59 protein-coding genes and 1 pseudogene (1 of these 60 cut by a window edge) are annotated in these 53,648 nt (G+C 70.6%); 31 read left to right on the plus strand and 29 right to left on the minus strand.

The window, feature by feature from the left end:
• The 4 genes and pseudogenes from ACFVQG_RS24165 to ACFVQG_RS24180 all read right to left on the minus strand — a co-directional run.
• A pseudogene (locus tag ACFVQG_RS24165) lies at positions 1-619 on the minus strand (hypothetical protein); the annotation flags it as partial.
• The gene (locus tag ACFVQG_RS24170) at positions 616-1,944 is read right to left on the minus strand and encodes a hypothetical protein (RefSeq protein WP_383387126.1); all 1,329 of its coding nucleotides are present in this window, start codon (positions 1,942-1,944) and stop codon (positions 616-618) included. The pseudogene ACFVQG_RS24165 and the gene ACFVQG_RS24170, both read right to left, overlap by 4 nt.
• The gene (locus ACFVQG_RS24175; RefSeq protein ID WP_383387129.1) at positions 1,934-2,752 is read right to left on the minus strand and encodes a hypothetical protein; all 819 of its coding nucleotides are present in this window, start codon (positions 2,750-2,752) and stop codon (positions 1,934-1,936) included. Before ACFVQG_RS24175 ends, ACFVQG_RS24170 begins: the two co-directional genes overlap by 11 nt.
• A gap of 193 nt (positions 2,753-2,945) precedes the next feature.
• Positions 2,946-3,254 carry a hypothetical protein gene (locus tag ACFVQG_RS24180; protein ID WP_360226935.1) on the minus strand — a complete coding sequence of 103 codons (309 nt, stop codon included), beginning with the start codon at positions 3,252-3,254 and terminating at the stop codon, positions 2,946-2,948.
• A 400-nt stretch (positions 3,255-3,654) separates the two neighbouring features.
• Between ACFVQG_RS24180 and ACFVQG_RS24185 the strand changes: the two genes are divergently transcribed.
• Together ACFVQG_RS24185 and ACFVQG_RS24190 are read left to right on the plus strand one after the other, a co-directional pair.
• A complete protein-coding gene (locus tag ACFVQG_RS24185; RefSeq protein ID WP_383388076.1) occupies positions 3,655-4,599 on the plus strand; it encodes an NlpC/P60 family protein in 945 nt (314 codons plus the stop codon).
• A gap of 233 nt (positions 4,600-4,832) precedes the next feature.
• Complete coding sequence (locus ACFVQG_RS24190; protein ID WP_383387133.1) at positions 4,833-5,555, plus strand: phosphatase PAP2 family protein; 723 nt, start codon at positions 4,833-4,835, stop codon at positions 5,553-5,555.
• A gap of 6 nt (positions 5,556-5,561) precedes the next feature.
• Here ACFVQG_RS24190 and ACFVQG_RS24195 read toward each other — a convergent pair whose 3' ends face one another.
• On the minus strand, positions 5,562-7,115 hold the full coding sequence (locus ACFVQG_RS24195; protein WP_383387136.1) for an FAD-binding oxidoreductase: 1,554 nt from the start codon (positions 7,113-7,115) through the stop codon (positions 5,562-5,564).
• Positions 7,116-7,563: 448 nt separating this feature from the next.
• On the opposite strand from ACFVQG_RS24195, the gene pstS reads away from it, so the two are divergent.
• The 4 genes from pstS to pstB all read left to right on the plus strand — a co-directional run bounded on the left by pstS (position 7,564) and on the right by pstB (position 11,720).
• Positions 7,564-8,691, plus strand: a complete 1,128-nt coding sequence (pstS, locus tag ACFVQG_RS24200) for a phosphate ABC transporter substrate-binding protein PstS (protein WP_383387143.1) — start codon at positions 7,564-7,566, stop codon at positions 8,689-8,691.
• 137 nt (positions 8,692-8,828) lie between these two features.
• Positions 8,829-9,833: a phosphate ABC transporter permease subunit PstC gene (pstC, locus tag ACFVQG_RS24205; RefSeq protein WP_383387146.1), complete on the plus strand. Its 1,005-nt coding sequence runs from the start codon at positions 8,829-8,831 to the stop codon at positions 9,831-9,833.
• A complete protein-coding gene (gene pstA, locus ACFVQG_RS24210; protein WP_383387149.1) occupies positions 9,830-10,894 on the plus strand; it encodes a phosphate ABC transporter permease PstA in 1,065 nt (354 codons plus the stop codon). Before pstC ends, pstA begins: the two co-directional genes overlap by 4 nt.
• A gap of 49 nt (positions 10,895-10,943) precedes the next feature.
• Positions 10,944-11,720: a phosphate ABC transporter ATP-binding protein PstB gene (gene pstB, locus ACFVQG_RS24215; RefSeq protein WP_383387152.1), complete on the plus strand. Its 777-nt coding sequence runs from the start codon at positions 10,944-10,946 to the stop codon at positions 11,718-11,720.
• Positions 11,721-12,030: 310 nt separating this feature from the next.
• Here pstB and ACFVQG_RS24220 read toward each other — a convergent pair whose 3' ends face one another.
• Entirely contained in the window at positions 12,031-13,029 is a 999-nt protein-coding gene (locus ACFVQG_RS24220; RefSeq protein ID WP_383387155.1) for an anion permease, read from the minus strand.
• A 7-nt stretch (positions 13,030-13,036) separates the two neighbouring features.
• Positions 13,037-13,657, minus strand: coding sequence for a DUF47 domain-containing protein (locus ACFVQG_RS24225; RefSeq protein ID WP_383387158.1), 621 nt, complete (start codon positions 13,655-13,657; stop codon positions 13,037-13,039).
• A 210-nt stretch (positions 13,658-13,867) separates the two neighbouring features.
• Between ACFVQG_RS24225 and ACFVQG_RS24230 the strand changes: the two genes are divergently transcribed.
• A complete protein-coding gene (locus tag ACFVQG_RS24230) occupies positions 13,868-14,212 on the plus strand; it encodes a metal-sensitive transcriptional regulator (RefSeq protein WP_381609782.1) in 345 nt (114 codons plus the stop codon).
• A gap of 92 nt (positions 14,213-14,304) precedes the next feature.
• Here ACFVQG_RS24230 and ACFVQG_RS24235 read toward each other — a convergent pair whose 3' ends face one another.
• The 6 genes from ACFVQG_RS24235 to mshD form a co-directional block, all read right to left on the minus strand.
• Positions 14,305-14,475 carry a hypothetical protein gene (locus tag ACFVQG_RS24235; protein ID WP_383387161.1) on the minus strand — a complete coding sequence of 57 codons (171 nt, stop codon included), beginning with the start codon at positions 14,473-14,475 and terminating at the stop codon, positions 14,305-14,307.
• A 137-nt stretch (positions 14,476-14,612) separates the two neighbouring features.
• A complete protein-coding gene (locus ACFVQG_RS24240) occupies positions 14,613-15,452 on the minus strand; it encodes a hypothetical protein (protein WP_383387164.1) in 840 nt (279 codons plus the stop codon).
• 313 nt (positions 15,453-15,765) lie between these two features.
• The gene (locus ACFVQG_RS24245) at positions 15,766-16,221 is read right to left on the minus strand and encodes an NUDIX hydrolase (RefSeq protein WP_383387167.1); all 456 of its coding nucleotides are present in this window, start codon (positions 16,219-16,221) and stop codon (positions 15,766-15,768) included.
• Positions 16,218-17,261 (minus strand): CHAD domain-containing protein, encoded by a 1,044-nt coding sequence (locus tag ACFVQG_RS24250; protein ID WP_383387170.1) that lies wholly within the window; start codon positions 17,259-17,261, stop codon positions 16,218-16,220. Before ACFVQG_RS24250 ends, ACFVQG_RS24245 begins: the two co-directional genes overlap by 4 nt.
• Positions 17,242-19,482, minus strand: coding sequence for an RNA degradosome polyphosphate kinase (locus tag ACFVQG_RS24255; protein ID WP_383387174.1), 2,241 nt, complete (start codon positions 19,480-19,482; stop codon positions 17,242-17,244). The genes ACFVQG_RS24250 and ACFVQG_RS24255 overlap by 20 nt, the downstream gene beginning before the upstream one ends.
• A gap of 445 nt (positions 19,483-19,927) precedes the next feature.
• On the minus strand, positions 19,928-20,854 hold the full coding sequence (gene mshD, locus ACFVQG_RS24260) for a mycothiol synthase (protein ID WP_383387177.1): 927 nt from the start codon (positions 20,852-20,854) through the stop codon (positions 19,928-19,930).
• A gap of 143 nt (positions 20,855-20,997) precedes the next feature.
• On the opposite strand from mshD, the gene ACFVQG_RS24265 reads away from it, so the two are divergent.
• Positions 20,998-22,809, plus strand: a complete 1,812-nt coding sequence (locus ACFVQG_RS24265; RefSeq protein WP_383387180.1) for a bifunctional metallophosphatase/5'-nucleotidase — start codon at positions 20,998-21,000, stop codon at positions 22,807-22,809.
• Positions 22,810-22,875: 66 nt separating this feature from the next.
• Here ACFVQG_RS24265 and ACFVQG_RS24270 read toward each other — a convergent pair whose 3' ends face one another.
• The gene (locus ACFVQG_RS24270) at positions 22,876-24,918 is read right to left on the minus strand and encodes a pectinesterase family protein (RefSeq protein ID WP_383387183.1); all 2,043 of its coding nucleotides are present in this window, start codon (positions 24,916-24,918) and stop codon (positions 22,876-22,878) included.
• Between the two features lie 204 nt (positions 24,919-25,122).
• On the opposite strand from ACFVQG_RS24270, the gene ACFVQG_RS24275 reads away from it, so the two are divergent.
• Positions 25,123-25,338 (plus strand): hypothetical protein, encoded by a 216-nt coding sequence (locus ACFVQG_RS24275; RefSeq protein WP_383387187.1) that lies wholly within the window; start codon positions 25,123-25,125, stop codon positions 25,336-25,338.
• Here the strand turns inward: ACFVQG_RS24275 and ACFVQG_RS24280 are convergent.
• The 6 genes from ACFVQG_RS24280 to ACFVQG_RS24305 all read right to left on the minus strand — a co-directional run bounded on the left by ACFVQG_RS24280 (position 25,335) and on the right by ACFVQG_RS24305 (position 30,959).
• Positions 25,335-26,789 carry an ATP-binding protein gene (locus ACFVQG_RS24280; RefSeq protein ID WP_383387190.1) on the minus strand — a complete coding sequence of 485 codons (1,455 nt, stop codon included), beginning with the start codon at positions 26,787-26,789 and terminating at the stop codon, positions 25,335-25,337. The genes ACFVQG_RS24275 and ACFVQG_RS24280 overlap by 4 nt on opposite strands.
• The gene (locus tag ACFVQG_RS24285) at positions 26,786-27,520 is read right to left on the minus strand and encodes a response regulator transcription factor (RefSeq protein WP_383387194.1); all 735 of its coding nucleotides are present in this window, start codon (positions 27,518-27,520) and stop codon (positions 26,786-26,788) included. The genes ACFVQG_RS24280 and ACFVQG_RS24285 overlap by 4 nt, the downstream gene beginning before the upstream one ends.
• A 93-nt stretch (positions 27,521-27,613) precedes the next feature.
• A complete protein-coding gene (locus ACFVQG_RS24290; RefSeq protein WP_383387197.1) occupies positions 27,614-27,796 on the minus strand; it encodes a hypothetical protein in 183 nt (60 codons plus the stop codon).
• A 28-nt stretch (positions 27,797-27,824) separates the two neighbouring features.
• Positions 27,825-28,844, minus strand: coding sequence for a S1C family serine protease (locus tag ACFVQG_RS24295; protein WP_383387200.1), 1,020 nt, complete (start codon positions 28,842-28,844; stop codon positions 27,825-27,827).
• 198 nt (positions 28,845-29,042) lie between these two features.
• Positions 29,043-30,065: a LacI family DNA-binding transcriptional regulator gene (locus tag ACFVQG_RS24300; RefSeq protein WP_383387203.1), complete on the minus strand. Its 1,023-nt coding sequence runs from the start codon at positions 30,063-30,065 to the stop codon at positions 29,043-29,045.
• 105 nt (positions 30,066-30,170) lie between these two features.
• Positions 30,171-30,959: a winged-helix domain-containing protein gene (locus ACFVQG_RS24305; protein WP_383387206.1), complete on the minus strand. Its 789-nt coding sequence runs from the start codon at positions 30,957-30,959 to the stop codon at positions 30,171-30,173.
• A gap of 264 nt (positions 30,960-31,223) precedes the next feature.
• Here ACFVQG_RS24305 and ACFVQG_RS24310 point away from each other — a divergent pair, with 264 nt between their 5' ends.
• The 8 genes from ACFVQG_RS24310 to ACFVQG_RS24345 all read left to right on the plus strand — a co-directional run bounded on the left by ACFVQG_RS24310 (position 31,224) and on the right by ACFVQG_RS24345 (position 36,394).
• Positions 31,224-32,096, plus strand: a complete 873-nt coding sequence (locus tag ACFVQG_RS24310; protein WP_383387209.1) for an alpha/beta hydrolase — start codon at positions 31,224-31,226, stop codon at positions 32,094-32,096.
• A gap of 37 nt (positions 32,097-32,133) precedes the next feature.
• A complete protein-coding gene (locus ACFVQG_RS24315) occupies positions 32,134-32,388 on the plus strand; it encodes a MoaD/ThiS family protein (RefSeq protein ID WP_383387212.1) in 255 nt (84 codons plus the stop codon).
• An 8-nt stretch (positions 32,389-32,396) separates the two neighbouring features.
• Entirely contained in the window at positions 32,397-33,605 is a 1,209-nt protein-coding gene (locus ACFVQG_RS24320; protein WP_383387215.1) for a hypothetical protein, read from the plus strand.
• A 102-nt stretch (positions 33,606-33,707) separates the two neighbouring features.
• Positions 33,708-34,445 (plus strand): DUF2993 domain-containing protein, encoded by a 738-nt coding sequence (locus ACFVQG_RS24325; protein WP_383387218.1) that lies wholly within the window; start codon positions 33,708-33,710, stop codon positions 34,443-34,445.
• A 212-nt stretch (positions 34,446-34,657) separates the two neighbouring features.
• Positions 34,658-34,738, plus strand: a complete 81-nt coding sequence (locus tag ACFVQG_RS24330; protein ID WP_353963671.1) for a putative leader peptide — start codon at positions 34,658-34,660, stop codon at positions 34,736-34,738.
• A 127-nt stretch (positions 34,739-34,865) separates the two neighbouring features.
• Entirely contained in the window at positions 34,866-35,705 is an 840-nt protein-coding gene (locus ACFVQG_RS24335) for a sulfurtransferase (RefSeq protein WP_383387221.1), read from the plus strand.
• Between the two features lie 36 nt (positions 35,706-35,741).
• Complete coding sequence (locus tag ACFVQG_RS24340; RefSeq protein ID WP_009189358.1) at positions 35,742-36,029, plus strand: DUF1416 domain-containing protein; 288 nt, start codon at positions 35,742-35,744, stop codon at positions 36,027-36,029.
• Between the two features lie 98 nt (positions 36,030-36,127).
• On the plus strand, positions 36,128-36,394 hold the full coding sequence (locus tag ACFVQG_RS24345; protein WP_383387224.1) for a DUF3099 domain-containing protein: 267 nt from the start codon (positions 36,128-36,130) through the stop codon (positions 36,392-36,394).
• Here the strand turns inward: ACFVQG_RS24345 and ACFVQG_RS24350 are convergent.
• Positions 36,388-36,750 carry a DsrE family protein gene (locus ACFVQG_RS24350; RefSeq protein ID WP_383387227.1) on the minus strand — a complete coding sequence of 121 codons (363 nt, stop codon included), beginning with the start codon at positions 36,748-36,750 and terminating at the stop codon, positions 36,388-36,390. The two genes, ACFVQG_RS24345 and ACFVQG_RS24350, sit on opposite strands and share 7 nt — an antisense overlap.
• A gap of 389 nt (positions 36,751-37,139) precedes the next feature.
• On the opposite strand from ACFVQG_RS24350, the gene ACFVQG_RS24355 reads away from it, so the two are divergent.
• The 3 genes from ACFVQG_RS24355 to ACFVQG_RS24365 are packed head-to-tail and all read left to right on the plus strand — an operon-like array spanning position 37,140 to position 39,156.
• Positions 37,140-37,715 carry an FABP family protein gene (locus ACFVQG_RS24355; RefSeq protein ID WP_383387230.1) on the plus strand — a complete coding sequence of 192 codons (576 nt, stop codon included), beginning with the start codon at positions 37,140-37,142 and terminating at the stop codon, positions 37,713-37,715.
• Positions 37,716-37,731: 16 nt separating this feature from the next.
• Positions 37,732-38,169 carry a Fur family transcriptional regulator gene (locus ACFVQG_RS24360; RefSeq protein WP_383387233.1) on the plus strand — a complete coding sequence of 146 codons (438 nt, stop codon included), beginning with the start codon at positions 37,732-37,734 and terminating at the stop codon, positions 38,167-38,169.
• Between the two features lie 21 nt (positions 38,170-38,190).
• Entirely contained in the window at positions 38,191-39,156 is a 966-nt protein-coding gene (locus ACFVQG_RS24365; RefSeq protein ID WP_383387236.1) for a YgfZ/GcvT domain-containing protein, read from the plus strand.
• A gap of 59 nt (positions 39,157-39,215) precedes the next feature.
• Here ACFVQG_RS24365 and dtd read toward each other — a convergent pair whose 3' ends face one another.
• Positions 39,216-39,641 carry a D-aminoacyl-tRNA deacylase gene (gene dtd / locus ACFVQG_RS24370; protein ID WP_383387239.1) on the minus strand — a complete coding sequence of 142 codons (426 nt, stop codon included), beginning with the start codon at positions 39,639-39,641 and terminating at the stop codon, positions 39,216-39,218.
• A 170-nt stretch (positions 39,642-39,811) separates the two neighbouring features.
• On the opposite strand from dtd, the gene ACFVQG_RS24375 reads away from it, so the two are divergent.
• Positions 39,812-40,426, plus strand: coding sequence for an aerial mycelium formation protein (locus tag ACFVQG_RS24375; protein ID WP_383387242.1), 615 nt, complete (start codon positions 39,812-39,814; stop codon positions 40,424-40,426).
• Between the two features lie 170 nt (positions 40,427-40,596).
• The gene (locus tag ACFVQG_RS24380; protein ID WP_383387245.1) at positions 40,597-41,865 is read left to right on the plus strand and encodes a GNAT family N-acetyltransferase; all 1,269 of its coding nucleotides are present in this window, start codon (positions 40,597-40,599) and stop codon (positions 41,863-41,865) included.
• 174 nt (positions 41,866-42,039) lie between these two features.
• Here the strand turns inward: ACFVQG_RS24380 and ACFVQG_RS24385 are convergent, their stop codons facing one another.
• On the minus strand, positions 42,040-42,225 hold the full coding sequence (locus ACFVQG_RS24385; RefSeq protein WP_383387248.1) for a hypothetical protein: 186 nt from the start codon (positions 42,223-42,225) through the stop codon (positions 42,040-42,042).
• Positions 42,226-42,384: 159 nt separating this feature from the next.
• Here ACFVQG_RS24385 and ACFVQG_RS24390 point away from each other — a divergent pair, with 159 nt between their 5' ends.
• Positions 42,385-43,296 (plus strand): winged helix-turn-helix domain-containing protein, encoded by a 912-nt coding sequence (locus ACFVQG_RS24390; RefSeq protein ID WP_383387251.1) that lies wholly within the window; start codon positions 42,385-42,387, stop codon positions 43,294-43,296.
• A gap of 13 nt (positions 43,297-43,309) precedes the next feature.
• Here ACFVQG_RS24390 and ACFVQG_RS24395 read toward each other — a convergent pair whose 3' ends face one another.
• Positions 43,310-43,498 carry a hypothetical protein gene (locus tag ACFVQG_RS24395; RefSeq protein WP_383387253.1) on the minus strand — a complete coding sequence of 63 codons (189 nt, stop codon included), beginning with the start codon at positions 43,496-43,498 and terminating at the stop codon, positions 43,310-43,312.
• 130 nt (positions 43,499-43,628) lie between these two features.
• On the opposite strand from ACFVQG_RS24395, the gene ACFVQG_RS24400 reads away from it, so the two are divergent.
• On the plus strand, positions 43,629-44,507 hold the full coding sequence (locus ACFVQG_RS24400) for a GntR family transcriptional regulator (RefSeq protein WP_383387256.1): 879 nt from the start codon (positions 43,629-43,631) through the stop codon (positions 44,505-44,507).
• Positions 44,508-44,536: 29 nt separating this feature from the next.
• Positions 44,537-45,244: an HAD family hydrolase gene (locus tag ACFVQG_RS24405; RefSeq protein WP_383387259.1), complete on the plus strand. Its 708-nt coding sequence runs from the start codon at positions 44,537-44,539 to the stop codon at positions 45,242-45,244.
• A 78-nt stretch (positions 45,245-45,322) separates the two neighbouring features.
• On the opposite strand, the gene ACFVQG_RS24410 is transcribed toward ACFVQG_RS24405, so the two are convergent.
• Complete coding sequence (locus ACFVQG_RS24410; RefSeq protein WP_383387261.1) at positions 45,323-45,511, minus strand: hypothetical protein; 189 nt, start codon at positions 45,509-45,511, stop codon at positions 45,323-45,325.
• A gap of 167 nt (positions 45,512-45,678) precedes the next feature.
• Here ACFVQG_RS24410 and ACFVQG_RS24415 point away from each other — a divergent pair, with 167 nt between their 5' ends.
• The 3 genes from ACFVQG_RS24415 (at position 45,679) to ACFVQG_RS24425 (ending at position 48,520) form a co-directional block, all read left to right on the plus strand.
• The gene (locus tag ACFVQG_RS24415; protein WP_383387264.1) at positions 45,679-46,584 is read left to right on the plus strand and encodes a GntR family transcriptional regulator; all 906 of its coding nucleotides are present in this window, start codon (positions 45,679-45,681) and stop codon (positions 46,582-46,584) included.
• A gap of 98 nt (positions 46,585-46,682) precedes the next feature.
• Positions 46,683-47,825: a phosphotransferase family protein gene (locus ACFVQG_RS24420; RefSeq protein WP_383387266.1), complete on the plus strand. Its 1,143-nt coding sequence runs from the start codon at positions 46,683-46,685 to the stop codon at positions 47,823-47,825.
• The gene (locus ACFVQG_RS24425; protein ID WP_383387268.1) at positions 47,822-48,520 is read left to right on the plus strand and encodes an HAD family hydrolase; all 699 of its coding nucleotides are present in this window, start codon (positions 47,822-47,824) and stop codon (positions 48,518-48,520) included. The genes ACFVQG_RS24420 and ACFVQG_RS24425 overlap by 4 nt, the downstream gene beginning before the upstream one ends.
• 2 nt (positions 48,521-48,522) lie before the next feature.
• Here ACFVQG_RS24425 and ACFVQG_RS24430 read toward each other — a convergent pair whose 3' ends face one another.
• Positions 48,523-49,368, minus strand: a complete 846-nt coding sequence (locus tag ACFVQG_RS24430) for a nitroreductase/quinone reductase family protein (RefSeq protein WP_383387270.1) — start codon at positions 49,366-49,368, stop codon at positions 48,523-48,525.
• Between the two features lie 201 nt (positions 49,369-49,569).
• On the opposite strand from ACFVQG_RS24430, the gene ACFVQG_RS24435 reads away from it, so the two are divergent.
• The gene (locus tag ACFVQG_RS24435; RefSeq protein WP_383388078.1) at positions 49,570-50,265 is read left to right on the plus strand and encodes a hypothetical protein; all 696 of its coding nucleotides are present in this window, start codon (positions 49,570-49,572) and stop codon (positions 50,263-50,265) included.
• Here ACFVQG_RS24435 and ACFVQG_RS24440 read toward each other — a convergent pair.
• Positions 50,240-51,127: an NAD(P)-dependent oxidoreductase gene (locus ACFVQG_RS24440; RefSeq protein WP_383387272.1), complete on the minus strand. Its 888-nt coding sequence runs from the start codon at positions 51,125-51,127 to the stop codon at positions 50,240-50,242. The two genes, ACFVQG_RS24435 and ACFVQG_RS24440, sit on opposite strands and share 26 nt — an antisense overlap.
• A gap of 111 nt (positions 51,128-51,238) precedes the next feature.
• On the opposite strand from ACFVQG_RS24440, the gene ACFVQG_RS24445 reads away from it, so the two are divergent.
• The gene (locus ACFVQG_RS24445) at positions 51,239-51,577 is read left to right on the plus strand and encodes a winged helix-turn-helix transcriptional regulator (RefSeq protein WP_383387274.1); all 339 of its coding nucleotides are present in this window, start codon (positions 51,239-51,241) and stop codon (positions 51,575-51,577) included.
• Between the two features lie 166 nt (positions 51,578-51,743).
• Here the strand turns inward: ACFVQG_RS24445 and ACFVQG_RS24450 are convergent, their stop codons facing one another.
• Positions 51,744-52,853, minus strand: coding sequence for a MerR family transcriptional regulator (locus ACFVQG_RS24450; protein ID WP_383387276.1), 1,110 nt, complete (start codon positions 52,851-52,853; stop codon positions 51,744-51,746).
• A 286-nt stretch (positions 52,854-53,139) separates the two neighbouring features.
• On the opposite strand from ACFVQG_RS24450, the gene ACFVQG_RS24455 reads away from it, so the two are divergent.
• On the plus strand, positions 53,140-53,310 hold the full coding sequence (locus ACFVQG_RS24455) for a hypothetical protein (protein ID WP_383387278.1): 171 nt from the start codon (positions 53,140-53,142) through the stop codon (positions 53,308-53,310).
• A gap of 195 nt (positions 53,311-53,505) precedes the next feature.
• On the opposite strand, the gene ACFVQG_RS24460 is transcribed toward ACFVQG_RS24455, so the two are convergent.
• Positions 53,506-53,648, minus strand: partial view of a TetR/AcrR family transcriptional regulator gene (locus ACFVQG_RS24460; RefSeq protein WP_383387280.1) — the end only. Its footprint extends 466 nt past the window's final position; 143 of the gene's 609 nt are visible here — the last part of the coding sequence; its start codon lies beyond the right edge, outside the window; its stop codon occupies positions 53,506-53,508.

Genomic DNA, 53,648 nt, shown 5'->3' on the forward strand with positions numbered 1-53,648 from the left:
CGGCGGGGAGGGTGCGGGCGAGCATCTGGAGGCGGGTGACGAAGCCGTCGCCGTTGGCCACGTGCTTGAGGAGGGTGCCGAAGCGGTCGACGAGGGCTTCCTGGTCCTCGCTGTCGCGCAGGCCGACGCCGGGGCCCTCGATCTCGATGGCGGCGGTGACGGTCTTGCGGTCCGCGTGCAGCAGTACGGCGATCTCGTCGGGGCCGAAGGGGGCGGCGAGCCAGGTGATGCGGCCGATGCCCGGGGGCGGGCCGATCTCGACCTCGCGGCCGTCCAGGCGGGTGCCCGCCTCGATGACGCCGGAGCGGTAGGTGGCGCTGTTGCGGACGGTGCGCTTGTAGCTGCGGTTGATCTCGAACCACTTGTAGAAGGTGCGGCCCTTGAAGGGTACGTAGACCGCGGCCAGGGCGATCATGGGCAAGCCCATGAGCAGGACGATCCTCAGGGACAGCACCGGGACGAGCAGTCCGCACATCATGCCGAGGAACGCGCCCGCGATGATCAGCGCGATCTCACCGGTCTCGCGGTTGCGGCCGATGATCGCGTTCGGCCGGGCGCGGCCGATCAGATATGTACGGCGGGGCGTGACCGGATGGGACAGGTGGGACTCGGTCGTCAACGCCCTTCACCTCCCGTGCTGTTGGTACTGCTGTTGCGGGTGTTGCTGGCGTGCGGGGTGTTGACCGCGCTGGCGGAGCGGGGCGCGGGTGCGGCGGAGGGGACAGTTCCGCCGCCACCGGTCGAGGTGCGGGCGCTGTGCGCGGCGACGCCGCCGGAGGCCGGGTTGGACTGGCGGGGGGTGCTGCTCGACGACTGGTTGCCGCCGCTGTTGCTGTCGGCGCGGGTGCTGTGGGTCTTGATGCCCTGGGCGACCAGGGTGGCCGGGGAGCTGATGACGGCGGCGGCCTTGCCTTCGGCGCCCTGCATGATGCGGTTGTTGCGGGAGGAGGCGATCTCGTCGCCGAAGCCGGGGACGAAGCGGTAGATCATCGCGGAGGCGAAGATGGCGAGCAGGATGATCGCCAGGCCGGAGACGACGGCGGAGAAGGCGTCGGGGCCGTCGTCGGCGGAGAGGGCTCCGGCGAGGCCGAGGACGATGACGATGACCGGCTTGACCAGGATCACCGCGATCATGATGCCCGCCCAGCGGCGGACGTGGCCCCACAGGTTCTTGTCGACCAAGCCCGCGTAGACGACGGTGCCGAGGAGGGCGCCGACGTAGAGCAGGGCGGCGCGGATGACCAGTTCCAGCCAGAGGACGCCGGCGGCGAGGATCGAGACCAGGGAGACGACCATCAGCATGATCGGGCCGCCGCCGATGTCCTCGCCCTTCGCGAGGGCGCCGGAGAAGTTGCCGAAGAAGGCGTCGGTCTGGTCGCCGGTGGTCTGGGCGAGGACCTCGGAGACGCCGTCCGTGGCGGATACGACGGTGTAGAGGATCAGGGGGGTGAAGGCGGAGGCGAGGACGGTGAGCCAGAGGAAGCCGATGGCTTCGCCGATGGCGGTGGAGAGGGGGACGCCGCGGACGGCGCGCTTCGCTACCGCGAGCAGCCAGAGGAGGAGGGTGAGGATCGTCGACGCGGCGAAGACGACGGCGTACTGCTGGAGGAACCTGGGGTTCGTGAAGTCGACGTTCGCCGTCTCGTTGACGGCCTCGCTGAGCTTGTCGATGGTCCAGGAGGCGGCGTCGGCACAGCCCTTGGCGAGGGAGGAGAGGGGGTCGAGGGTGGTGGTGGGGTCCAGGGAGGGGGTGTTTGAGGAGCGGTTGTCGCCGGTGTCGCGTTCGCAGTAGTCCTTGGCGGGGCCGACGATGAGGTCGCAGTTGTCGTCCGAGGGTGACGGCGTCGGCGCCGCGGCGGCGCGAGTGGCCAGCAGGACGGCCGTGGCCTGTACGGCTGTGAGGGCGGCGGCGAGCTTGAGCGCGCGGCGCGGCTTACCGGGCATAGGTGAAGCCTCCGTACTCCTCGACTGCCTTGCGCATCTCGTCGGCGTTGGACGCCTGGTTGTCGCCCGGAACAGGGGCGGGGCCGTCCTTCTGGGCGAAGCTGTCGACCTTCCAGTCGTCATCGGCCCAGCGCAGCTGGAGGGTCAGGGTGAACCAGTCGCTGGTGACCGGGTTGGTCGACTTCTCTCCGGCGGTGCCGTACACGCCGGTGCACCAGACCTCGACGGTCGCGGCCGTGTTCGAGAACTTCGTGGTCTTGGTGCCGATCGGCATGGTGCGGGAGACGTAGGTACTGCCTGCCGTCGCGTTGCCGTTCTGGTCCAAGCCGATGTCGCTCAGGAACGCCGTGGAGTACGTCCGGTTGAACTGGTCCTCCAGTTCGGCCTGTCTGTCCACGACGAAGACCTGCTGGATGATCTCGCCCCGCCGGGCGGGCTTGAGGATGTCCGCCGACACCAGCGCCACCGAATAATTCGCCGCCGCGCTCTGCGCCCCCTCCTGGTTCTGGGTGTAGCCCGTCGGAATCCCCCCCGACGTCGTCTGAACCGGCCGCTCCCCGCTCGCCGCCGTGGGTGCCGCCTGTGGCCCGCCGCTCCCGCCCCCGCCCTCCTCGGACGGTGATGAATCGTCTCCTCCGCGGTTCGCGAAGGCGATGGCGGCGATGAGGAGGACGATGACGCCGACGACCGTGACGAGGCTGCGGGAGGAGGTGCGGCGGGCGCCGCTGGAGGTGCCGGGCAGGCGGGTGCGTGTCTGGCCCGAGCCGCCGTAGCCGCCGGAGGCCTCGTGCTCGTCCCCGAGACTCATGCCGTGTACGCCCCCTCGACCTCGTGCGGATTCAGCTCGTACCGGAACGCGTGGCAATACGACGGTAGCCGTGCTGGTTCCCGCGCGGGCGCGGTGTGGTGACTCGACATCAGGGAGACGCAACCTCAGCCGGTGGGCACGACGGATGGGTGGATGGAGGGGAGGGCCGGGCGCGCCCGGGGGAGGGAACGGGCTACACGGCCATGCCGTACACGATGGTGAAGAGGGTGCCGAGGGAGCCGATGATGAAGACGCCGGTGAGTCCGGCGATGATCAGTCCCTTGCCCTGCTCCGCGCTGAAGGTGTCGCGCAGCGCGGTGGCTCCGATGCGCTGTTTGGCGGCGCCCCAGATGGCGATGCCGAGGCAGATGAGGATGGCAACCGCCATCACGACCTCGATCATCACCTTGGCCTCGGTGCCCAGGCTGCCGAAGGGGCCCCAGTCCGGAGCGATCCCGCCGATGATGGTGTTGATGTCTCCCTTATCGGCCGCAAAGAGCATGTAAGTCACCGCCCCTGTTGGGTAGTTCCGCAATCCCCTGCCGTGCGCAGAGGTCAGACTCATTCTCGCCGACATTGTCGCCGTCGTATGTCGACTTGGCGTCATTGGTTGGCGAGTTTCGTACGAAAACCTCGTATGGTCACTCTGTGTATCACGGCTGTTCACGCCGGGCAACGAAGTGGATGCGGAACCTGTGGTGTGGTTCCGTCGTTGAGTCACTTTTGCAGTTTGCGCACGTTTCTGACGGACGCTCGGCTGATCGGGTGGGGGTTTGCCCGTTCGTACGCCGTGGAGCAAAGTGTCCCACTGCTTGAAGGTGTGTCCGACGGGGGAGGGTTGAGGCGTGCGGAAATGGTGGGTGGCCGGTGGGGTCGCGGTCGGGCTCGGGCTGAGCTTCGTGATGCTGCTCGTCGTCGGGGTGTACGTCGTCGCCGGGAACCTCGTCAACGGGGCGGGCGGGGCCGGGAAGTCGTTGGCCAAGGGTGCCGTGCCCGCCGCCTATCAGGACCTCGTGCAGAAGTGGGGGAACCTCTGCCCCGCCATCAACCCCGCGCTGCTCGCCGCGCAGCTCTACCAGGAGAGCGGGTTCAACCCGCAGGCGCAGAGCCATGCCGCCGCGCAGGGCATAGCGCAGTTCATCCCGGGGACCTGGGCCACGCACGGTATTGACGGCGACGGTGACGGCGACCGGGACGTCTGGGATCCGAATGACGCGATTCCATCGGCCGCCTCCTACGACTGCACGCTCGCCAAGTACGTCAAGGACGTGCCGGGGGACGCGACCAAGAACATGCTCGCCGCCTACAACGCGGGCGCGTACGCGGTCATCAAGTACGGGGGCGTGCCGCCGTACAAGGAGACGCAGAACTACGTGAAGGTCATCACCAGCCTGGAGGCCAGCTTCGCCGCGCCCACGGGGCGGGTGGATCCTTCCGAGCAGGCCGCGGGGGCCATTCACTACGCGCAGAAGAAGCTCGGGACGCCCTATCTGTGGGGTGGGAACGGCACCGCTGACCAGGGCGGACGGTTCGACTGCTCGGGGCTGACCAAGGCGGCGTACGAGAGTGTGGGGATCGAGCTGCCGCGGGTGGCCAACGACCAGTACAACGCCGGGCCGCATCCGTCGCGGGAGGAGCTGCTGCCGGGGGACCTGGTCTTCTTCTCCGACGATCTGAGCGACTCGCGGGCCATTCGGCACGTGGGGATCTACGTGGGGGGCGGGTACATGATCGACGCGCCTCGGCCCGGTGCGGTGATCCGGTTCGACCCCGTCGACACCCCCGACTACTTCGGGGCCACCCGGGTCACCGAGGATGGCGCGAAAGCACTCCCCTCGGCCGTCTGAGGGGGTGTCTGAAAAGGTGTCCGAAAGGGGTGAACCGAACGTGATGCACACCCCTGAGCTGCGGTGATGAGTCTCTCTTCGATAACGTCTGAGTGATCATTCAGTGGAGTGTGGAACGTACTGATGGGGGCCGTGCGTTCCTGTTGACGTAGCCGAGCGGACGACGCGGATCTACACACCACGGGGGCACCACGACCAACGTGCCGTACGAAGACGAAGGGGCCGCTGCACCTATGGCTGGACTCGCGCAATCCGGGTCGAACCCCGACGTCGAGCTGCTCTACGACATCAATGGCCTGGCCAAGGACGCACCGCACTGGTTCGACCGGGTGGTGGAGTTCGTCGGTGAGTTCGGGTTGCTGTTCGCCATGGTGCTGCTGGTGCTCGGGTGCTGGTGGCGGGTGCGGAAGCGGGCCGCGAGCGGGGAGGAGGCCGCGGTCTCCGTCGCCGCGCTCGCCTGGGCGCCGCTCGCCGCCGGGCTCGCCGTGGTCGTCAACGTGCCGATACGCGGGTTCGTGGAACGGCCCCGGCCCTTCCGTACCCATCAGGACCTCGAGGTGCTGGTGGCGGGGAAGACCGACTACTCGTTCGTGAGCGACCACGCGACGATCACCATGGCCCTGGCCGTCGCCCTGTTCGTCGCCAACCGCCGGTTCGGGCTCGTCGGGCTCGGGCTCGCGCTGCTCGAGGGCTTCTGCCGGGTGTACATGGGCGTGCACTACCCGACCGACGTCGTGGGCGGCTTCGCGCTGGGTACGGCCGTCGCGCTGTTGCTGTCCCCGGTGGCCATGGCGCTGCTGACGCCGGTCGCGCGGGCCATGGAGCGCTCGGGGCGGGTCGGCTGGCTGATCCGGCGACGTGCGGGCGCGGAGCGGGACGCGGTGATCTCCGGCGCCCGGGAAGGGCGGTCGGAGGGCGCGGCGGCCGGGGCCGAGGAGCGGGATCTGGCCGCGTGAGGGTCCTCACAGTCCTTGGGCGTACGTGAAGAAGCGCGTCGGGTCGTAGGTGCGCTTCAGCTTGGTCAGGCGGGGTGCCGCCTCCCCGTAGTACGCCTCGCGCCAGTTCCGCAGGGTCGGGTCCGAGTAGTTCTGGTACGCCGCTCCCGAGGCGTACGGGCGCATCGCGGCGTGGGCCTCGGCGAGCCAGGACCGTGCTGTCGTACCGGAGGTGCCCGCGCGCCAGGCCGCGATGTACTGGGCCAGCATCCGTGAGCGGCGGTGGACGAAGGCCGTGGCCGTCGGGTCGACCCGGTTGACCGCGCCGCCGAGCGCGGTGAGCGCGATGCTGCCGGTGCCGCCGCGGACCGCGGCGATCCCGTCGAGCAGGGTCTCGATGCCCTCGGCTGAGATCGCGCGGTCGAAGAAGTCCGAGCGGGCCGCGTACGTCTCCCGGCCCAGCGCGCCCTCCGGGGAGCGGCCGGGGGTGCTGCCGGGGAGGTGGCACTGCGCGTCGGTGGTGAAGGAGGCGCAGCCCGCGTACACCTCCATCGACTCCCGGTACGAGCGGCGCTTGAGGACGGCGTTCGAGGCGGAGGCGCCCACCTGGTCGGCCAGGCGGTCCACGGCGTTCTGGAGTTCGCCGTAGGTGCCGAGGGAGAAGGCGGTGACGGAGACCGTCGGGGTGCCTCCCGCGGCGTTGCCCAGGTGCAGCGCCGACCAGATCTCGTCGGGCTGGTCCGGGCCCCATTCCTGCCAGGCCCGCAGCACCGCGGCCGCCCGCGACCACGGCCAGCCCAGATACGCCGACACACCCTGCGGGGCCGGATGCGTGCGGAAGCGCAGTTCCGTGACGACGCCGAAGTTGCCGTTGCCCGCGCCGCGCAGCGCCCAGAAGAGGTCGGCGTGCTCGGTGGCGTCCGCGACGATCTGCTTGCCGTCGGCGGTGACCAGGGTGGCGCGGATGAGGCTGTCGCAGGTCAGGCCGTAGGCGCGGGACACGACGCCGTGGCCGCCGCCGAGGGCGAGGCCGGAGACGCCGACGGTCGGGCAGGAGCCCGCGGGGATGGTGGCGCCGCGGGCGGCCAGGGCGCGGTAGACGTCGATCAGCTTGGCTCCGGCGCCCACCACCGCGCTGTCGCCGGTGGCCCGGACGGTGTTCAGCGGGGAGACGTCGATCACCAGGCGGCCGTCACCGGAGGACCAGCCCGCGTAGGAGTGGCCGCCGTTGCGGATGGCGACGCGGAGGTCATGGGCGCGGGCATAGGACAGGGCCGTACGGATGTCGGCGGCGTGGTTGACGTAGGCGACGGCCGCGGGGGTGAGGTCGTCGAAGCGGGTGTTGTAGAGCTGGCGGGCGCTGGGCCAGGCCGTGTCGCCGGGGCGGACGAGGGGGCCGTCGAGGTCCTGGGCCAGGGCTGACCAGGCCTTGGGGGAGGGGTGGGGGGAGGTGGTGCGGGGCGGTGGGGGTGCGGCTTTGGGGGTCGTGCCCGCGTCGTCCGGGGTGGACGGGGTGCATGCGGTGGACGCTGTTGTCACTACCGCGGCTGCCGTGCCGCTGACGAAGGTGCGGCGTTCCATGTGCCCCCTCCGGTTCTGGGTACCCGCGCGTCGTGTTCCCGCGTCCCCGCCCTGTTGTCCTGCTGCCCCGTGGAGCCAGACGTGGTGCCGGTGTCCCGGGTTCCATCGGGGTGCGAGGTGGACCCCTGGTGGTCGCGGGTGGTGTACCGTCCTCGACGATGCCCCTTTTGTTGTTGATTAGGGAGCTTTCTGTGTCTGTGGGGCGTGGGTCGTCACCCTGCCGTGAGCCGCCTGGGATCTCTGCGTGTTCTTGCCGTGAGCATTCCGTGACCTAACCGCACCGACCGCAGGGGTTCACCCTCCGTTCACTTACGGCCATAGGCGGCTTCACCTGATCTGCCTAATTTCGGCCTTACCTGATGACGGACGCGCCCGGGTATGGCGCGTCGGGATCACTCACACGCACGCCGCCGATCAGGCCGGCGGCTCCTGGAAGGAACTCCCGAAAGTGAAGCTTCAGCGCAAGAACCGGCGGGCCCTCACCCTCGGTGCTCTCGCCGTCTCCGGCGCCCTGGCCCTCACGGCGTGCGGCTCGGACGACACGGGCGACAACAGTGGTGGCGGGTCCACCACGACGGCCGCCGCCGGCGACATCAAGTGCGACGACGCCTCGGGGCAGCTCCAGGCCTCCGGCTCCTCCGCGCAGAAGAACGCGATCGACGCGTGGATCAAGCAGTACTCCGCTGCCTGCAAGGACGTCCAGATCAACTACAACCCGACGGGTTCGGGCGCCGGTATCACCGCGTTCCTCCAGGGTCAGACCGCGTTCGCCGGTTCCGACTCCGCGCTGGAGGCCGAGGAGATCGAGGAGTCCAAGAAGGTCTGCACCGACAGCCAGGCCATCGACCTCCCGATGGTCGGCGGCCCGATCGCCGTCGGTTACAACGTCCCGGGCGTCGACAACCTGGTCCTGGACCCGGCGACCCTGGCCCAGATCTTCGACAGCAAGATCACCAACTGGAACGACGAGGCGATCAAGAAGCTCAACCCCGACGCCGAGCTTCCCGACCTGAAGATCCAGGCCTACCACCGCTCGGACGAGTCCGGCACCACGGACAACTTCACCACCTACCTCCAGGCCGCCGCTCCGGACGACTGGAAGTACGAGCCGGGCAAGTCCTGGGAGGCCAAGGGCGGCCAGTCCGCGCAGGGCTCCTCCGGTCTGGCCCAGCAGGTCAAGCAGACCTCCGGCGCCATCTCCTACTTCGAGCTGTCCTACGCCAAGGACGGCATCACCACCGTCGACCTGAAGACCGAGGCCAGCGAGCCGGTCGAGGCGACCATCGAGAACTCCACCGCGGCCATCGGCGCCGCCAAGGTCGTCGGCACCGGCAAGGACCTGGCGCTGGAGCTGGACTACACGCCGTCCGCCGAGGGTGCCTACCCGATCGTCCTGGTGACGTACGAAATCGTCTGCGAGAAGGGCAACAAGGCGGACACCCTGCCCGCCACCAAGTCCTTCCTCAACTACATCGCCTCCGAGGAGGGTCAGGGCCTGCTCGTCGACGCCGGCTACGCCCCGATCCCCGACGAGATCATCACCAAGGTTCGCGAGACCGTCGCGGGCCTGAGCTGACCTGAGTGTGCGGCCCGCTCCACACGGGAGTGGGCCGCACCGTCCGGTGCACCGCCGCCAGGAGCCGCCGCCGACCGGTCGTGGCTCCGCTTCTGGGCCGTCGACACAGCGATGGCTCCGCAGACCGGAGAATCCTGATGGACATATCGACACAGAGCACTGCTCCTCCCCCCACCCCACAGCCTTCCCCCACCGAGCAGAAGCGCGCCGCCCGCGGCGCCACCCGCCCCGGTGACCGAATCTTCCTCGCCCTCTCGCGTGGCTCCGGCATCTTCCTGCTGGTGGTCATGGCGTCCATCGCCGTGTTCCTCAGCTACCGCGCCGCCAAGGCGATCGGCAGGGACGAGGGCAACTTCTTCACCACCTTCGAGTGGAACCCCACCGGCGACCCGCCGGTCTTCGGCATCGCCGTCCTCGCCTTCGGCACGGTCGTGTCGTCGATCATCGCCATGGTGATCGCCGTACCGATCGCGGTCGGCATCGCCCTGTTCCTCACGCACTACGCCCCGCGCAAGCTGAGCGGCGCGATCGCCTACGTCATCGACCTGCTCGCCGCCGTGCCGTCCATCGTGTACGGCCTGTGGGGCGTGCTCGTCCTGGTGCCGAACCTGGTCGGCCTGTACGCCTGGCTCGACGAGTACCTCGGCTGGACCGGCATCTTCGAGTGGAACGGCGGCGCCCCGCGCGCGATGCTCACCGTCGGCATCCTGCTCGCGATCATGATCCTGCCGATCATCACCAACGTCAGCCGTGAGGTCTTCAAGCAGGTGCCGCGGATGCACGAGGAGGCCGCCCTGGCCCTCGGCGCGACCCGCTGGGAGGTCATCCGGATGAGCGTCCTGCCCTTCGGGCGCTCCGGTGTCATCTCCGCGTCGATGCTCGGCCTCGGCCGCGCGCTCGGCGAGACGATGGCGGTCGCCATGGTCCTGTCGTCGAGCTTCGACATCAACGCCAGCCTGCTCGACCCGGGCGGCGGTACGTTCGCCCAGAACATCGCCAGCAAGTTCAACGAGGCCACGATCGAAGGCCAGGACGCGCTCATCGCCTCCGGTCTGGTGCTGTTCGTGATCACCCTGCTGGTGAACGGCACGGCCCGCCTGATCATCGCCCGCCGCAAGGAATTCTCGGGGGCCAACGCATGAGCCACGCGACCGTTTCCAACAAGCGCCGTGGCAGCCTGCACGGCGCCCGGCTGCCCAAGTGGTTCCCCCTGGCCGCCCTGGCCGGTTCCGCCGCCCTCGGGCTGGGGATCAGCGCGGCGGCAGGCCTGGAGAGCAACATCCAGTGGGCCCTGATGGGCGCGGTGCTGTTCGTCCTCGGGACGTTCGTCATCGCGGCGCGCGTCGAGGGCATCCGGCAGGCCAAGGACCGGACGGTCACCAGCCTGATCTGGGTGGCGTTCATCCTGGCTGTGCTGCCGCTGGCCTCCCTCATCTACGAGACCATCGAGCGCGGCGTGAAGGTCCTCGACGGCTACTTCCTCACCCACTCCATGGGCCTGGTCTCCGACACCGAGCCCGGCGGCGGTATCTACCACGCCATCCTCGGCACCCTGGAGCAGGTGGGCATCGCCACCGCGATCTCCGTGCCGATCGGTGTGCTGACCGCGATCTACCTCGTCGAGTACGGGCGGGGCAGGCTGGCCAAGGCGGTCACCTTCTTCGTCGACGTCATGACGGGCATCCCGTCGATCGTCGCCGGTCTGTTCATCCTCAGCCTGTGGATCGTCATCCTCGGCTTCAAGCACTCCGGGTTCGCCGGTGCGATGGCGCTGACGATCCTGATGCTGCCGATCGTGGTGCGCTCCACCGAGGAGATGCTCAAGCTCGTGCCGAACGAGCTGCGTGAGGCCTCGCTGGCGCTGGGTGTGCCGAAGTGGCGGACCATCCTGAAGGTGGTCGTGCCGACCTCCATCGGCGGCATCACGACCGGTGTGATGCTCGCCGTGGCGCGCATCGCCGGTGAGACGGCGCCCGTGCTGCTGCTGGTGTGGGTGACGAACTTCATCAACACCAACCCGTTCCAGGACCCGCAGGCCTCGCTTCCGGTCTACATCTACCTGCAGTATCTGAACAGCGGTGGTTCCGGTGCGGCGTACGACCGGGCCTGGGCGGCGGCACTGACGCTCATCGCGTTCATCATGATCCTGAACCTCGCGGCCCGCGGCGTTGCCCGCTGGAAGGCCCCGAAGACCGGTCGCTGACGCGGCCATCAGCGACCAGTACCCCTTGTGAAAGAAGCAGTGATTCAAAATGGCCAAGCGCATTGATGTCAGCGGCCTGAACGCCTACTACGGGTCCTTCCTGGCCATCGAGGACATCTCGATGACCGTGGAGCCCCGTTCCGTGACGGCCTTCATCGGTCCCTCCGGCTGCGGCAAGTCGACGTTCCTGCGGACCCTGAACCGGATGCACGAGGTGACGCCGGGCGGTCGGGTCGAGGGCAAGGTCATGCTCGACGACGACAACCTGTACGGGGTCGGGGTGGACCCGGTGGCCGTGCGGCGTGAGGTCGGCATGGTGTTCCAGCGGCCGAACCCGTTCCCGACGATGTCGGTGTACGACAACGTGGCGGCGGGGCTGAAGCTGAACGGCTCGTACCGGAAGTCCGAGCTGGACGACGTGGTGGAGAAGTCGCTTCGGGGGGCGAACCTCTGGAACGAGGTGAAGGACCGGCTGAACAAGCCCGGATCCGGGCTGTCGGGCGGTCAGCAGCAGCGGCTGTGCATCGCCCGGGCGATCGCGGTGGAGCCGAAGGTCCTGCTGATGGACGAGCCCTGCTCGGCGCTGGACCCGATCTCGACGCTCGCCATCGAGGACCTGATCGGTGAGCTGAAGGAGCGCTTCACGATCGTCATCGTGACGCACAACATGCAGCAGGCCGCGCGTGTGTCGGACCGGACGGCGTTCTTCAACCTGGCGGCCGTGGGCCAGCCGGGCAAGCTGATCGAGATCGACGACACGGAGCGGATCTTCTCCAACCCGTCGGTTCAGGCGACGGAGGACTACATCTCGGGTCGCTTCGGCTGATCCTCGTATACCCCTCGCGGTGCTGCATGGCGGTGCCACCGTGAGGACGCAAAGGACCCGTCCCCTGGCTCCCGGGGGGCGGGTCCGTGTTGTTGGCGGGGGCGGGGTTTACGGGGTTCTGCGTGCGAACCACCGCGGGCGGGACACCCTCCGACACCTGCCCAGCCCAGCCCTGCCTTGCCGTGCCCTGCCCTGCCCTGCCCTGCCGTGCCGTGGCACGGCGACTGCGGGTGTGTGGGGGTGTCGCGCCCCGCCGGTCGTACGCGGCCCCGTAGGGCCGGGCTGAGACCCCTCCGGCCCACGCTGGGCGTCAGAGGAACGCCAGGTGGACGACGCCGAAGGCGGCGGCGGCGACCGCGGCGGCGGCGGGCATCGTGATGAACCAGCCGAGGACGATGTTCTTGGCGACGCCCCAGCGGACCGCGTTGATGCGCTTGGTGGCGCCGACGCCCATGATGGCGGAGGTGATGGAGTGCGTGGTGGAGATGGGGGCCTTGAACAGGAAGGCCGTGGTGAACATGATCGACGCGCCGGTGGTCTCCGCGGCGAAGCCCTGCGGCGGGTCGAGTTCGATGATCTTGCGGCCGAGGGTACGCATGATGCGCCAGCCGCCCGCGTAAGTGCCGAGGGAGAGCATGACGGCGCAGGCGATCTTGACCCAGAGGGGGATCGGGTCGCCGTAGTCCTCCACGTCGGCGATGACCAGGGCCATCACGACGATGCCCATGGTCTTCTGGGCGTCCTGGAGGCCGTGGCCGAGGGCCATGCCCGCCGCGGAAACGGTCTGGGCGATGCGGAAGCCGCGCTTGGCCTTGTGGGGGTTGGTGCGGCGGAAGATCCACATGATGGCGGTCATCACCAGGTAGCCGACCAGGAGGCCGACGATCGGTGAGACGAACATGGGGATGATGACCTTTTCCAGCACGCCGTGCCAGTAGACCTGGGTCCCGCCCGCGAGCGCCGCGCCGACCATGCCGCCGAAGAGGGCGTGCGAGGAGGAGGACGGCAGGCCGAAGTACCAGGTGATGAGGTTCCAGGTGATCGCGCCGGTGAGGGCCGCGAAGAGGATCCCCATGCCCGTGGAGCCCTCGGGCGTCTCGATCAGCCCCTCGCTGACCGTTTTCGCGACGCCGCTGCCCATGAACGCCCCGGCGAGGTTCATGACCGCGGCCATGAGCAGCGCGGCCCGGGGGGTGAGCGCACGGGTCGAGACCGAGGTGGCGATCGCGTTCGCCGAGTCGTGGAAGCCGTTGGTGTACGTGAAGAAGAGCGCGACCAGGATGGTCACGACCAGGGCGAAGGTGTCCATGGACGGGTCAGGACTCCTTGACGGCGATGGTCTCCACCGTGTTCGCCACATGCTCGAAAGCGTCGGCGGCCTCTTCCAGCACGTCGACGATCTGCTTCAGCTTCAGCACCTCGATGGCGTCGTACTTGCCGTTGAAGAGGTGGGCCAGGAGTTTGCGGTGGATCTGGTCGGCCTGGTTCTCCAGGCGGTTGACCTCGATCCAGTACTCGGTGAGGTTGTCCATCGTGCGCAGGTTGGGCATGGCCTCGGCCGTGAGTTCGGCGGCGCGGGCCAGGACCTCGATCTGCTGCTCCACGCCCTTGGGGAGTTCCTCGACGTTGTAGAGGACGACCAGGTCGACGGCCTCTTCCATGAAGTCCATGATGTCGTCGAGGGACGACGCGAGGGAGTAGATGTCCTCGCGGTCGAAGGGTGTGATGAAGGAGGAGTTCAGCTGGTGGAAGATCGCGTGGGTGGCGTCGTCGCCCGCGTGCTCCGCGGCCCTCATGCGCTCCGCGATCTCGGCCCGGGCAGGCCCCTCCGCCCCGAGCAGTTCCATCAGGAGCTTCGAGCCCGTGACGATGTTGTCCGCGGACGCGGCGAACATGTCGTAGAAGCTCGTCTCCCTGGGGGTCAGACGAAAGCGCACGTGGGGTCCTCGGGGTGCTTCGGTTCGGTCAGGCTGATGCTAGGCGCAACATTCGGCCACGGCTAACGGGCCGTCCTCCAGTGTCGCGCATAAAGCAGACTTGTCGGCATGGGGGCCGTGGGGTGAATCGGTCCGGGTTGTGGCCACAGGGTCCATACCCAGGAAAGTTCGTTACGATATACCCGGTTGGGGTATGTGCATGGAGGCGTTATGACGACCACCGAGACCGGTGCGGGCGAGGCGATCGAGGTCGTTACCGATCACGATCGGGGTGTTCACGGGTACCACAAGCAGAAGGACGAGCATCTGAAGCGGCTGCGGCGGATCGAAGGGCAGATCCGGGGCCTGCAGCGGATGGTCGACGAGGACGTCTACTGCATCGACATACTCACGCAGGTGTCCGCCAGCACCAAGGCCCTGCAGTCCTTCGCGCTGCAACTGCTCGAGGAGCATCTGCGGCACTGCGTGGCCGATGCCGCCGTCAAGGGCGGCGGGGAGATCGACGCCAAGGTCGAGGAGGCCACCAAGGCCATCGCCCGGCTGCTGCGTACCTGAAGGTCGTCTGGCGCGTACCTGAGGTCGTCCGGGCGTACCTGAGGTCGTCCGGGCGTACCCGAGGCCGCCGTCCGGCGCGTACCTGAGCGTTGTCAGGTGGCGGTTTCGCGTTCCTCCGCGACTCTCAGCACCTCGTCGATGCTCTCCAGGCTCAGGCGGTCCTCCGCCGCCGACGCCGCGATGATCAGTTCTCCGCACAGTTCGATCTCGGCGAGTGCCACGTGGTCCTGAACTGCCGTACCGCCGACCGGAGCCACGTGCATCACCTCTTCTCTGCCGTCACCGACTTCCTAGAGTAGGGAGTGGCCTACACAACGCGCATGGCACGGACGGGCTAGTTCTCGCCGTCCGTTCGGTCGGGGGAGGCGGGTAAGGGGTGGCGGCGGCGCGGGTCGCCCCTTCAGTCCTCGGCGATTCTTCCTGCGTAGATGTCCTTTTCGGGGGGCAGTTCCACGTTCGCCCGGCTGCCGAAGTCGTAGAGGCATGTGGTGGACGCCACGGAGACGGGGGACTGTTCCCGGCCGTTGACGAAGCTGAAGCGGTGTTCCAGCTTGCGGATGCGGCCCTTGGCGTCCAGGTAGGCGTCGAAGGGGACCCGGGGCGAGGCGAACCCTTTCGCTGCCGCGGTGAGTGCGGCCCTGGTGGTGGGTGAGGCCGCCTTCGCCGCCCGGTGGAGGTCGGCCGTGCCCCGGTAGTGGCGGACGCGGGTGCCGTCGAGGGTGGTCGTGCCCACGTACTCCGCGCGGTGCGCGCCGCGCAGGACCTCGGCGGCCGTGAAGGGGTCCGTGGCGCCGCCCGTCACCAGGTTCCCGTCGGAGATCGTGGCCGTGTCCACGCGGACCCATTTGTCGGGCGGGACGCCCGCGCCGCGGTTCTTCATGAACAGCGCGCCCGGCGAGAGCAACTCGGTGATGGGGCGGTGGTCGGCGCGGCCCGCGGGATCCTGGGGCAGCAGCACCCTGAGACGGCCGCGCTGGTGGGTGAAGTCGTAGACGCCCGTGCCGTGGATGGTGACCCGGGTGCCGCCCGTCGCCATCTCCATGGAGGTGCGGGTGCGGGAGCTGCCCGCCTCGACGAGGGCGTCCGCCGCCCGGTGCAGGGTCTCCAGGGGGTCGGCGCCGTGCGCGTCCTCGGCGGCGGCGCCGCCCGTGCAGCCGGTCGCGCCGGTCCACAGGCCCGCCATCAGTCCTGCCAGGGCCATGGCGCTGCCCGCCCTGCCGTGCTGCCGCCGTTCCGCCATCGCTGTGTACCCCCAGCCGGTCCGTCCGTCACGGACCCCCTGTCGTTCCCGTTAACGACGGGTCGGTGGGGCCGTCACGCCGGGCGCGTACGTGCTGTTCACCCGGGGTGGGTAGCTTGTGCGGTGTGACGCAGCAGGATCGGATGGCGACCGCCGAGGACTTTCCCGACCACCGTGCGACGACTGTTGAGCAGGGCCCCTTCTGTGTGGCCCGGTGCTCCTGCGGCTGGCGGGGGCCCGCCCGGCGGGCCAGGAGCCTGGCCCGGAGCGATGCGGAGGGGCATCTGGGGGGAGTGGGGGACTGACCAGGCCCCTAAGGGGTGTCAGAGGGGTTCATGGCCTCGAGGAGGTCGTCCAGGAGGGTGCGGTCGCGGGGCTGGGTGAGGCGGGTGCGGGCCTCGGGCAGGGGGAGCCAGAGGATGCGGTCCACCTCGTCGTTCGGGGTGAAGGTGCCCGTGCGCGCTTCGGCCGCCCAGTAGCGGACCTGCTTGGGGCGGCCCTCGGCCAGGTAGTGGTGCGTGGCCAGTTCCGGGCCCGGGGTGGCGTCGTAGCCCGTCTCCTCGGCCACCTCGCGCAGGGCCGCGGGGAGGTGGGGCTCGTGGGGCTTGAGCTTGCCCTTGGGGTGGGACCAGTCGTCGTACTTCGGACGGTGGACCAGGCAGATCTCCAGCTCGGCGGGGTGGAGGGGGGAGTGGCGCCACAGGACGCAGCCCGCTGCCTGGATGGGGGGTTCGGAGGTCGTGGGGGGTTCGGGGGTGGCCTCTGTCATGGGGTGGTGACCTTTTGTTTCTGCCATGACTGCTGGAAGGCGAACCGTGCTGCCTCCACCTCGTGGCGTTGGTCGGCGTGCAGGACGCCCAGAGCGTACGCCGTCGCCGGGGCGATACGGGGGGTGCGGGCCGCCGATGCCGCCGCCGTGGCCGCCTCCGAGGCGTCCCGGTGGCGGTTGAGGGCCTGGCCCGCGGCCAGCAGGCGGACGTTCACGGGGGCGTCGGCGCCTTCGATGACCTCGCGGGCGTAGCGGTGCAGCCGCAGGAGGAGGCGGACCTGGTGCCAGGGGGTGTCCTGGGAGTGCGGGGACGGGTCCGGGGAGAGGCCGTGGATCAGTGCCGCCGCGTTGTACGGGTGGCCCGCGGTGATGAGCGGGAGCGCGGTGACCGCGTCGGTGAGGCGTTCCTCGGCCGCGGTCGCCAGGGGCCGCAGGTCGGTGGTGGTGGCCGTCGGCGTGAGGGGGACCTCGCTGGCCAGGACGGCGACCCGGTCCGCCACGGCGTGGAAGCGGGAGGAACCGAGGGCCTGGAGCGCGGCCGAGTGGGCGCGGGTGCGGGCGAGGGTGAGCTGGCGGTCCAGCAGCGCGCCCGCCTTCGCGGCGCCGACGGTGAGGTTGCCCCCGCCGCGCTCGGCGGGTGGGGCGCTGGCCGCGGGCCGGGTCGACTGGGCCGGGAGCGTGGGGGAGCCCGACAGCCGGTGCAGGGCGTTCAGCAGGCGTTCCAGGCGGGCCGCGCAGGCGTGTTCCAGGGCCAGGGTGCCGGAGAGCCAGGCCAGCTCGGGGCGCATGCCCTCGGACCAGTCGGGGTCGAGCAGGGGGCGGAAGGTGTGCAGGCTGCCGCTGATGCGGCGGGCCGATCGGCGCAGGGCACGCGCCGCGTCGACGGACTCCTCCGAGCCGTTTCCGCCCGCTCCGGTCTCCCGGTGCTGGCGCAGGGCTCGGAGGAACTCCGTGGCCTGGGCGCGGAGGTAGCCCGCGAGGGCGTCCCCCGTCACCGTCTTGGCCATGGGTTCCGTCGGGTCAAGGTGTTGCTGTGCCACGCCGGCGCCTCCGGGCGTCTATGAGCATCTCCTGGACGTTTCGCAGGGGGTGGCCGTCCGCGTCGGTCGCGTGCCGGGTCCACTCGCCGTCCGGGCCCAGGTGCCAGGAGGCTGTGGAGTCCGACATCCCGGTCTCCAGGAGCCGGTTCAGCGCGGCCCGGTGTGCCGGGTCGACGACCCGGACCAGGGCTTCGATACGGCGGTCGAGGTTGCGGTGCATCATGTCGGCGCTGCCGAGCCACACCTCGGGTTCGCCGCCGTTGCCGAAGGCGAAGACCCGGGAGTGCTCCAGGAAGCGGCCGAGGACCGAGCGCACGCGTATGTTCTCCGACAGCTCCGGCACGCCCGGCCGTACCGCGCAGATGCCGCGCACCCAGACGTCGACGGGTACGCCCGCCTGCGACGCCCGGTACAGGGCGTCGATGATCGCCTCGTCCACCATGGAGTTGACCTTGATGCGGACGTAGGCGGGGCGCCCGGCGCGGTGGTGCTGGACCTCCTTGTTGATACGGGAGATCAGACCGTCGCGCAGGGACTTGGGGGCGACCAGGAGACGGCGGTAGGTCTCGCGGCGGGAGTAGCCGGAGAGGCGGTTGAACAGGTCGGAGAGGTCCGCGCCCACCTGGGGGTCGGCGGTGAGCAGGCCGAGGTCCTCGTAGAGGCGGGCGGTCTTGGGGTGGTAGTTGCCGGTGCCCACGTGGCTGTAGCGCCGTAGCGTGTCGCCCTCCTGGCGGACCACGAGCGACAGCTTGCAGTGGGTCTTGAGGCCGACCAGGCCGTAGACGACGTGGCAGCCCGCCTCCTCGAGCTTGCGGGCCCACTTGATGTTGGCGTGTTCGTCGAAGCGGGCCTTGATCTCGACGAGGACGAGGACCTGCTTGCCCGCCTCGGCGGCGTCGATGAGGGCGTTGACTATGGGGGAGTCGCCGGAGGTGCGGTACAGCGTCTGCTTGATCGCGAGGACGTCCGGGTCTTCGGCTGCCTGTTCGAGGAACGCCTGTACGGACGTGGAGAAGCTGTCGTACGGGTGGTGCAGCAGGACGTCTCGGGTGCGGAGCGCGGCGAAGATGTCGGGGGGCGAGGAGGACTCGACCTCCGCGAGGTCGCGGTGGGTGCCCGCGATGAACTTCTGGTACTTCAGCTCCGGGCGGTCCAGGCCGTGGATGCGGAAGAGGCCGGTGAGGTCCAGGGGGCCGGGGAGGGGGTAGACCTCGGCCTCGCTGACCTTCAGCTCGCGGACGAGGAGGTCGAGGACCTCGCGGTCGATGGACTCCTCCACCTCGAGGCGGACGGGCGGGCCGAAGCGGCGCCGCATGAGTTCCTTCTCGAGGGCCTGGAGGAGGTTCTCGGCGTCGTCCTCCTCGACCTCCAGGTCCTCGTTGCGGGTCACGCGGAAGGCGTGGTGCTCCAGGACCTCCATGCCCGGGAACAGCTCCTCCAGGTGGGCCGCGATGACGTCCTCCAGCGGGACGAAGCGGCCGGGGGAGGCCTCCAGGAAGCGGGAGAGCAGCGGGGGGACCTTGACGCGGGCGAAGTGGCGGTTGCCGTTGACCGGGTTGCGTACGACGACGGCCAGGTTGAGGGAGAGGCCCGAGATGTACGGGAAGGGGTGGGCCGGGTCCACGGCGAGGGGGGTGAGGACCGGGAAGATCTGGTGCTTGAAGAGGGTGAACAGGCGGGCCTGTTCCTTCTCGGCCAGCTCCGACCAGCGGACCAGGTGGATGCCCTCCTCGGCGAGCGCGGGGGCGACGTCCTCGTGGAAGCAGGCGGCGTGCCGGGCCATCAGCTCGCGGGACCTGGCCCAGATCATCTCCAGCACCTCGCGCGGCTGGAGGCCGGAGGCGGAGCGGGTGGCCACGCCGGTGGCGATACGGCGCTTCAGTCCGGCGACGCGGACCATGAAGAACTCGTCCAGGTTGCTGGCGAAGATCGCGAGGAAGTTCGCGCGCTCCAGCAGGGGCGTGTCGGGGTCCTCGGCGAGTTCCAGGACGCGTTCGTTGAACGCGAGCCAGCTGCGTTCGCGGTCGAGGAAGCGGCCCTGGGGGAGGGGGGCGCCGTCCGCCTGGGAGCTGGGGGACTCCTCGTACGCGTCGAGGTCCGCGTCGATGTCGGGCTCGAGGTCGGAGACCGATCCGGCCACGGTGCGGGCGCGGTGGGCGGCGATGGAGCCCACGGAGGGCTGGGCGTGCTGGGCCTGTGCCTGGGCGTTCTGCTGGCTCATAGAGCCATTCTTCCGTGCCCAGGGGCTCTGGGGCGCGTCGGAACGTGCGGGCGGCAGCGGGAGCACGGCGGCTCCGTTCTCCGCGGCGCCCTCGGGGGGCGGCGGCGGAGGCTCTGGCACGGCGGGCGTCATTGGCCGAGCGTCGCAAGGTCATCTGAATCGATGGTTACGGAGACATGACGTGAGGGATAGCGGGGGGCGGCTCGCGGGGGTGGGGGCGGGGGAATGCGCGCGGTGGCCGGTTTGTGTCCGGTGTCGCGCCTCGGGCCGGGCGGTGTCGCGCCTCGGAACCGGGCGGTGTGCGCCCTCGAGACCGCGCGGGCGGTTCACGTCAACTTCCGTGGAACCGCGCGGGCGGTTCAGGTCCCCTTCCGTGGAACCGCGCGGGCGGTTCACCTCCCCTTCCGTGGTACGGCACCCCCCACCACACCCCCCGCGGGCCCCGTCACGTCTCCGTGCGGTACATCAGGTCCACCTCGTACGTGCTGAAGCCCAGGCGCTCGTACACCGCCACCGCCGCCTTGTTGTCGGCGTCGACGTACAGCATCGCCGTGGGCAGGCCCTGCGCCGCGAGATGGCGGAGCCCGATCGTGGTGAGCGACTTGCCGAGGCCGCCGCCCTGGGCGCCGGGGGCGACGCCGAGGACGTAGACCTCGCCGAGCTGCTCCTCGGCGTGCACCTTGGTCCAGTGGAAGCCGATGAGGTCGGGGCCGCGGAAGGCGAGGAAGAAGCCCGCGGGGTCGAACCAGGGCTCGGCCTTGCGGTCGTCGAGGTCGCGCTGGGTGAGGGAGCCCTGCTCGGGGTGGTGGGCGAACGCGGCGGCGTTGACGGCGAGCCACGCGGCGTCGTCCTGGCCGGGGACGAAGGCGCGTACCGTCACGCCGTCCGGGAGCACCGGGTCGGGCAGCGCGAGGTCGGCCAGGGGCCGCCGCATCTGGCGGAGTTCGCGGAAGAGGGTGAGGCCGAGGACCTGGGCGAGGTGCCGCGCGGCGGCGTGGCCGCCGTGGGCCCACACCCGCAGCCGCTTGCCGGAGGCGGCGAGCAGGGCGGAGCCGAGGGCGCGGCCGTGGCCGTTGCCCCGGTGGGAGGGGTGGACCACCAACTCGGCGGCGGGCGCCTCGACCGGGTCGGTGTCCTCCAGCTGGGCGTAGCCGAGGAGTTCGCCGTCGGTGGTGAGGAGGAAGTGGGACACGCCCTCACGGGAGCCGCCGCGCAGCGCCAGTCGGCCCTGTTCGGACACCGCCTGCTGGCCGTCGCTGTGGGCGGCCTCGGTGAGCAGGCCGAGGACGGCGTCGGTCTGCTCCGGGGTGAGCGCGGAAAGGGTGCGGATGGAGCGGCTGGGGCCGGGCCGGGCGATGTCGTCGCTGGTCATGGATATGAGAGTAAAGGGAGGGTGGAGCGTTGCGGAGGGAAAGGGAAACCAGGATGTAACCATGAAGCCCCTGTCGCGCTACGCGCGTTGACTCTAGGCTGCGTGCGTTCAGCCAAGGCCTCACATGACCCACAGGGGGGCGCATGCCAGCCACATCCCAGCCGCATCGGCGCCGCAGGAGCCGGACGTACCGGCTTCTGACGGCCGCCGCCAGTATCGCGACCGTCGGCGCGCTGGCGGCCGCGCTGCCGTCGGCCGCGTCCGCCGGTGAGAAGGGCAAGCCCGGCACGGGGACGTCGGGCCGCTACCAGGACGTCCAGCTGCTGTCCTTCAACGACCTGCACGGCAACCTGGAGCCGCCCACGGGCTCCTCCGGCCGCGTCACCCACCTGCACGAGGACGGCACGACCACGACCGTCGACGCGGGCGGCGTCGAGTACCTGGCCACCCACCTGCGCCAGGCCCGCGGGGGCAACAAGTACTCCATCACCGCCGCCGGCGGCGACATGGTCGGCGCCTCCCCGCTGATCTCGGGCCTCTTCCACGACGAGCCCACCATCGAGGCGCTGAACAAGCTGGACCTGGACGTCACCAGCGTCGGCAACCACGAGTTCGACGAGGGCGCGAGGGAACTGGCCCGCCTGCAGAACGGCGGCTGCCACCCCACGGAGGGCTGCTACACCGACGAGGGCTTCACCGGCGCCGACTTCCCCTACCTGGCGGCCAACGTCCTCGACGAGAAGACGCGGAAGCCGATCCTCAAGCCGTACTGGGTGTGGAAGAAGAAGGACGTCAAGGTCGGCTTCATCGGTGTGACCCTGGAGGGCACCCCGGACATCGTCTCGGCCGACGGCGTCAAGGGCCTCGCCTTCAAGGACGAGGTCGAGACGATCAACAAGTACGCCAAGGAGCTTCAGCGGCAGGGCGTGAAGTCGATCGTCGCGCTCATCCACGAGGGCGGCTCCCCGGCCTCGGCGGCGTACAACTACGACTGCGACTCCCCCGGCCCGGGCGACGGCATCTCCGGCCCGATCGTCGACATCGCCAAGAACGTCACCCCGCAGGTGGACGCGCTGGTCACCGGCCACACGCACGCGGCGTACGCCTGCACGATCAACGACCCGGCGGGCAAGCCGCGCACGGTCACCTCGGCCGCGTCCTTCGGCCGCCTCTACACCGACACCACGCTGACCTACGACCGGTGGACGGGTGACATCGCCCGTACGGCCGTGAAGTCCGCGAACCACGCGGTCACCCGGGACGTCCCCAAGGCGCCCGACATGACCGAGCTGATCAGCAAGTGGAACACCCTCGCCGCGCCCATCGGCAACCGCGCGATCGGCTACATCTCCGCCGACATCCCCAGCACCGGCACCGAGTCCCCGCTCGGCGACCTGATCGCCGACGCGCAACTGGCGTACGGCAAGCAGCTGGACCCGGAGACCGACCTCGCCCTGATGAACCCCGGCGGCATCCGCGCGCCCCTGACCTACGCGGCCAAGGGCGCCGAGGGCGACGGTGTGGTGACGTACGCGGAGGGCTTCACGGTCCAGCCGTTCGCCAACACCGTCAACCTCCAGGACTTCACCGGCGAGCAACTGGTCCAGGTCCTGAAGGAGCAGGTCAGCGGCGCCAACACGGCCTCCCCGAAGGTGCTTCAGGTGTCGTCCGGGCTGACGTACACCCTGGACCTGACGAAGACCGGCGCCGACCGCGTCGTCACCGACTCCATCCGCCTGGGCGGCGCCCCGATCGACCTCACCGCCACCTACCGCGTCGCCACCAACAGCTTCCTCGCGGGCGGCGGCGACGGCTTCCCCACCCTCGGTGAGGGCGCCAACGACCTCGTCGGCGCGGACGACCTGACGGCCCTGGAGCAGTACCTGACGGCCAACTCCTCCCCGGCCTCGCCGATCGCACCTCCGACGGCGAACCGGATCACCATCGTCCGGTAGGGACCACGACCTTGAACGGGGCTCCGGAGTCGTCCGGGGCCCCGTTCGCTGTCCCTGGGGCGCCGTTCAGGAAGCCGTCGGCGTCCAGTCCCCCAGCCAGTCGGTGATCTCCTGGTCGGCCGCCTGGGCGGGGGTCAGGTGGGGGCGGTCGGGGGAGGTGGGGCCTGCGCCGGGGCCCGTGTTGTTGTACTCGGCGAAGCGGTCGTCCTTCCAGGAGAAGCCGCTCATGTCGGTCCAGGGGGTGGGCTTGACGGCGGCGCTGAGGGTGGTGTCGCGGACCGTGGTCTGGGGGTCGAGGGTGGCGTCGCCGCCCGCGTGCCAGGGGCGGCCCAGGTAGAAGGTCGACGCGGAGACGTCACCGTTGACGGTGGAGCGGGTGATCAGGAAGCCCTTGCGGTTGGCGGGGGTGCTGGGGGCGGTGAGGTAGCCCGCCGAGGTGCCGTTCCAGCGCTTCCTCAGGGTCAGGACCGAGCGGTCGATGACCGCCGTGGCGCGGCCGAAGACGAAGTCGACGTTGCCGGTGACGTAGGAGTTGGTGACGTAGACCCGGCCCAGCCGGTCCTTGGCGGCGGTGTCCAGCAGGAGGGTGTCCTGGTCGCCGTTGATGATCACCGAGTCGAGCATGACCTTGTCGGCCGCCGTGCGCAGGGCCACCGCCTGGTGGCCGGAGAGGGACTGGTGGGCGGCCTCGTCGAAGTCGTTGGTGATCGTGAGGTTGCGGGCCTGGAAGTCGTCCGCCTCCACGGCGACGGTGGCGCTGCCGGAGGTGCCGTAGGTGCCGGAGCCGTCGGGCTTCGGGGTGCCCGCCGCGTTGTTGTAGACGATCAGCGTGTCCCTGCGGCTGGCGCCCGTGCCCTGGAGGGTGATGTGCGGCTTGTTGGACGGGATCTTGACCAGCTCGCGGTACGTGCCCGGCTTGACGGCGATGACGACGCGCGAGGTGTTGTTCGCGGGTACGGCGTTCACCGCCGCCTGGACGGTGGAGTACTGGCCGGTGCCGTCCTTGGCGACCGTGAGGGTGGTGGCCGCGGCGGCCGTCGTCGTCGCCGTGGAACCGCGCGGACCCGCCTGCGACTTCAGCAGCGCGGGGACCTCGTTCGCCTGGTCGAGGGTGTAGGCGTAGTACGTCTTCGGGTCGAAGGCCGGGCCGCCGCTCTCGTTGCGGCCGCTGGTGCCGGAGAAGACGTTGCCGCGCTGGACCAGGGAGGCGGTGCTGTCCTTGATCACCGGGTTTCTGAAGCCCTGGAAGTAGGAGTTCTCCAGGACCATGCTGGTGCGGCCCCGGGCGTAGTTGCCGTACGCGGAGGTGATGGCGGTGCCCGTCGTGTCCTCGAGGTAGTTGTTGTAGAGGTGCGCGTGGGCGGCGTTGTCGGTGGACGGGTTGCGCTGTTCCGTCTCGCGGATCCAGTTGTGGTGGATCGTGATGTCGGTGACCAGGTTCTCCGTCCAGCCGATGCCGAAGGCCTTGTTGTTGTCGCTCAGGCGGTTCCAGGACACGGTGACGTTGGTGCTGTCCTTGCGGACGTCTATCAGACCGTCGGCCATGTGCCGCAGGTCGTTGTGGTCGATCCACACGTGGTGGGCGCCGTCCATCTGGATGGCGTCGTAGTCGTGGTCCTTGTCGTTCCAGACGCCCTGGTAGCTGTCGCGGATGGTCAGGTTCCGGATGATCACGTTGTGGACGCCCTGGCCGAGGAAGAAGCCGCCGCCGACGATGTGGCCCGAGGTGCCGGAGCCGATGATCGTCTTGTCCGAGGCGACCTTGATCTCCTTGCCCACCGGGTTCATGCTGATCGTCGCCGCGACGACGATGACGTACGGCTCCGGGGCCGTGGCGTACTTCTCCAGGTCCGCGAGCGTCCGGACGGTCACCGTCTCGCCGTCGCGGCCACCGTATGTGCCGTTCTGGCCCAGCGAGTTGACCGAGGCGAAGCCGTCGGCCTCCGCCGCGGCCCAGGTGGGGGTGGCCGCCGTCGCGCTGTTCTGGGCCGTCGTGTGGTAGCCCAGGGTTCCGGCCGCGATGACGGCGATGGGGAGGGCCGCCGTCGCCATCGTGCGCCTTCTGCGGTGGCGGGGCCTGGCGCGGGTGTGGGGGACGTTGTCGCTCATGCGCGGGTCCGATCCGGTTCGATTCGTGAGGGGCAGTCGTCTCCCTGGTGTCGCCGCGGGGGAGCGCGGGGTTGCCGGGGTGAACGAAGCGGTCGGCCGGTGCGTCGGAGGGAGGAGATCAGGAGGCTTTGATGCGTGTGATGAGAGTCGCGGTCGGGCTTGGGGGCCTTGCTGCGGTCGCCGGGTGCGGTGGGGTTGACGGGGGTGGGGGTAGGGGGTGGCGGTGGCGGTGGCGCCGCCGCCTGCTGCGCCTACGTCGTCGCCTATGACCGGCGTGCCTACTGGGGGCATGGGCACGGTGACTTCGACACCCGTACCGCCATGGCCGTGGGGGTCTCGCCGGACGATGTCGTCCTGGCGCGCGTCGATCCCGACAAGCTTGGGCCCGAGGCGGTGCGGGAGTTGTTCCGGGAGCCCTAGGGGATGTCCGGCGGCGGTGTCGACGCCCCCGGCAGGCGTACCGTCACCGTCGTGCCGCCCGTCTCCGCCGGTCGCAGGGTGACCTCGCCGCCCGCCTGCTGGATCGTGCGGGCGACGATGGACAGGCCGAGGCCGGAGCCGGGGAGGGCGCGGGCGGAGGGGCTGCGCCAGAAGCGGTCGAAGACGTGGGGGAGTTCGTCGGCGGGGATGCCGGGGCCGTGGTCGCGGACCGTGAGGGTGCCGTGGTCCAGGCGGACCTCGATCGTGCCGGACTCCGGGCTGAACTTCACCGCGTTGTCCAGGATGTTCACCACCGCCCGCTCCACGGCGGAGGGCTCCGCCCGTACGTACCAGGGCTGCACGTCCGCCGTGATCGTCAGCTCCGGGCCGCGCAGCCGGGCGCGGCGCAGGGCCGACTCGACGGTGTCGTGGAAGGCGATCACCTGGGCCCTGGCGCCCGAGTGCTGGCCGGTGTCGGGGCGGGACAGCTCCTGCAAGTCGCCGATCAGGGCGGCCAGTTCCGTCATCTGCGCCTTCACCGACGCCAGCAGGGCCTTGCGGTCCGCCTCGGGGAGGGGGCGGCCGGTCTCCTCGCTGCGGGTGAGGAGTTCGATGTTCGTACGCAGGGAGGTGAGCGGCGTACGCAGTTCGTGGCCCGCGTCCGCGATCAGCTGTTGCTGGAGGTCGCGGGAGCTGGCCAGCGCCGACGTCATCGAGTTGAAGGAGTGGGAGAGGCGGGCCACCTCGTCGTCGCTGTCCTGCCCGACGGGGATGCGGATGGTGAGGTCCTCGGTGCGGGCCACGTGCTCCACGGCTTCCGTGAGCTTGTCGACGGGGCGCAGGCCCGCGCGGGCCACGGCCAGGCCCGCGGCGCCCGCGCCGATGACTCCGATGCCGGAGACGACGAGGAGGAGCAACGCGAGTTCGTTCAGGGTGGACTCGGTGCCCTTGAGGGAGAGCGCCATGACGAGGGCGGCGTCGTTCACCACGTACCGGCCGTCCGGATCCTCGACCAGAACTGCCGTGGTCAGTACGCGGACAGGGTCGCCGTCGCTGTTCTGGCCGGAGCGGAAGGCGACCTCACCGGGCTGGGGGTTCTCGGCGACGGCCACATCGCCGTCGGTGACCTTCACCGCGCCCGCGGAGCGGCCGAGGAGGCAGGCCTTGCCGTCCGCCTTGACGATCTGGATGTAGCCCTCGGTGCCGGGCCCGAACACGGAGGTGTCGGGCGACTGGCTGCACGTCGACAACGCCGCCAGGACCTGGGCGCGGGGGTAGGCGCGGACCGACTCCCGCAGGTCGTTGTCGATCTCGTCGTACAACTTCCCCCGCACCACGAACCAGCACGTCACCGAAACCGCCGCCACCGCGAACGCCACCGCCGCCGCCACCAGCAGGGCCAGGCGGGAGCGGATCGGGAGGGTGCGCAGGCGGCGGGTCAGCCGGTTCATTCGGCGCCGCCCTGGCGCAGGACATAGCCGACGCCGCGCACGGTGTGGACGAGGCGGGGCTCGCCGCCCGCCTCGGTCTTGCGGCGCAGGTACATGACGTAGACGTCGAGGGAGTTGGAGGAGGGCTCGAAGTCGAAGCCCCAGACGGCCTTGAGGATCTGCTCACGGGTGAGGACCTGGCGCGGGTGCGCCATGAACATCTCCAGCAGCGTGAACTCCGTGCGGGTCAGCTCCACCGGGCGGCCACCGCGCGTCACCTCGCGCGTGGCGAGGTTCATGCGCAGGTCCGCGAAGGCCAGGGTGTCGTCGTCCTCGGTCGCGGCGGCCACCGCCGCCGCGTACGAGCTGCGGCGCAGCAGGGCCCGGATGCGGGCGAAGAGTTCGTCGAGTTCGAACGGCTTGACCAGGTAGTCGTCGGCGCCCGCGTCCAGGCCGGTCACCCGGTCGCCGACCGTGTCACGGGCGGTGAGCATGAGGATGGGGGTCATGTCGCCCGTGCCGCGGATGCGGCGGGCGGCGGTGAGGCCGTCCATGCGGGGCATCTGGATGTCGAGTATGACCAGGTCGGGCCGGTAGGCGGCGGCCTTCTCCAGGGCGTCCGCGCCGTCGACCGCGACCTCGGTGCCGTATCCCTCGAAGGCGAGGCTGCGCTGGAGTGCTTCCCGCACCGCGGGCTCGTCGTCGACGATCAGGATGCGCTGGGGGTCACGGTCGCCTTCGGCGGGGCTCATGGCTCTGGGTTCCTCGGGTGCGGGGAGGGACGGGGACTGCTGGTCCATTCTTCATTCAGCGTCGCACGGCGCGCTGTGCTCCGGGCCCGTGGATCAGCCGCGGACCGCCGTACGGCGCCGGGTCGTCCGGGGGCGGTGGGCGGCGGGCGCCAGCTCGGGGGGCCGGGTGCGGGGGGCGTGCAGCGTGTGGGCGACTTCCAGGGCCAGGGCGTATCCGGCGGGGTCGGTGGCCGTGGCGGCGGTGCCGGGGTCCGTGTGGTGGAACTGCTTGATCATGGTCTGCCCCTTCGGTTCTGTCTCGTCGTCAGTCCGTCGCGCCCGCGCGCAGGGTGTCCAGGTCGGACTTGACCGTGTTGACCGGGATCGCGAAGCCGAGGCCCACGCTGCCCGCGTCGGCGGAGGAGGACGAGCCGGAGGCCGAGTACATCGCGGAGTTGATGCCGATGATGTCGCCGTTCATGTCGATCAGCGCGCCGCCGGAGTTGCCGGGGTTCAGGGACGCGTCCGTCTGGATCGCCTTGTACGTCGTCGTGGACGAGCCGGTGTCGCCGTTGAACTGCTCGCCGCCGTACTCGAACGGCCAGCTGCCGCCCGGCTGCCGCTGTTGCTGGTTCTCGTCGGTGGAGACGGTCACGTCCCGGTCGAGGGCGGAGACGATTCCGCTGGTCACGGTGCCGGTGAGGCCCTCGGGGGAGCCGATCGCCACGACCGTGTCGCCGACCTGGACGTCATCGGAGTCGCCCAGCGAGGCCGCGGTCAGACCCGACGCGTCCTCCAGCTTGATCAGGGCGAGGTCCTTGCTGCTGTCGGTGCCTACGACCTGCGCGGTGTAGGACGTGCCGTCGTTGGTCGTCACCTTGATCTCGTTCGCGCCGGAGACGACGTGGTTGTTGGTGATGATCTCGCCGTCACCGGTGATGATCACGCCGGAGCCGGTGGACTCGCCGTTGCCGGAGGTCGCGTTGATCTCGACGATGCTCGGGCTGACCGCCGCGGCGATCGCCGCTATGTCGCCCTTCTTGCTCGACGGCACCACGCTGGTGCCGGTGCCGGTGCTCGCCGCCGTGGTGTCGGGGCCGGTCAGCTCCTGGATGCCGTACGCCGTGCCGCCGCCGATGGCCGCGGCGACGATCGCCACGGCGGCGAGCAGGGCGGCCGGGCCACGGCCGCGCCGCCGCCTCGGGCGGGTGGTGGGCGCGGAGAGGAGAGGCGTGGGCGCGTGCGCCGGAGGGGGCGGCCACTCCGGGTGCACGGGAGAAGACACGGGCTGGTCGCCCTGGTAGGGGGTCTCGTAGTCGCCGCTACGGCGCGTGCTCTCGGTCATGTCCATGAGCTTGGCGCGCGACGATGAGAGTCCCCTGAGTGCTCTCTGAGAAGCCCGACAGAAGCTCGTATGCCCGATATAAGGCCAACCCTCAGGCCAACCCTCAGGCCAGCCCTGAGGCCAGCGGCCAGCCCCTAGGCCAGCCCCCAGGCCAGCCCTCCAGCCCGGCCGCTCTGGCCGCTCAGGCGGGGAGAGCCCCTACTCGCAGCCGCACGACCGGCGGACCACCAGCTTCGACGGGAACACCTTCAGACGCTCCCGCCGCGAGCCCGCGACCCGCAGGCCGTCGTCCAGGACCAGGTCCACCGCCGCCCGCGCCATGGCCGAGCGGTCCGAGGCGATCGTCGTCAGGGGCGGGTCGGCGAGCGCCGCCTCCTTGATGTCGTCGAAGCCCGCCACCCCCAGCTCGCCGGGTACGTCGATACGCAGCTCGCGGGCCGCCCGCAGCAGGCCGATCGCCTGGTCGTCGGTGGAGCAGAAGATCGCGGGCGGTCGCCGGGGGCCGGAGAGGATGTCGAGGCCGACGCGGTAGGCGTCGTAGCGGTTGTAGGGGGCCTCGAACAGGCGGCCCTCGGTGGGGACGCCCGCCTCGGCCATCGCGCGCCGCCAGCCCTCGACGTGGTCGGAGACCGGGTCGCCGACCGCCGGGGTCTGCGCGGTGCCGCCCATGCAGGCGACGTAGTCGTAGCCGTGCTCCAGCAGGTGGCGGACGGCCTCCTGGGCGCCGCCGAGGTCGTCCATGACCACGGCGACGTCGTCCATGGCCTCGGGGCGCTCGTGCAGCAGCACCACGCGGGCGTCCCAGGCGTCGATCTCGGCGGCGGCGAGGTCGTTGAGCGCGTGGCTGACGAGGATGAGCCCGGAGACCCGCATCCCCAGGAAGGCGCGCAGGTAGTGCACCTCGCGCTCGCCGATGTAGTCGCTGTTGCCGACCAGCACCATCTTCCCGCGCTCGGACGCCGCCTGTTCGACCGCGTGCGCCATCTCCGCGAAGAACGGCTGGCGCGCGTCCGGCACGATCAGGCCTATGAGGTCGGTGCGCCGCGACGCCATCGCCTGTGCCACCCGGTCGGGGCGGTAGCCCAGCTCCTTGATGGCGGCGAGGACACGCTCGCGCGTGGCCGGGGCGACCGGCCGGGGTCCGTTGTTGATGACATAGCTGACTACGGCGGTGGAAGTACCCGCCAGTCTCGCCACGTCATCCCGAGTCACCTTGGCCACGCGCGGAGTCTACGCGGATGGACCGGCTCTGGGCAGGGCGTACGCCACTTCCTTGGAGCGCAGGGCCCCGCGCGCACGGGGCGCCGCGCTCCGACCGGAGTGCCGCTACGCCTCTGCCGTGACCTCGGCCGGGTCCAGCACGGCCGAGGCGTCCGTTTCCTCCCGCTCCTCGCGCTTCGGCTGGGCCGCCTTGGCCCTCGCCTCGTCGGAGGAGCGGTCCGCCTTCTCGGGAGTGACGAACCGATAACCGACGTTCCGGACGGTTCCGATCAGTGACTCGTGCTCGGGGCCGAGCTTCGCCCGCAGCCGTCGTACGTGCACGTCCACGGTGCGGGTGCCGCCGAAGTAGTCGTAGCCCCAGACCTCCTGGAGGAGCTGCGCGCGCGTGAAGACCCGGCCCGGGTGCTGGGCGAGGTACTTCAACAGCTCGAACTCCTTGAAGGTCAGGTCGAGGACCCGTCCCTTGAGCTTGGCGCTGTACGTCGCCTCGTCCACCGACAGATCACCGTTGCGGATCTCCATCGGGGAGTCGTCGTTGACGATCTGCTGGCGGCCCATGGCGAGCCGCAGCCGCGCCTCCACCTCCGCCGGACCGGCGGTGTCGAGGAGGACGTCGTCGATGCCCCAGTCCGCGGTGACGGCGGCGAGGCCGCCCTCGGTGACGACGAGGATGAGGGGGCAGCCGGGGCCCGTGGACCGCAGCAGCTGGCACAGGCTGCGGACCTGCGGGAGGTCGCGCCGCCCGTCGATCAGGATGACGTCGGCGCCCGGGGTGTCGACGAGTGCGGGGCCCTCCGCCGGAGCCACGCGCACGTTGTGCAGCAGCAGGCCGAGAGCGGGGAGCACCTCCGTCGACGGCTGGAGGGCGTTGGTGAGGAGCAGCAGAGAACTCATCGCGCTCCTCCCGCCCGGTTGGTGGTGCGTCGTCGTCCGTGCACGGTTCGCTCGCCCATAACGTCTGGTTCCTCCTCGGTCCCTGCGAGGACGTTTGCGGCACTGCCTCGTACTGGTGCTGCGGACCCCACGCCCCCTGGGTTCCGCCATGCGATCGACAACCCGTACACCTGCGGTTTCCCGCGTCGTATACAACGCTTCCGAAAGCACAAAAGGACCCGGGGGCTACGCTGCCCGAGTCCTCTGCCCAGCAGAATAGCCCACATGAGCAACGGTCCGGCAGGTCATGTGGCCCGATCCCTCCCTTCTTCCGCCGTTCGTCCACACTCCGAGACGGCGGCGGGGAACGGATCCGCGCGATTGCGGACGTTTCTGCACACCGTCGACGGGGTGACGATCGACGCTGTATACGACCCGGGTGCGGTTGTATACGACAGCTCCGCGCCGTCCGCCGTTCAGCCGGTGTTCGTCGTCGCCCACGGGTTCACCGGCGACGTGGACCGGCCGCACGTTCGGCGGGTGGTGCGCGCGCTGCGGGCTTACGGCGCCGTCGTCACGTTCTCCTTCCGGGGGCACGGGGCGTCCGGCGGGCGGTCCACCGTCGGCGACCGGGAGGTGCTGGACCTGGCCGCCGCCGTCGCCTGGGCCCGGGAACTGGGGCACGCGCGCGTGGCCACCGTCGGCTTCTCCATGGGCGGCTCGGTCGTCCTGCGGCACGCGGCGCTGCACCCGGCCGACACCGACGCCGTGGTCTCGGTCAGCGCGCCCGCCCGCTGGTACTACCGGGGCACCGCCCCCATGCGGCGCCTGCACTGGCTGGTGACCCGGCCCGCGGGGCGCCTGGTGGGCCGTTACGGCTTCCGGACCCGTATCCACCACCGCGACTGGGACCCCGTACCGCTCTCCCCGGTGGCGGCCGTGCCGCGGATCGCGCCGACCCCGCTGCTCATCGTGCACGGCGACCGCGACGGCTACTTCCCGCTCGACCACCCGCGCATGCTCGCCGAGGCCGCCGGTGACCACGGCGAACTCTGGCTCGAGGCGGGCATGGGACACGCCGAGCACGCCGCCACGGAGGAGCTGCTGGCGAGGGTCGGGGACTGGGTAGTGGACCGTGCTGTCGGCGGGGCGGGCTAGCCTGGCCGTGTTACCGCCTACTGACTCGAGGAACGAGATGGCAAAGGTCACGGTGCGCTACTGGGCCGCCGCGAAGGCCGCGGCCGGGATCGCCGAGGAGCCGTACGACGCGGCCACGCTCGCCGAGGCGCTGGACGCCGTGCGCGAGCGGCACCCCGGCGAGCTGACGCGGGTGCTGAAGCGCTGCTCGTTCCTGATCGACGGTGACCCCGTGGGCAAGCGCGAGCACGAGACCGTACGGCTGGCCGACGGCGGCACGGTCGAGGTGCTCCCGCCGTTCGCAGGAGGGTGACCGCACCGATGAGCAATCAGCCGTACGGCAGTGACCAGCCGTATCAGGGATCGTACGACCCCTACTGGCAGCAGCAGCCCCCCGCACAGCAGCCGCAGGCGCCGGGCTGGCCCGGGCAGCAGGGGTACGGGCAGCAGGGGTACGCGGAGAACGGCGGGTACGCGGAGAACGGCGGGTACGGGCAGTCCGGGCCTTACGGGCAGTCCGGGGCTTACGGGCAGTCCGGGGCTTACGGGCAGTACGACGATCCGTACGCCGCCCAGCAGTACACCCAGCAGTGGCAGGGACAGACCTGGGAGACACAGACGCAGCCGCCCGTCCCGCCGGTCGCGGCGGCCGAGACCGCGTACCTGCCGCCGGTGACCGACGACCAGGCGTACCCGGCGGAGCCCGTGGCGACGGCGCCCGCACCCGCCCCCGCGGAGGGCTACGGCCCCGCCACCCTCGCGGGCAACCCCCGCGTCACCGACGCCCAGCGCGCCCGGCTCGAAGGGCGCTCCCCGATCATCGAGCCCGGCGGGCAGCCCGCCGCGCTCACCGCGCTGCTGGGGCTGCTGCTCTCCGGTGCGGCGGCCATCGGCTCGTACGCCCTCCTCGTACCGCTCGTCGCGCTCCAGGCGGTCACCGCCGCGGGCTGGTTCCGGCTGAACGGCATGTGGCCCGCCCGGCAGGGCATCGCGCTGGCCTTCGCGGGCGCGCTGACCGCGGACGCGGTGCTGCTCGTGGCGGGCCGGGAGCACGGTCCCGCCGCGATCCTCGGCACCCTGGGCGTCTGGGTGCTGCTCTCCCTCGTCCTCCAACTGCGCTCGCACGCCGACCCGGACGAGCGGATGTACGGCCTGACGGCGACCGTCGTCTCGGCCGCGCTGGCGATCCTCGCCGCCGGGTACCTCGCGGCCGAGGCGGACGCGGTGACGGTCGGGGCCGCCGCCGTGGGCGTCGCCCTCATCGCCCGCGCGATGCCGCTGCCCACCCCGGCGTCGGTGGTCGTGGCGCTGCTCGCCGCGGCGGGCGCGGGGATCGCGGTCGGCGGGCTGACGGGCGTCGGCGCGGACGGCGCGCTGGTGGGCGTGGGCGCGGCGGTCTGCGCGCTGATCGGGCACCGGGTGGCCAGCTACGACTATCCGTCCCGGTTCGTCCACTTCACGGCGGGCGTGGCCCTGCCGTTGACGGCGGCGGCGCCGGTGGTGTGGGTGCTGGGGCGGTCACTGGGCTGAGCGGGGCCGCCGCGTGTCACAGCTGGTCGACAATCCGACGGCCGTCCCCGCCGCCGGGGTTACCGTGGCGTTCGACCTTGAAGACCGCCCAGGTGGGGGAACATGCGCGCGCTGCGAATAGTACTGATCGTCGTCGTGGTCCTCGGCGGCCTCTTCGTGGCCGCCGACCGGCTCGCCGTGCACTTCGCCGAGGGGGAGGTCGCGGACAAGGTCCGCACCACCGAGAACCTCGCGTCCACGCCCGACGTGTCGATCAAGGGCTTTCCGTTCCTCACCCAAGTCGTCGGCGGCGAGCTGGACGACGTCGAGGTCGGCATCAAGAACTACGAGGCGACCGCGGGCGGCGACGGCACGACGATCCGTATCGACGACCTCACCGCGAACATGAGGGGCGTCGAGTTCTCCGGCGACTACAGCTCCGCCACCGCCCGTTCCGCCACCGGCACCGCCACCATCTCCTACGACGAGCTGCTGAAGACGGCCAGGTCGGAGCCCACCCAGGTGTCCCCCGGTGTCACCGCCGAGGTCGTCGGGCTCTCCGACGGCGGCGACGGCAAGATCAAGGTCGCGGTGGAGGCGACGGTGTTCGGCACCAAGCTGCCGCAGCCGGTCTCCGTGCTGAGCACGGTCACCGCGCAGGGCGACAGCGTCCGGGTGAAGGCCGAGGCCCTGCCCAGCATCGGCGGGGTGGAGGTCGGCGAGACGCAGATCCGGTCCATCACCGACTTCGAGCAGCGGATCGAGGAGCTGCCCGGCGGGATCCAGCTGGACACGGTCAAGGCGGCGAGCGACGGCGTGCGGATCACGGTGCGGGGTTCCGACGTGCGGCTGGCCGGGTAGTACCGGCCGGGGGCCACGAGGGGTCGGCCCCGCTGATCTGTCCGAGGGGCGAGACGAGGCGTCCGTACCGTAGATGTGACGACGGATACAGGACACCGGCGGCCGGGCGGCGGCTGGCCGCACGGCCATCCGGTCCCGGATCGTGGACGATCGCGTCTCACCATTCGACACGCCGGTGACATGCCCGCCCGACCGTCCCTACGATCGAGCCCATGAGACGACAGGCGGACCTCACAAAGCGGCGGGCAGTAGACCTGTGCCGCGTTGCCGCCATGCTCTGTCGCACCTTCTGACCGGAGGCCGCTGCCTCCGCGTTCCCCACCGCCCCGCACCAGGGGCCTCCGTGCGCCCTGCGCACGCCCGCACCTCGCATTTCGCCCGCATTGGCACACCCCGCCGCAACTGCCCCGGAGGAGAGACATGAGCCGCAGCGACGTCCTGGTCGACGCCGACTGGCTGCAGGACAACCTGGACGACCCGAACATCGCGGTCGTCGAGGTGGACGAGGACACGTCCGCGTACGACAAGAACCACATCCGCAACGCGATCAAGATCGACTGGACCGACGACCTCCAGGACCCGGTCCGCCGCGACTTCATCGACCAGGAGGGCTTCGAGAAGCTCCTCTCCGCCAAGGGCATCGCCAACGACACGCTGGTGATCCTCTACGGCGGCAACAACAACTGGTTCGCGTCGTACGCCTACTGGTACTTCAAGCTCTACGGCCACGAGAACGTCAAGCTCCTCGACGGTGGCCGCAAGAAGTGGGAGCTGGACGCCCGCGAGCTGGTCGAGGAGGTGCCCGAGCGCGCCACCACCGACTACAAGGCCAAGCCGCAGGACACCTCGATCCGCGCCTTCCGTGACGACGTGGTCGCCGCCATCGGCGCGCAGAACCTGGTCGACGTCCGCTCGCCCGACGAGTTCTCCGGCAAGCTGCTCGCCCCGGCCCACCTGCCGCAGGAGCAGTCGCAGCGCCCGGGTCACGTGCCGTCCGCCCGCAACATCCCGTGGTCGAAGAACGCCAACGACGACGGCACGTTCAAGTCGGACGACGAGCTGAAGAAGCTCTACGAGGAGGAGAGCGTCGACCTCTCCAAGGACACCATCGCCTACTGCCGCATCGGCGAGCGCTCCGCGCTGACCTGGTTCGTGCTGCACGAGCTGCTGGGCGTGGAGAACGTCAAGAACTACGACGGTTCCTGGACCGAGTACGGCTCCCTGGTCGGCGTGCCGATCGAGCTGGGCGCCAACAAGTAAGCCGACCGACCCTCTACATCCTCTGAGGAGTGACCCATGTGCGGAGCGAAGGCCGGTGGCCCCGACGCCTCGACGATCAAGCCCGGTGAGACCACGATCCAGGGCCAGGTGACCCGTGACGGCGAGCCCGTGACCGGCTACGTCCGGCTGCTGGACTCGACCGGCGAGTTCACGGCGGAGGTGCCCACCTCCGCGACCGGTCAGTTCCGGTTCTACGCGGCCGAGGGCACCTGGACCGTCCGTGCCCTGGTGCCCGGCGGCACCGCCGACCGCACGGTGGTCGCCCAGAAGGGCGGTCTGGCCGAGGTCGCCATCGCGGTCTGAGGACCGACAACGGCACGGAGGGCCGTACCCCGCGGGTTGGACGCCCGGGGTGCGGCCCTTCGGCGTGCCGATCGGGGATGCCGACCTACGCTGGAGACATGTACGCACGGCGCCGTCGTCGCTACTTCGCCATGATGGGCTGCTGCCTCGGCCTGTTCATCCTGGCCTGGGCCGTCGTACGGCTGTGGTCCGTCCCGGCGGCCGTCGCGATGTGCCTGGTGGCCATGGTCATCCCCCCGCTCGCCGCGATGATCGCCAACCGTCGCGGCCCCGACGACCGCTGGTGGGACGACCCCTCGGGCGACCCCCAGTCGGACGAGTGGTGGGACGAACTGGACGGCAAGCGCCGGGACAGGGGTCAGTAGACGAGGGCCTGCGTGTCGTCCGCCAGGGCCTCCTGGACGAAGACCTGCGCCCCGGCGATGCGTACGCCCTCGATGACGTCCTTCTCCGTGATCCCGCGGCGGGCCGCGCACTGGGTGCACAGGGTGAGTCGGCCGCCCGCGAGGATCGAGTCGAGGAGGTCGGGCAGCGGGGCGGCGTGCGGGAGTTCGAACTCGGCGGCGCGGCCGGGCAGGGCGAACCAGGCGGACTCACCGGTCAGCCACAGGGACACCTCCACCCCACTCGCCACGGCCACCGCGGCCACCGTGAACGCCTGCGAGCAGCGCTCGGGGGCGTCCGCCCCGGCCGTCACCTTGATCACGAGCTTCTTCGCCATGCCCGAAGCGTAGTCAACGCCCCTGCGACCGGTGGCATCGACCGCGGGTGTCCCGTGCGGCGCGCACGGGGGCGCGTGCCCACGTCCTGTGGGGGACGTTCCGGAGGCAGTCCACCGAGGCCGGGCCCCACGGTCCCGGGCACGTCCGGCAGGCGTACCGGCTGATCGTCGGGAGGGCGTACCTCACAGGGAGGACCGGTTCCCGGCCGCGTAAGCTGGGGGCCGGTCCTGTGTGTCCACCGCACCCCGCTCAATCGAGGAGCACCTGTGATTCTCTTCTTCGAGGCCCTGTTGGTCGTGGTCTGCGTCGCCACCCTGGCGTTCGCCGGGCTGGTCGTGAAGAAGCTGTACCAGGGCCAGCGCTGAACCCTAGCCAGGAAGTCTCACTGATGATCGAGATCCCGTCCGACCTCCACAAGGACCTCGTCCCGCTCGTTTTCCTGCTGGGCAACTGGGCTGGTGCCGGGGTGCACGACTTCCCCGGTGCCGAGAAGTGCAACTTCGGGCAGGAGGTCACCTTCACGCACGACGGCCGGGACTTCCTCGAGTACCACTCGTACTCCTGGGTCCTCGACCAGGACGGCAACAAGGTCAGGCCCCTGGAGTCCGAGCACGGCTTCTGGCGCATCGACGCCGCCCGCCGGGTCGAGGTGACCATGACCCGCGACGACGGTGTCGTCGAGATCTGGTACGGCGAGCTGGCCGACCAGAAGCCGCAGATCGACCTGGTGACCGACGCGGTGGCCCGGACCGCCGCCGCCCGCCCCTACAGCGGCGGCAAGCGGCTGTACGGCTATGTCAAGGGTGACCTGATGTGGGTCGGCGAGAAGCAGACGCCCGAGGTGGCGCTGCGGCCGTACATGTCCGCCCAGCTGAAGAAGGTCGTCACGCCGGAGGACGTCGAGCGCTGGGCGAAGGCCCTGCCGGACGACATGCCGGACGACGGGATCGCTTTCTTCAAGTAGTCCTAGACTCTCCAGTGTGGTGAGCACCGACTGGAAGAGCGACCTCAGGCAGCGCGGCTACCGGCTGACGCCGCAGCGGCAACTCGTGCTCGAAGCCGTGGACACCCTGGAGCACGCGACCCCCGACGACATCCTCTCCGAAGTGCGGAAGACGGCGTCGGGGGTCAACATTTCCACGGTGTACCGGACCCTGGAGCTGTTGGAGGAGCTGGGCCTGGTCAGCCATGCCCATCTCGGGCACGGGGCGCCGACCTACCATCTCGCCGATCGGCACCACCACATCCACCTGGTCTGCCGGGACTGTACGAACGTGATCGAGGCGGACGTGGAGGTCGCGGCGGAGTTCACGGCGAAGCTGCGTGACACGTTCGGGTTCGACACCGACATGAAGCACTTCGCGATCTTCGGGCGGTGCCGTTCCTGCACGTCCAGGAGCGCGAGCGGTGAGTCGTAGGACGAGTCGTAGGCTGTGGATATGAAGAGCCCTCTGCTGTCCCTGCCCGGTGCCGTTCCCGGCGAAGGCGTGGACGAAGGCGTCGCCGCGCACTACGGCGACCTGTTCCGTGAACAGCGTGCCCTCGCCGGTGGGGCGGGGTTCGTGGACCTGTCCCACCGTGGCGTGGTCACCGTGTCCGGTGAGGACCGGCTCAGCTGGCTGCATCTGCTGCTCACCCAGCATGTGAGCGACCTGCCCGTGGGGCAGGCCACCGAGGCGTTGATCCTCTCCGCGAACGGCCATATCGAGCACGCGCTGTATCTGGTCGACGACGGCACCACCGTCTGGGCGCACATCGAGCCCGGCACGGCGGACGCGCTGATCGCCTACCTGGAGTCGATGAAGTTCTTCTACCGGGTCGACGTCGCCGACCGCAGCGCCGACTTCGCCGTGGTGCATCTGCCCGCCGGGTCGATCGCCGAGGTGCCGGAGGGCGTGGTGGTGCGGGAGACCGCCTTCGGGCGCGATCTCTTCCTGCCGCGGGCTGATCTCGAGTCGTACGCGGAGAAGGCCGGGCCCGCGGCCGGGCTGCTGGCGTACGAGGCGCTGCGGGTGGAGCAGCATCGGCCGCGGCTCGGGTTCGAGACCGATCACCGGACCATTCCGCACGAGCTGGGGTGGATCGGCAGCGCGGTGCACCTGCAGAAGGGGTGCTATCGGGGGCAGGAGACGGTGGCCCGGGTGCAGAACCTCGGCAAGCCGCCGCGGCGCCTGGTCTTCCTGCACCTGGACGGGAGCGAGGTGCATCTGCCGCCGCGCGGGGCGGAGTTGCGGCTCGCCGATGACGGGCCGGAGGGGCGCAAGGTCGGGTTCGTGACCACGTCCGCGCGCCATCACGAACTGGGGCCGGTGGCGTTGGCCCTGGTCAAGCGGAATGTGCCGGTGGACGCGGCGCTGGTCGCGGATACGACCGCGGCGGCGCAGGAGGTCGTCGTCGAGCCGTAGGCTCCGCGGCGCGGGAGGTCGTCGTCGAGCCGTAGGCTCCGGGCGGCGCTTGGGCGTGCTCAGAGGTCCAGCAGGACCGTGAACGGGCCGTCGTTGGTGATCCCGACCCGCATCTGGGCGCCGAAGCGGCCCGTCGCCACCGTGGCGCCCAGCGCGCGGAGCTGGGCCACGACCTCCTCCACGAGGGGTTCCGCGACGGTGCCGGGGGCGGCGGCGTTCCAGGTGGGGCGGCGGCCCTTGCGGGCGTCGCCGTAGAGGGTGAACTGGCTGATCACCAGGAGCGGGGCGTCGATGTCGCTGCATGACTTCTCGTCGTGCAGCATGCGCAGGGTCCAGAGCTTGCGGGCCAGCTGGGCCGCCTTCTCCTTGGTGTCGTCGTGCGTCACACCGACCAGGACGCACAGGCCCTCGCCGGTGATCTCGCCGACGGTGCTGCCTTCCACGACGACACTGGCGCCGTCCACTCGCTGTACCACCGCACGCATGGCGTCCATGATGCCGTGCGGGTGGGCGGGTGGTGCCGACGGGTCCGTTGCCGGTTGTTTTATGTTCCGTAACCCCCCATCTGGGGCCGATCGGGGGCACTCGGTCACATAGCGGCCAGTTGGGGTGGCACGATGCTGCCACACGCCGGTCGAGGGGACGGTAGAGGCACATGAGCACACCGAGTACGGGGCAGCCTCCCGGGGCTGTCTCGCTGACGCCTGCGGGGAACGGGTCGAGCACCCGGCCGCCCACGCAGCGCACCGACAGTCCGCGGATGCCCGCGGAGCCGCCCGAACAGGATCTGACCCTGCTGAGCCTGTCGGAGCTGCGGGCGTTGCGGAGGGACGCGCAGCGGGACGAGGCGGATCTGAGCTATGTACGGCGGCTGCTGCAGGGCCGGATCGACATTCTGCGGGCGGAGCTGGCGGGGCGGGGGCCGTCCGCGGTGGCGTCCGTGGTGGCGTCCGTGGTGGACCGGCTGCCGGAGATCCTGACGGACGCCCCGGCCCGGTACCGGTCCTCCGCACGGCATGTGACCGTCGGGACGCCGTACAGCGAGGAGTACCGGCGGCTGGCGGCGGAGATGCTGGCCGAGGTCGAACTGTCGGCGCTGGACGCCCGGACGGACGGCGAGCTGACCAGCGCGATGGGTCGGCTCGTCCGCTACGAGCAGCAGGTCTCCCGCCGCCGCCAGCGCCTCCAGCGCACGGCCGACGAGTGCAGCGCGGAGATCGCGCGGCGGTATCGGGACGGGGAGGCGCAGGTGGATGATCTGCTGACGTGATGCGTGCGGGCGGCCTGCTGGGCTGTGTGGGTGGCTGACGCTGTGCCGCCGTAGCTGTGCGCGACCCACCCCGGCACCCCGTCAGCGCCGGGCTGCGCGACCCACCCAGGCACCCCGGCCCGCCAGAAAACGTCGCGACGGTCAGGGCGTCGTACACCTAGCCTCGGCTTATGAACGACACCCGCATCGACGTACGCCCCATCACCGAGGACGAGATCCCCGCCTGGATCCGCGCAGCGAAGGTCGGCTTCCTGAAGGCCCCCGTCGTCACGGATGAGGAGGTCGCCGAACGGAGGGCGCACATAGACCCGGCCAGAACGCTCGCCGCGTTCGACGGGGACCGCTGCGTCGCGACGTTCCGTTCGTACGCGCAGAAGCTGACGGCGGTCGGCGGCCGGACGGTGCCCGCCGACGGCATCACGGGCGTGACGGTCACGGCCACGCACCGGCGCCGGGGCCTGCTCACGCGGATGATGCGGCGGGACCTGGCCGCGGCCAGGGAACGGGGAGACGTCGTGGCGACGCTGATCGCCGCGGAGTACCCGATCTACGGGCGGTACGGGTTCGGGCCCGCCACGACCGCCGCGGAGTGGACCGTGGACGTGCTGCGGACCGGGCTGGACCGGCGTCGGGCAGCGGAGCCCGAGGGTGGGGGTCGGGTCGAGCTGGTGGACGGGGACTACGTCCGCAAGATCGGGCCGGAACTGCACGAGCGGATGCGGCGGCTCCGGCATGGGGCCATCGACCGGGACGAGCGGTGGTGGCAGGTCAGCACGGGGGCGATCCAGCACAACGGGACGGGGACCTGGACCGAGCCCTTCTACGCCGTGTACCGGGCGCCGGGGGGCGCGGTCGAGGGGCTGGTGACGTATGGGGCGGACGACACCTGGGGGGACAGCAAGCAGCCCCTGAACACGGCCACCGTGCGGTGGCTGGACGCCGTGAGTCCGGCTGCCGAGCGCGCGCTGTGGCGTTTTCTGTGCTCCATCGACTGGGTGGCCCGGGTGAGGAGCGGGTGGCGGGCGCCGGACGACCTGCTGCCGATGCTGCTGCCGGACCCGCGGGCCGCTCAGCTCACGACTCAGGCGGATTGGCTGTGGGTGCGGGTGCTGGACGTGGCGCGGGCCCTGGAGGCCCGTAGCTACGCGGGCCCGGGGGTGCTGGTGCTCGACGTCGTGGACCCGGACGGGCTCGCGGGTGGGCGGTACCGGCTGGAGGTCGAGGGGGAGGGGGAGCGGGTCAGGTGTACCGCCGCCGATGGGCAGGATGCTGATCTGACCCTGGGGGTGGGGGAGCTGGGGTCCCTCTGGCTCGGTGACGAGTCCGTCGCGCGGCTGATGGCGCTGGGGCGGGTGCGGGAAGAACGAGCGGGCGCCGGCCGGGTGGCCGACGCCCTGCTGCGTACGTCCAGGCGCCCTTGGTGCCCGGACATGTTCTGAGTCCTGGTGGTCCCTCCCCTCTGGTGAGTGCGGTGCGGTGCGGTTCGGTACGTGTGCATCCGTAGCTGGACCTTGTTCAGTTGTGGCTGTGCTCTTCCCTGTTCGGTTGTCGGTGTTCAGTTGTGGCTGTGCTGACTGACCAGGCTCCCGGCTCCCCTCCGGAAGGGAGCCCGGTCAGCCGGATGGTGCGAGCAGCAGGACGAGGATGACCGCGCCGATGCCGCCGATCATGGTGTTCTTCGCCTTGACCCCGATGGTGATCGCGACGAACGCGATGATGCCCATCGGGCCGAGCTTCCACTGGACAAACTGTTCGAAGCCGATGGCCAGGGCGGCGATGACGATGGCGATGAGCGGCATGCGATCCCCCCTTCGGGCCGACCCTGGCGGCCAACCCCCGTGAAGTTTGACCATGTTGCTCAAGTTGGCGACCAACTTCCTTTCTAGTTCTCTCCACTTGGAGGCGGCTTATAACCACCCGTCGGTGAACTGCCTGGAGATGGCGAGAAGTTGTAGTGTTTGGTTGTGGAGCCGGAACATGACTCCGTCAATGGGCGGAGGAGGCCACGCCCGTCACACGCGTCACACCGCGACGTGGCGGGCGAGTTGCGTGCCCGCATCAGGTCCGGCGTGCTGCGGCCCGGGCAGCGCATGCCCACCCAGGCACAGCTGGTCAAGGAGTTCGGTGTCGAGCGCGGTGCCGTCCGGCAGGCGCTGCGGATTCTCCAGGACGAGGGGCTGCTGACCAATGTGTCCCGGGGGAGTCCGGCGACCGTGGCGGCGGACGTCGGTGACCCGGCCACGGGGCCGGAGGCGGAGCCCCAGCCCACCACCGTGGCGCTGGCGCCGAGGGTCGCGGCGGCCTTCGGGAGCGCGCACGTGGAGATCGACGCGCTGTGTCTGACCGCCATCTCGCTCACCCTCGCGCTGAGCGAACCGCTGCGCCAGATCCACGCCGGGGAGCTGAAACCGGCCAGAGTCGACGTCCGGGTGCTGCTGCCCTCGCGGGAGATCAACCTCGCCTTCCCGGCCCCCGTGGACGCGACGGACGACGTGGAGCGGCTGCACCGGCGCTGGCTCGCGATGCGCAACGCCCAGGGTCAGGTGCTCCAGCACAATCTGCTGGCGCTGCGCGCCACGCACGGCATCGACGTGCGGGTCTCCTTCCGGGCACTGCCGTTCACGCCGCCGGTGAAGTTGTACCTGCTCAACGGGGCCGAGGCGCTGTTCGCGTACTACACCCTCGGCCGCCGTGCGGAGCAGGTCGACGACGAACAGCTCGAGTTGTACGACGCGCTGGGCACCCAGTCGATGCTGTTCGCCTTCGAGCAGGGGGTGGGGCCGCGCGACACGACCTTCGTGGAACAGTCGTGCCTGTGGTTCAACGCACTGTGGGAGACCATCAGCTCGGAGCTGGTGCTCACGACCTGATGGGCTCCGGGATTCACAGGGCGGGGCCCGTGACCAGGAGGGCCAGGACCACTGCTCCGACGGAGCTGACCGCGGGGCTCTTGGCCTTGATGCCCAGGGTGAGCAGCAGCAGGCCGACGATGCCGGTGGCTCCGTACTTCGTTTCGACGACCTGCTCGAAGCCGACGACGAAGAGGGCGGAGAGGAGGGCGAGTGCAGGCACGATGTTTCCCCCTTCGCTTCCGCCAACTTAGAGAAGTTGGCGACCAACTTTGTTTAGGTTGTCCCCGCTTGGTCGATAGTCATAAACAACTTGTGAACAACTCCCCGTAAGTGGGTGAGAGTTGTACCGTTTGGTCGTGACTCAGGAGAACGTGGCAGTGAACGCCAGCAGAAGGCTCTCGCCCCAGGAGATCGCCGACGCCCTGCGGGACCGCATCCGCGCCGGGGAACTCAAGGCGGGGGACCGCCTGCCCACCCAGGCCGAGCTGGCGGACGAGTTCGGCGTGGAGCGCGGCACCGTGCGCCAGGCGCTGCGGGCGCTCCAGGAGGACGGCCTGCTCTCCAACGTCAGCAAGGGCAGCCCGCCGCGCATCGCCCCGCGCGTGCCCGTCCAGGACGAGCCGCAGCCGACGATGGTCGGGCTCTCGCCCCGGCTCACCGAGGCGTTCGGGGAGCGGCGGGTGCGGATCGACATCGTCTGCCACACCGCCGAGACGCTGATGCTGGCCCTCGGCGAGCCCGTACGCCAGATCCACGAGGGCCGCATCCGCCCCGAGTCCATCGACGTACGGATCCTGCTGCCCTCCCGGGAGATCAACCTGGCCTTCCCGGTGCCGGTCGACGGCGGCGGCGAGGACGACCCGGTCCACCAGCGGTGGCTGGCGATGCGCAACGCGCAGGGCCAGGTGCTCCAGCACAACCTGCTGGCGCTGCGCTCCACGCACGGCACGGACGTGCACGTCGCGTTCCGCGCGCTGCCCTTCACGCCCCCGATCAAGCTGTACCTGCTCAACGGCGAGGAGGCGCTGCTCGGGTACTACATGCTCACCCGGCGCGAGGAGGAGTGGGGAAACCAGACCCTCGACATGTACGACGCGCTGGGCGCCCAGTCCCTGCTGTTCTCCTTCCACAAGCGGGCCGGGCACCGGGACGAGTCGTTCGTGGAGGAATCCCAGAAGTGGTTCGACGCCCTCTGGGAAACCATCACCACGGACCTGACACTCTCCTAGTGACTTCTGATACGACCCAGACCGCACACGTGTCAGCACCGATCGAGCACCTCCGGCAGCGGGTCGGCGGGGCGCGCGTCGTCCTGTGGGACTTCGACGGGCCGATCTGCGGGTTGTTCGCCGGGCTCTCGGCCGAGCTGATCGCGCGGGACATGATCGACTGGCTGGAGGCGCGCGGCCTGCGGGGCTTCCTCCGGGAGGAGGAACTGCGCTCCACGGACCCGCACTTCGTGCTCCGCGCCGTCGGCAGCCGCTATCCGCACAGCGATCTCGTCGCGGAGCTGGAGGAACGCCTCACGCTGGAGGAACTGCGGGCCACCGACTCCGCGATGCCCACGGCGTACGCCGATCCCCTGATCCGCACCTGGCACGCGGTCGGCGCCCGCCTGGCCATCGCCACCAACAACGCCCCCCGCGCGGTACGCCGCTACCTGGACGGCCGCGGCCTGACCAACTGCTTCGCGCCCCACATCTACGGCCGCACAGCGCAGCTGCATCTGCTCAAGCCGGACCCGCACAGCCTCCAGCGGGCCCTGCGGGCCATCGGGTCGGCCCCCGAGGACGCCCTGATGATCGGCGACATGCCCAGCGACTGCCACGCGGCGCAGGAGGCCGGGGTTCCGTTCCTCGGCTACGCGCGTAACGCGGAGTCGGGCGGGTGGTTGCGGGAGGCCGGGGCCGATGTGGTGGTGGGGTCGCTGGAGTCGGTGCTGAAGGTGGTGCGGCGGGGCCGCTGAACTCGTGCCGGGCCATGCCGGTCCATGCCCGGGTTCATGCCGGTCCATGCCCGGGTCAATGCCGGTCCATGCCCGGGTTCATGCCGGGGGTTGTCCCTGGAGCAGCAGCAGGAGCAGTGTCACCGCGCCCAGGCAGGCGCAGGTGGAGTTGTTCGACCTCAGGCCGACGGCGAGCAGCAGCAGGGCCACGATGCCCATGGGGCCGAAGCGCCACTCCATCAGCTGCTCCGCGCCCACTCCCAGGACCGTCACGAGAAAGCTCAGCACTGGCACGATTGTCCCCCTAGGTCGTCGTCAACCTTCCTGCCAATTGGACTGGTTGACTTGGATTGGCATTTCCCGGTTCATGTGATCGTCTAACTTCCGGTCCAATAGGCTGTGTTGGTTGGCTGGAAATGCTGTGCCGCCGGTGCTGTTGCGGGTAGTTTGCAACCGTGGCCAACTCATCAGGACAGTCAGGGACCGGACCGGTCCGCGCGGTACGCGTGGAGGGCGGCAGGGCGTCCGCGCTCGTGGAGTCGGTGCTGCGCGAGCAGTTGGCGAACGGCACTCTCCGTGTCGGTCAACTGCTCCCGCCGCAGCGGCAGCTGGCCGACGAGTTCGGGGTCAGCCGGGACACCATCCAGCGGGTGCTGCGCAGACTGACCGAGGAGCGCTGGCTCCAGGCCCGGCAGGGCAGCGGCATCCGTGTGGTGCGGGTGCCGGACGCGGCCCGGCCGGAGCCGGGTCCGGAGGCGCGCGGTCGGGCCACTCTCGGTCCAGTCGTCCACCGGGCCTTCGAGCAGGCCGAGGTGACCCTGGACACCTTCTCGCTGACCTCCGAGACGCTCGTCAGCCACCTCAGGGTGCAGGCCGAGCGCATCGCCGCCCGGGAGATCACCCCCGCGCGCGTGCGGCTGCGGATGCTGCTGCCCGCGGAGGAGCCACGGCTGGCCTACCCGGCCGCCGTGGACCTCGTCGACGACCGGATCTGGGCCCGCTGGCAGGCCATGGCCCGGCGGCACGCCGACACGGTCGTGGAGCTGGCGGGGCGGTTCGGACAGTGGGGCGTGGACGCCGAGGTGGAGATCCGCCGGGTGGCCATGACCCCGCAGTTCAAGCTGTACGTGTTCAACGACACCGACATGCTGTTCGGGCCCTACGAGGTGATGGAGCGCACCATCACCGTCGGTGACGGCACCCCCGTCCCGGCGCTGGACGTGCTCGGCCTCGGCTCCGCCCTCTTCCTGCACCACCGGGAACCCGACGACCCCGAGGCCCAGGACGGCTTCTTTGCGACCATGAAGGCCACCTTCGAGTCGTACTGGGAGAACCTGGGTCGACCCGCGACCGAAACGTGACGGGACGAGTGCGCGAACCGCCACTGTCCGTGACCGAAGGGCGTCCACATAGTGACACGTCGTGAACTGGATCACGCCCCGTACTACTCTGTGCCGCCATGCTGCCCCCTCTGCCTCGCTGGGCTCACCAGTCACTGGTGCGGTACTTCGCGCAGGCGCGGCGCCGGGCCCCCGACGGACGGGTGGTTTCCGGCCATCACAACATCAACCACATCGCTGAGCTGCGGCAGCCGCTGGCCTTCCTGCTGGGGCTGCCGTCCGGCCGGGTGCTCGCCAAGTTCCGCACGCCCTACCCCACCGTCGAGGTCGTGCCGAGGATCTGGCCGCGCGAGGCGGAGGTCCTGCGGGTGGTGAGCGCGCGCCTGGGTGACGTACCGCGCTGTCTGGCGGACTTTGGAGAATGGTCACTGCACGACTACCTGGACGGCCGGGCACTGGCCGAGGTGGCCCCCGAGGGGGAGCCGGTGGGCAGCGGGCGGATGGCCGCGCTGGCGGACTTCTTCGCCCGATTGGCAGGGGTACCGGCCGATGAGTTGCCGCCCCGTCCGGCCGACTGGCCCAGCGAAAGCGACAGCCGTGGCTTTCTGGACTGGCTCGCCCGGTTCACCGAGCAGGAGGTCCATCAGTCCAATCGGCCGCGTTTCGGCCGCCTGTTCGATGAGGTAGGGATGCCGGAGGATGCCGTCGACCGTTTCCTGCGGTCGGTGCCGGAGATGACACGGCGGCCGTTCGCCCTCCTGCACACCGATGTCCATCGGGCGAACGTGGTCGTGCTGGAGCAGGCCGCGGCCGGTGAGCGGCTCGCCGTCATCGACTGGGAACTCGCCTTGTACGGCGATCCCGTGCACGACCTGGCGACCCATCTCGTCCGCATGGACTACGACAAGGCCGAGCAGGAGCTGATGGTCCGCCTGTGGACGGACGCCATGCGACGCGCGGACCACGCGGACGCGACCGACGGTCTGGACACCGACCTGCCGGTCTACCTCCGCTTCGAGTACGCCCAGTCCGTCTTCCCCGATGTCATGCGGGCGGCGCTCTCCCTGCCCGCCCACCCCGCCGACCGGGACCTCACCCGGGCCGCCGAGCGCGTCCGCCGCGCCCTGCGCCGGGCGTCCGAACCGCTGGCCCTGGTGGACGCGCTGAAGGACGAGTGGGAGATCGCTCAGGCGCTGCGGCGCTGGCACGCGGAGGACCAGGCGCGTGCGGGTGAGGACGCCGGGGCGGAGGGAGTGGCATGACGGACGCCGACCGGACGGCGCGGGCGCTGCTCGAGGGCGCTCGCTGTGTGCTGTTCGACTTCGACGGTCCCCTCTGCCGCCTCTTCCCCGAGGGCGCCTCGGCGCCGGTCGCGGACGAAGTGCGGGACCTGGTGGACAAGTTCGGCCTGGGTGACGTACTGGACGAGTCGGAGCGCGCGAGCATCGACCCGCATGTGGTGCTGCGTGCCGTGCACCGGGCCCGGCGTACGCGGGACGTCACCGAGCTGCTGGCGCTGATGGAGGCGGCCGTCGCGGCGGGTGAGGTGGCCGCCGCGGGGGCCGCGTGGCCCACGCCGCGCGCTGACGACCTCGTACGGCAGCTGGCGCGACGGGGCGTACGGCTGGCGGTCGTCACCAACAACGCGCCCGGGGCGGCGACGGCCTACCTCGACCGCGCGGGCCTGCGCGACCACTTCGCGTCCGTCCGGGGCCGCACCTCCGACCCCGGCCTGATGAAGCCCCACCCCGACGTCCTGCACCGCGCCCTGGACGACCTCGGGCTCGCCCCCGCCCACGCGGTGATGATCGGCGACACCGGCACGGACGCGGAGGCGGCGCGGTCGGCCGGGGTGCCGTTCATCGGGTACGGGCGCAATGAGCGCAAGGTGCGTGGGCTGCGCGGGGCGGACGCCGGTGTGGTGGTGACGTCGTACGAGGGTCTGGTCGCCGTCTAGGGTCAGGGCGCGAAGGGCGCGTCGAGGAGGGGTATCAGCTGTTCCTCCTCGTATGTGAGGTGCGCCTCCAGGGCGACGGTCAGGCGTTCGACCTCCGTGCGGGCGGTGGCGGGGTCCTCGGACGTCACCGCGTGCCGTAGGTCCTCGATGAGGACGGCGATCTTCTCGTGCTCCTCACCGAGGCGGGCGACGGCGGACGCGGCCTGTGGATGACGGTCGGCGAGGAACGGGAGCATGCCCAGATCCTCATGGGTGTGGTGGTTGTGCAGGCCGTGACAGAAGGTGAGGCAGTTGACGCGGAGCTGCGCGCCGAGGGCCGAGGCGGAGCCGTTGCTCATCTCCTCGCGGATCAAGGCGAGTTCGCGGCGGAACGCGTCATGGATCAGCTTCAGCGCCTCGCCCATGGAGCCCGCGTTAATGTTCGGCGGGCCCTCCGGCGCCTGCTCGTACAGCGCGACCATGGGGATCACCCGCCGGGTCTTCTCCTGGTACGCCGCCCAGCCCGGGTCCGCCTCCACGGCCCGCGCGAACGCCTGGTCGCGTTCCTCGCCGGTCAGTACGACCGCCTGCGCCTCGTAGGTGAAGACGCCTGTCTCGACGGTCACTTGGGGATGCGCGCGGAGGTTGTGGTACCAGGCGGGGTGGTGGTCGGCGCCGCCCGCGGAGGCGATGACCAGGACGCGGTCGGCGCCGTCGGGGAGATAGCCGACGGGGGTGGTGTGCGGGCGGCCGGTGCGGGCTCCCTTGGTCGTCAGCAGGAGCAGGCGGGCACCTTCGAAGGGGCCGCCGACGCGGCCGTGGTGGGCGCGGAACTCGTCGATGATCTGGTGGTTGAAGTCGGTGGGCACGTTTCTCTCTCTGTCGCCGTCTGGGGTGTGCTTGGTGGATGGCGCAGAGATGTCGGCGGGCCTCTCGCCCGCCTCGGCCTCACTCGGAGGCCGGGTGCCCAACTCGCTCGCGGCCCATGGCCGACCCGGCAGTCATGCGGAAAACGGTAGCGGTGGGGAGCGCGGCAGGGCAATGTCGTTTATGTGGGCGAGTACTCGGGCGTGCTGCTCTTTCTCGACATCGACGGGACGCTGATCCCGTTCGGCGGGCCCGGCCCGTACCCCGAATACGGGCGGCCGTCGGGCGGGGCCGTCGCGCACCCCCTGCTGAGCCGGGTCGACCCCGGGCTCGGGGCGCGGCTGCGGGGGCTGGGGTGCGAGCTGGTGTGGGCCACGACCTGGCTGGACGACGCGAACGACCTGGTCGCGCCGTGGCTGGGGCTGCCGTCGCTGCCGGTGGTGGACTGGCCGGATCCGAGGCCGTGTGAGCCCGCTGAGTCGGCTGAGTCGTATGAGTCCGCCGGGTCGTTCGAGTCTCCCGGGTCGTATGAGTCCGCCGGGCCGTATGAGTCCCCCGGGTCTTATGAGTCCCCCGGGTCGTTCGAGTCCCCCGGGCCGTATGAGTCCGCCGGGCCGTATGAGTCCTCCGAGCCCTATGAGTCCCCCGAGCCGTACGAGCCAGCCGTGCCGTACGCGCCCCGGCTGCTGCACTGGAAGACCCGGCCGTTGGTCCGGCGGGCGGCCGGGCGGCCCTTCGTCTGGGTCGACGACGAGATCACCGACGCTGACCGGGACTGGGTGACCGCCCACCACCCCGCCCCGGCCCTGCTGCATCGCGTAGATCATCGGTACGGGCTCACCGACGCGGACTTCGCGGTGCTGGAGGAGTGGCTCAGCGGCGGCCCAGCAGCTCGGTGACCCGTATGAAACCGTCCGTGCCGTGGCCCAGGCCGATCGCCCGCCGGGCCTGCCCCTCGGCCATGCGCAGCACGCCCGCGTCGATGCCGTGCTCCTCCGAGGCGTGGATGATGTGCGCCATGGAGGAGACCGCCGACGTGATCGGGTTGAGTTCGCCGGAGTAGGTGCCGTCGTCGGCGTCGCCCGCGAACTCCTCGATCAGCGGGGGCAGGATCGCGGCGATCCCCTGGGCGAAGGGCGCCAGTTCGCGGCCGGAGATGCCCTCCGCGCGGGCGACCGCGAGGGCGTGCGCGTAGCCCGCCATCGCCGTCCAGAAGATGTCGAGCAGCGCGATGTCGTAGCCCGCGGCCCGGCCGATGTCCTCCCCGAGGTGGGTGTGGGTGCCGCCGAGGGCGTCGAGGACGGGCCGGTGGCGCTCGTACAGCTCGCGCGGGCCGCTGTGCAGGAACACCGCGTCCGGGGTGCCGATGGTGGTGGCCGGTGTCATGATCGCGCCGTCGAGGTACTGGATGCCGTGCCGGTCCGCCCAGTCGGCGGTGTCCCGCGCGCGGCCGGGGGTATCGGCGCTGAGGTTGACGACCGTGCGGCCCTTGAGGGCGCCGGTCACCTCCTCCTCGCGGAGGATGGCGTCGGAGGCGTCGTAGTTCACGACGCAGACGACTGTCAGGGCGCTCGCGCGGGCCGCCTCCGCGGCGGACGGCGCGGCGACAGCCCCCCGCTCCGTCAGCTCCCGGTCACGGCCCGGGGTGCGGTTCCAGACGGTGGTGCGCAGCCCGGCGTCCAGGAAGGCACCGGCCAGGGCGCGGCCCATGGGGCCCAGCCCGAGGACGGTGACGGTGGACTGGTCGTCGTAGGTGGACATGCTTGAACTCCCGTGGGCGTTGTCTAGGTTGAGTTGATGGGCGGTCGCTGCGACCGACGAGGACCGCTGTAGTTGCTGTAGTGGCTTGAATTGCTGACAAAAGGGGTGAGGATGACGCGCGGCCGGGCCCAGGATCCGAACGTCTGTGGAGTGACCGCCGCGATCGCTGTGATCGACGGCAAGTGGAAGACCAGCCTGCTGTGGCTGCTGGAGTCCGGCCCGCACCGCCCCGGCGAGCTGCGCCGACGGCTGCCCGGCCTCAGCGAGAAGGTGCTGACCCAGGCGCTGCGCGAGATGGAGGAGGACGGTCTGGTGCACCGTGAGGTGTACGACGTCCTGCCGCTGAAGACGGTGTACTCGCTGACCGCCTTCGGCCGCGAGTTGTCCGAGCTGCTGGGCCCCCTCTCCGACTGGGGCCACCGGCGTCTGGAGCGTCTGGTGGCCCATTGATCGAGTGATCGAGTGATCCTGATCGAGCGATCCTGATCGAGCGATCCCGATCGGGTGATCCCGATCGGGTGATCCCGATCCCGTGATCGCGTGATCGACTAGGACCAGCGTCGCGCCGGGCAGGGGCGGTGCCAAGTACCCACTTTTTTGTGGGTACGGGTGGGGTCTACCTGCCGGAGGCCTCGCATACGTCCGCGACCACACAGCTGACGTTGTCGGGGCCGCCGGAGCGGTTGGCGCGGTCGACGAGTTCGCGTACGGCCTGTTCCGGGTCGTCGGTCGCGGTGATCACCTGGCGCACCTCCTGTGTGGGTACGACGGTGGACAGACCGTCGGAGCAGAGCAGATAGCGGTCTCCGGCCCGGGCGTCGTGCAGCCGCAGGTCGGGCGTGGCGGCGCCGTCCGTGCCGAGGGCCCGCGCGAGGAGGGACCGCTGGGGGTGGGAGGCGGCCTCCTCGGGGGTGAGGCGGCCGTCGTCGATCATCGACTGGACCAGGGTGTGGTCGTGGGTGATCTGGAAGAACTCGCCGTCCCTCAGGAGGTACGCGCGCGAGTCGCCGATGTGGACCAGGGCCAGCTGTGAACCGGTCCACAGCAGCGCGGTGAGCGTGGTTCCGGCCGCACCCGTCGACGGGTCGGCCGTGGCGACACCGCGCACGGCCCGACCGGCCTGCTCGACGGCGTCCTCCAGGACGTTGAGAAGACCGCCCGCCGGTATGCCGTCGGCCTCCAGCCGCTTGAGCGCGTCCACGGCCGCGGCACCGGCGGAGGCCCCGCGCGGGCCGAACCCGTCGGCCACCGCGAGCAGATGGGCACCCGCGTAGGCGGTGTCCTGGTTGCTCTCGCGGACCAGCCCGGCGTCGGAGAGGGCGGCGTAGCGGATCTCCAGGGGGTGGGCGGCCTGTGTCGTCGGGGTCATCAGGGGTTCCTTCCGTGACAGGTGGTCGACGAGGAAGGCGGCCAGGTCGCGACGGGTGGCGAGGTCGGCCTCGACCTCGGCCCAGAAGGCGCGGACCTCCCGCGCCGCGGCGCCGGTGTCCGTGGCCTCACAGACGCGGCGGATACGGGCCAACGGCATCCCCAGCCGCCGTAGCCAGGCCACCAGGCGGGCCTGGTCCAGTTGCTCGGGGGCGTAGAACCGGTAGCCGGTCAGGGGGTCGACCCGGGCCGGGGGGAGCAGGCCCAGCTCGTCGTACAGGCGCAGTGCCTTGGGCGACAGGCGCGCGGCCCTCGCGAACGCGCCGATGGTCAGCAGGGCGGTGTCGTCCACTCCCACGGGCGTCGCCCTCCTTCCGGCCCTCTCCTGGCCTTCGTCTGGCCCTCTTCCGGCTCCGTCTGGCCTTCCTCGGGCCGGGCTGGTCGCCCGGTGCCGTCGATGCTGGGGGCTGCCCCAAGGTGAAGGTCAAGCGGAGTCGACGGGGGTGGGCGGGGTGGGGGGATGCTCGGGCGGGCCGGGTGGGCTCTGGAGGGGGCGTCATCGGGGGAGTCGGGTTGAGCACGTCGTACCAGCGGAAGTTGCGCGAGCGCTATCTCGCCGCGCCTGTCATGCCCGCCCCTGAGCCGTGGCGGCGGGTGGCCGGGGGCGCATCCCGGTCGGCGGGCTGCTCGGCGTCGGGTTCGCGGTCCATCCCGGCACCGGCCATGACGTCGCCATGGTGGTGTCCAGCTCGGGGCACGGGCTTTTCGACGCGGTCACCGGCGGGCGGATCGCCCGGGAGTACGACCCCGGGTGATCCTCTCCACCGACGGCGGGGCCGCACGAGGGACCGCCGGGCGGGAGCTGGTGGCACGCTCCTGCACGCCGATGTCCTGGAACTGCGCGCCGCCGGTTTCTCCCGGTCCGGCCGCACCCTGGCGGTGGCGAGGGTGGCGGCGTCACCTTCTGGACGCGCCATCCATGACTCCGCGCTCCCCTCGGTTCCGGGCTGTCAGGCGGGTGGCCAGTTCCGCAGCGCCGCGTCGGCGACCTGCTGGAGTTCGGCCCGGCCGACGCCACCGGCGGCCTGTACGGCGATGCCGTTCGCCACGGTCATGAGGTAGCGGGCGAGCAGCTCCGGGTCCGCGTCCGAGG

Origin of the sequence: Streptomyces sp. NPDC057877, assembly GCF_042796855.1 — a bacterium.
Taxonomy (GTDB): Bacteria; Actinomycetota; Actinomycetes; order Streptomycetales; family Streptomycetaceae; genus Streptomyces.

Coding starts and splice junctions, on each gene's coding strand:
- ACFVQG_RS24170 (WP_383387126.1), bottom strand. CDS start 1,944: ATGCCCGGTAAGCCGCGCCGCGCGCTCAAGCTCGCCGCCGCCCTCACA.
- ACFVQG_RS24175 (WP_383387129.1), bottom strand. CDS start 2,752: ATGAGTCTCGGGGACGAGCACGAGGCCTCCGGCGGCTACGGCGGCTCG.
- ACFVQG_RS24180 (WP_360226935.1), bottom strand. CDS start 3,254: ATGCTCTTTGCGGCCGATAAGGGAGACATCAACACCATCATCGGCGGG.
- ACFVQG_RS24185 (WP_383388076.1), top strand. CDS start 3,655: ATGCTGCTCGTCGTCGGGGTGTACGTCGTCGCCGGGAACCTCGTCAAC.
- ACFVQG_RS24190 (WP_383387133.1), top strand. CDS start 4,833: ATGGCTGGACTCGCGCAATCCGGGTCGAACCCCGACGTCGAGCTGCTC.
- ACFVQG_RS24195 (WP_383387136.1), bottom strand. CDS start 7,115: ATGGAACGCCGCACCTTCGTCAGCGGCACGGCAGCCGCGGTAGTGACA.
- pstC (WP_383387146.1), top strand. CDS start 8,829: ATGGACATATCGACACAGAGCACTGCTCCTCCCCCCACCCCACAGCCT.
- pstA (WP_383387149.1), top strand. CDS start 9,830: ATGAGCCACGCGACCGTTTCCAACAAGCGCCGTGGCAGCCTGCACGGC.
- pstB (WP_383387152.1), top strand. CDS start 10,944: ATGGCCAAGCGCATTGATGTCAGCGGCCTGAACGCCTACTACGGGTCC.
- ACFVQG_RS24220 (WP_383387155.1), bottom strand. CDS start 13,029: ATGGACACCTTCGCCCTGGTCGTGACCATCCTGGTCGCGCTCTTCTTC.
- ACFVQG_RS24230 (WP_381609782.1), top strand. CDS start 13,868: ATGACGACCACCGAGACCGGTGCGGGCGAGGCGATCGAGGTCGTTACC.
- ACFVQG_RS24235 (WP_383387161.1), bottom strand. CDS start 14,475: ATGCACGTGGCTCCGGTCGGCGGTACGGCAGTTCAGGACCACGTGGCA.
- ACFVQG_RS24240 (WP_383387164.1), bottom strand. CDS start 15,452: ATGGCGGAACGGCGGCAGCACGGCAGGGCGGGCAGCGCCATGGCCCTG.
- ACFVQG_RS24245 (WP_383387167.1), bottom strand. CDS start 16,221: ATGACAGAGGCCACCCCCGAACCCCCCACGACCTCCGAACCCCCCATC.
- ACFVQG_RS24255 (WP_383387174.1), bottom strand. CDS start 19,482: ATGAGCCAGCAGAACGCCCAGGCACAGGCCCAGCACGCCCAGCCCTCC.
- mshD (WP_383387177.1), bottom strand. CDS start 20,854: ATGACCAGCGACGACATCGCCCGGCCCGGCCCCAGCCGCTCCATCCGC.
- ACFVQG_RS24265 (WP_383387180.1), top strand. CDS start 20,998: ATGCCAGCCACATCCCAGCCGCATCGGCGCCGCAGGAGCCGGACGTAC.
- ACFVQG_RS24270 (WP_383387183.1), bottom strand. CDS start 24,918: ATGAGCGACAACGTCCCCCACACCCGCGCCAGGCCCCGCCACCGCAGA.
- ACFVQG_RS24280 (WP_383387190.1), bottom strand. CDS start 26,789: ATGAACCGGCTGACCCGCCGCCTGCGCACCCTCCCGATCCGCTCCCGC.
- ACFVQG_RS24285 (WP_383387194.1), bottom strand. CDS start 27,520: ATGAGCCCCGCCGAAGGCGACCGTGACCCCCAGCGCATCCTGATCGTC.
- ACFVQG_RS24290 (WP_383387197.1), bottom strand. CDS start 27,796: ATGATCAAGCAGTTCCACCACACGGACCCCGGCACCGCCGCCACGGCC.
- ACFVQG_RS24295 (WP_383387200.1), bottom strand. CDS start 28,844: ATGACCGAGAGCACGCGCCGTAGCGGCGACTACGAGACCCCCTACCAG.
- ACFVQG_RS24305 (WP_383387206.1), bottom strand. CDS start 30,959: ATGAGTTCTCTGCTGCTCCTCACCAACGCCCTCCAGCCGTCGACGGAG.
- ACFVQG_RS24310 (WP_383387209.1), top strand. CDS start 31,224: ATGAGCAACGGTCCGGCAGGTCATGTGGCCCGATCCCTCCCTTCTTCC.
- ACFVQG_RS24315 (WP_383387212.1), top strand. CDS start 32,134: ATGGCAAAGGTCACGGTGCGCTACTGGGCCGCCGCGAAGGCCGCGGCC.
- ACFVQG_RS24320 (WP_383387215.1), top strand. CDS start 32,397: ATGAGCAATCAGCCGTACGGCAGTGACCAGCCGTATCAGGGATCGTAC.
- ACFVQG_RS24325 (WP_383387218.1), top strand. CDS start 33,708: ATGCGCGCGCTGCGAATAGTACTGATCGTCGTCGTGGTCCTCGGCGGC.
- ACFVQG_RS24330 (WP_353963671.1), top strand. CDS start 34,658: ATGAGACGACAGGCGGACCTCACAAAGCGGCGGGCAGTAGACCTGTGC.
- ACFVQG_RS24335 (WP_383387221.1), top strand. CDS start 34,866: ATGAGCCGCAGCGACGTCCTGGTCGACGCCGACTGGCTGCAGGACAAC.
- ACFVQG_RS24340 (WP_009189358.1), top strand. CDS start 35,742: ATGTGCGGAGCGAAGGCCGGTGGCCCCGACGCCTCGACGATCAAGCCC.
- ACFVQG_RS24345 (WP_383387224.1), top strand. CDS start 36,128: ATGTACGCACGGCGCCGTCGTCGCTACTTCGCCATGATGGGCTGCTGC.
- ACFVQG_RS24350 (WP_383387227.1), bottom strand. CDS start 36,750: ATGGCGAAGAAGCTCGTGATCAAGGTGACGGCCGGGGCGGACGCCCCC.
- ACFVQG_RS24355 (WP_383387230.1), top strand. CDS start 37,140: ATGATCGAGATCCCGTCCGACCTCCACAAGGACCTCGTCCCGCTCGTT.
- ACFVQG_RS24365 (WP_383387236.1), top strand. CDS start 38,191: ATGAAGAGCCCTCTGCTGTCCCTGCCCGGTGCCGTTCCCGGCGAAGGC.
- dtd (WP_383387239.1), bottom strand. CDS start 39,641: ATGCGTGCGGTGGTACAGCGAGTGGACGGCGCCAGTGTCGTCGTGGAA.
- ACFVQG_RS24375 (WP_383387242.1), top strand. CDS start 39,812: ATGAGCACACCGAGTACGGGGCAGCCTCCCGGGGCTGTCTCGCTGACG.
- ACFVQG_RS24380 (WP_383387245.1), top strand. CDS start 40,597: ATGAACGACACCCGCATCGACGTACGCCCCATCACCGAGGACGAGATC.
- ACFVQG_RS24385 (WP_383387248.1), bottom strand. CDS start 42,225: ATGCCGCTCATCGCCATCGTCATCGCCGCCCTGGCCATCGGCTTCGAA.
- ACFVQG_RS24420 (WP_383387266.1), top strand. CDS start 46,683: ATGCTGCCCCCTCTGCCTCGCTGGGCTCACCAGTCACTGGTGCGGTAC.
- ACFVQG_RS24425 (WP_383387268.1), top strand. CDS start 47,822: ATGACGGACGCCGACCGGACGGCGCGGGCGCTGCTCGAGGGCGCTCGC.
- ACFVQG_RS24440 (WP_383387272.1), bottom strand. CDS start 51,127: ATGTCCACCTACGACGACCAGTCCACCGTCACCGTCCTCGGGCTGGGC.
- ACFVQG_RS24445 (WP_383387274.1), top strand. CDS start 51,239: ATGACGCGCGGCCGGGCCCAGGATCCGAACGTCTGTGGAGTGACCGCC.